Origin of the sequence: Nocardioides sp. CPCC 206347 (genome assembly GCF_048654605.1) — a bacterium.
Lineage (GTDB): Bacteria > Actinomycetota > Actinomycetes > Propionibacteriales > Nocardioidaceae > Nocardioides.
Genome location: NZ_JBMCYZ010000005.1, coordinates 449158 through 502118, shown reverse-complemented (window position 1 = coordinate 502118; position 52961 = coordinate 449158). Strand labels below are relative to the sequence as shown.

Annotated in this window: 50 protein-coding genes and 1 riboswitch (1 of these 51 running past the window's edge); of the genes, 24 read left to right on the top strand and 26 right to left on the bottom strand. The window is 66.5% G+C overall.

Annotated features, from left to right (window positions below; translation table 11 throughout):
• Nucleotides 1-93 precede the first annotated feature (93 nt).
• The 4 genes from ACOACQ_RS19320 to ACOACQ_RS19305 are packed head-to-tail and all read right to left on the bottom strand — an operon-like array spanning nt 94 to nt 4040.
• Nucleotides 94-912, bottom strand: coding sequence for an ABC transporter permease (locus ACOACQ_RS19320; protein ID WP_420289078.1), 819 nt, complete (start codon nt 910-912; stop codon nt 94-96).
• On the bottom strand, nt 909-1757 hold the full coding sequence (locus tag ACOACQ_RS19315) for an ABC transporter permease (protein WP_420289077.1): 849 nt from the start codon (nt 1755-1757) through the stop codon (nt 909-911). Before ACOACQ_RS19315 ends, ACOACQ_RS19320 begins: the two co-directional genes overlap by 4 nt.
• Entirely contained in the window at nt 1757-2890 is a 1134-nt protein-coding gene (locus ACOACQ_RS19310; protein WP_420289075.1) for an ABC transporter ATP-binding protein, read from the bottom strand. The genes ACOACQ_RS19315 and ACOACQ_RS19310 overlap by 1 nt, the downstream gene beginning before the upstream one ends.
• On the bottom strand, nt 2874-4040 hold the full coding sequence (locus ACOACQ_RS19305; protein WP_378599975.1) for a polyamine ABC transporter substrate-binding protein: 1167 nt from the start codon (nt 4038-4040) through the stop codon (nt 2874-2876). The genes ACOACQ_RS19310 and ACOACQ_RS19305 overlap by 17 nt, the downstream gene beginning before the upstream one ends.
• Before the next feature lie 171 nt (nt 4041-4211).
• On the opposite strand from ACOACQ_RS19305, the gene ACOACQ_RS19300 reads away from it, so the two are divergent.
• Complete coding sequence (locus ACOACQ_RS19300) at nt 4212-4652, top strand: Lrp/AsnC family transcriptional regulator (RefSeq protein ID WP_378599997.1); 441 nt, start codon at nt 4212-4214, stop codon at nt 4650-4652.
• Nucleotides 4649-5452 (top strand): isocitrate lyase/PEP mutase family protein, encoded by an 804-nt coding sequence (locus tag ACOACQ_RS19295; protein WP_420289074.1) that lies wholly within the window; start codon nt 4649-4651, stop codon nt 5450-5452. The genes ACOACQ_RS19300 and ACOACQ_RS19295 overlap by 4 nt, the downstream gene beginning before the upstream one ends.
• Here the strand turns inward: ACOACQ_RS19295 and ACOACQ_RS19290 are convergent.
• Nucleotides 5445-5894 carry an HNH endonuclease gene (locus ACOACQ_RS19290; RefSeq protein WP_420289073.1) on the bottom strand — a complete coding sequence of 150 codons (450 nt, stop codon included), beginning with the start codon at nt 5892-5894 and terminating at the stop codon, nt 5445-5447. The two genes, ACOACQ_RS19295 and ACOACQ_RS19290, sit on opposite strands and share 8 nt — an antisense overlap.
• 177 nt (nt 5895-6071) lie before the next feature.
• Here ACOACQ_RS19290 and ACOACQ_RS19285 point away from each other — a divergent pair, with 177 nt between their 5' ends.
• Nucleotides 6072-7871, top strand: coding sequence for an acyl-CoA dehydrogenase (locus tag ACOACQ_RS19285; RefSeq protein WP_420289072.1), 1800 nt, complete (start codon nt 6072-6074; stop codon nt 7869-7871).
• On the opposite strand, the gene ACOACQ_RS19280 is transcribed toward ACOACQ_RS19285, so the two are convergent.
• Complete coding sequence (locus tag ACOACQ_RS19280; RefSeq protein ID WP_420289071.1) at nt 7872-8564, bottom strand: hypothetical protein; 693 nt, start codon at nt 8562-8564, stop codon at nt 7872-7874.
• A gap of 72 nt (nt 8565-8636) precedes the next feature.
• Here ACOACQ_RS19280 and ACOACQ_RS19275 point away from each other — a divergent pair, with 72 nt between their 5' ends.
• Nucleotides 8637-9272, top strand: a complete 636-nt coding sequence (locus ACOACQ_RS19275) for a potassium channel family protein (RefSeq protein WP_420289070.1) — start codon at nt 8637-8639, stop codon at nt 9270-9272.
• A 44-nt stretch (nt 9273-9316) separates the two neighbouring features.
• On the opposite strand, the gene ACOACQ_RS19270 is transcribed toward ACOACQ_RS19275, so the two are convergent.
• Nucleotides 9317-10771, bottom strand: a complete 1455-nt coding sequence (locus ACOACQ_RS19270; RefSeq protein WP_420289069.1) for a DUF222 domain-containing protein — start codon at nt 10769-10771, stop codon at nt 9317-9319.
• 323 nt (nt 10772-11094) lie between these two features.
• On the opposite strand from ACOACQ_RS19270, the gene ACOACQ_RS19265 reads away from it, so the two are divergent.
• Entirely contained in the window at nt 11095-12468 is a 1374-nt protein-coding gene (locus ACOACQ_RS19265; protein WP_420289068.1) for a dicarboxylate/amino acid:cation symporter, read from the top strand.
• 62 nt (nt 12469-12530) lie between these two features.
• Here ACOACQ_RS19265 and ACOACQ_RS19260 read toward each other — a convergent pair whose 3' ends face one another.
• Entirely contained in the window at nt 12531-13496 is a 966-nt protein-coding gene (locus ACOACQ_RS19260; RefSeq protein WP_420289067.1) for a glutathione S-transferase family protein, read from the bottom strand.
• Between the two features lie 56 nt (nt 13497-13552).
• Nucleotides 13553-15121: a M28 family peptidase gene (locus tag ACOACQ_RS19255; protein WP_420289066.1), complete on the bottom strand. Its 1569-nt coding sequence runs from the start codon at nt 15119-15121 to the stop codon at nt 13553-13555.
• A gap of 274 nt (nt 15122-15395) precedes the next feature.
• Between ACOACQ_RS19255 and ACOACQ_RS19250 the strand changes: the two genes are divergently transcribed.
• The 6 genes from ACOACQ_RS19250 (at nt 15396) to ACOACQ_RS19225 (ending at nt 18988) form a co-directional block, all read left to right on the top strand.
• Entirely contained in the window at nt 15396-15560 is a 165-nt protein-coding gene (locus tag ACOACQ_RS19250) for a hypothetical protein (protein ID WP_420289065.1), read from the top strand.
• Between the two features lie 22 nt (nt 15561-15582).
• Nucleotides 15583-16305, top strand: coding sequence for a VOC family protein (locus tag ACOACQ_RS19245; RefSeq protein ID WP_420289064.1), 723 nt, complete (start codon nt 15583-15585; stop codon nt 16303-16305).
• 387 nt (nt 16306-16692) lie between these two features.
• Nucleotides 16693-16884, top strand: coding sequence for a hypothetical protein (locus tag ACOACQ_RS19240; RefSeq protein ID WP_378599469.1), 192 nt, complete (start codon nt 16693-16695; stop codon nt 16882-16884).
• Between the two features lie 433 nt (nt 16885-17317).
• Nucleotides 17318-17992 (top strand): hypothetical protein, encoded by a 675-nt coding sequence (locus ACOACQ_RS19235; RefSeq protein ID WP_378599472.1) that lies wholly within the window; start codon nt 17318-17320, stop codon nt 17990-17992.
• Complete coding sequence (locus tag ACOACQ_RS19230; protein WP_378599475.1) at nt 17985-18539, top strand: hypothetical protein; 555 nt, start codon at nt 17985-17987, stop codon at nt 18537-18539. The genes ACOACQ_RS19235 and ACOACQ_RS19230 overlap by 8 nt, the downstream gene beginning before the upstream one ends.
• On the top strand, nt 18536-18988 hold the full coding sequence (locus ACOACQ_RS19225) for a DUF7689 domain-containing protein (protein ID WP_420280859.1): 453 nt from the start codon (nt 18536-18538) through the stop codon (nt 18986-18988). The genes ACOACQ_RS19230 and ACOACQ_RS19225 overlap by 4 nt, the downstream gene beginning before the upstream one ends.
• A gap of 155 nt (nt 18989-19143) precedes the next feature.
• Here the strand turns inward: ACOACQ_RS19225 and ACOACQ_RS19220 are convergent, their stop codons facing one another.
• A complete protein-coding gene (locus ACOACQ_RS19220; protein WP_420289063.1) occupies nt 19144-19587 on the bottom strand; it encodes a nitroreductase/quinone reductase family protein in 444 nt (147 codons plus the stop codon).
• A gap of 63 nt (nt 19588-19650) precedes the next feature.
• Between ACOACQ_RS19220 and ACOACQ_RS19215 the strand changes: the two genes are divergently transcribed.
• The 6 genes from ACOACQ_RS19215 (at nt 19651) to ACOACQ_RS19190 (ending at nt 25491) form a co-directional block, all read left to right on the top strand.
• Nucleotides 19651-20337: an acetoacetate decarboxylase family protein gene (locus ACOACQ_RS19215; RefSeq protein WP_420289062.1), complete on the top strand. Its 687-nt coding sequence runs from the start codon at nt 19651-19653 to the stop codon at nt 20335-20337.
• A 46-nt stretch (nt 20338-20383) separates the two neighbouring features.
• Complete coding sequence (locus tag ACOACQ_RS19210) at nt 20384-20791, top strand: hypothetical protein (RefSeq protein WP_420289061.1); 408 nt, start codon at nt 20384-20386, stop codon at nt 20789-20791.
• Nucleotides 20792-20850: 59 nt separating this feature from the next.
• Nucleotides 20851-20994, top strand: a complete 144-nt coding sequence (locus tag ACOACQ_RS19205; protein ID WP_378599487.1) for a hypothetical protein — start codon at nt 20851-20853, stop codon at nt 20992-20994.
• Between the two features lie 148 nt (nt 20995-21142).
• Nucleotides 21143-22327, top strand: coding sequence for an esterase-like activity of phytase family protein (locus tag ACOACQ_RS19200; protein ID WP_420289060.1), 1185 nt, complete (start codon nt 21143-21145; stop codon nt 22325-22327).
• Between the two features lie 102 nt (nt 22328-22429).
• The gene (locus ACOACQ_RS19195; protein ID WP_420289059.1) at nt 22430-23554 is read left to right on the top strand and encodes an endonuclease/exonuclease/phosphatase family protein; all 1125 of its coding nucleotides are present in this window, start codon (nt 22430-22432) and stop codon (nt 23552-23554) included.
• 65 nt (nt 23555-23619) lie between these two features.
• Nucleotides 23620-25491, top strand: coding sequence for a M23 family metallopeptidase (locus ACOACQ_RS19190; protein WP_378600002.1), 1872 nt, complete (start codon nt 23620-23622; stop codon nt 25489-25491).
• On the opposite strand, the gene atzF is transcribed toward ACOACQ_RS19190, so the two are convergent.
• The 6 genes from atzF to ACOACQ_RS19160 form a co-directional block, all read right to left on the bottom strand.
• On the bottom strand, nt 25463-27052 hold the full coding sequence (atzF, locus tag ACOACQ_RS19185; protein ID WP_420289058.1) for an allophanate hydrolase: 1590 nt from the start codon (nt 27050-27052) through the stop codon (nt 25463-25465). The genes ACOACQ_RS19190 and atzF overlap by 29 nt on opposite strands.
• Nucleotides 27049-29019: a 5-oxoprolinase/urea amidolyase family protein gene (locus tag ACOACQ_RS19180; protein WP_420289057.1), complete on the bottom strand. Its 1971-nt coding sequence runs from the start codon at nt 29017-29019 to the stop codon at nt 27049-27051. Before ACOACQ_RS19180 ends, atzF begins: the two co-directional genes overlap by 4 nt.
• On the bottom strand, nt 29016-29639 hold the full coding sequence (locus ACOACQ_RS19175; protein WP_420289056.1) for an urea amidolyase associated protein UAAP2: 624 nt from the start codon (nt 29637-29639) through the stop codon (nt 29016-29018). Before ACOACQ_RS19175 ends, ACOACQ_RS19180 begins: the two co-directional genes overlap by 4 nt.
• Complete coding sequence (locus ACOACQ_RS19170) at nt 29636-30337, bottom strand: DUF1989 domain-containing protein (RefSeq protein ID WP_420289055.1); 702 nt, start codon at nt 30335-30337, stop codon at nt 29636-29638. Before ACOACQ_RS19170 ends, ACOACQ_RS19175 begins: the two co-directional genes overlap by 4 nt.
• Nucleotides 30334-31896 carry an amino acid permease gene (locus ACOACQ_RS19165; protein ID WP_420289054.1) on the bottom strand — a complete coding sequence of 521 codons (1563 nt, stop codon included), beginning with the start codon at nt 31894-31896 and terminating at the stop codon, nt 30334-30336. Before ACOACQ_RS19165 ends, ACOACQ_RS19170 begins: the two co-directional genes overlap by 4 nt.
• Nucleotides 31897-31949: 53 nt before the next feature.
• Nucleotides 31950-32060, bottom strand: a riboswitch (guanidine-I (ykkC/yxkD leader).
• A 108-nt stretch (nt 32061-32168) separates the two neighbouring features.
• Nucleotides 32169-32492, bottom strand: coding sequence for a nuclear transport factor 2 family protein (locus tag ACOACQ_RS19160; RefSeq protein ID WP_420289053.1), 324 nt, complete (start codon nt 32490-32492; stop codon nt 32169-32171).
• Between the two features lie 197 nt (nt 32493-32689).
• On the opposite strand from ACOACQ_RS19160, the gene ACOACQ_RS19155 reads away from it, so the two are divergent.
• Nucleotides 32690-34177 (top strand): hypothetical protein, encoded by a 1488-nt coding sequence (locus tag ACOACQ_RS19155; RefSeq protein ID WP_378599521.1) that lies wholly within the window; start codon nt 32690-32692, stop codon nt 34175-34177.
• Nucleotides 34178-34342: 165 nt separating this feature from the next.
• Here ACOACQ_RS19155 and ACOACQ_RS19150 read toward each other — a convergent pair whose 3' ends face one another.
• Both ACOACQ_RS19150 and ACOACQ_RS19145 read right to left on the bottom strand, forming a co-directional pair.
• Nucleotides 34343-35011: an alpha/beta fold hydrolase gene (locus ACOACQ_RS19150; protein WP_420289052.1), complete on the bottom strand. Its 669-nt coding sequence runs from the start codon at nt 35009-35011 to the stop codon at nt 34343-34345.
• Between the two features lie 10 nt (nt 35012-35021).
• Nucleotides 35022-35657 carry an EcsC family protein gene (locus tag ACOACQ_RS19145; RefSeq protein ID WP_420289051.1) on the bottom strand — a complete coding sequence of 212 codons (636 nt, stop codon included), beginning with the start codon at nt 35655-35657 and terminating at the stop codon, nt 35022-35024.
• Between the two features lie 307 nt (nt 35658-35964).
• Between ACOACQ_RS19145 and ACOACQ_RS19140 the strand changes: the two genes are divergently transcribed.
• Nucleotides 35965-36180 carry a hypothetical protein gene (locus tag ACOACQ_RS19140; RefSeq protein WP_378596025.1) on the top strand — a complete coding sequence of 72 codons (216 nt, stop codon included), beginning with the start codon at nt 35965-35967 and terminating at the stop codon, nt 36178-36180.
• A gap of 100 nt (nt 36181-36280) precedes the next feature.
• Here ACOACQ_RS19140 and ACOACQ_RS19135 read toward each other — a convergent pair whose 3' ends face one another.
• Nucleotides 36281-36487 (bottom strand): hypothetical protein, encoded by a 207-nt coding sequence (locus tag ACOACQ_RS19135; protein WP_378596024.1) that lies wholly within the window; start codon nt 36485-36487, stop codon nt 36281-36283.
• Between the two features lie 408 nt (nt 36488-36895).
• Nucleotides 36896-38740: an AAA family ATPase gene (locus ACOACQ_RS19130; RefSeq protein ID WP_420289050.1), complete on the bottom strand. Its 1845-nt coding sequence runs from the start codon at nt 38738-38740 to the stop codon at nt 36896-36898.
• Between ACOACQ_RS19130 and ACOACQ_RS19125 the strand changes: the two genes are divergently transcribed.
• Entirely contained in the window at nt 38711-39484 is a 774-nt protein-coding gene (locus ACOACQ_RS19125; protein ID WP_420289049.1) for an N-formylglutamate amidohydrolase, read from the top strand. The genes ACOACQ_RS19130 and ACOACQ_RS19125 overlap by 30 nt on opposite strands.
• Before the next feature lie 124 nt (nt 39485-39608).
• The gene (locus ACOACQ_RS19120) at nt 39609-41630 is read left to right on the top strand and encodes a hypothetical protein (RefSeq protein ID WP_378606038.1); all 2022 of its coding nucleotides are present in this window, start codon (nt 39609-39611) and stop codon (nt 41628-41630) included.
• Here ACOACQ_RS19120 and ACOACQ_RS19115 read toward each other — a convergent pair.
• Nucleotides 41612-42112 (bottom strand): NrtR DNA-binding winged helix domain-containing protein, encoded by a 501-nt coding sequence (locus ACOACQ_RS19115; protein ID WP_420289048.1) that lies wholly within the window; start codon nt 42110-42112, stop codon nt 41612-41614. The genes ACOACQ_RS19120 and ACOACQ_RS19115 overlap by 19 nt on opposite strands.
• A 263-nt stretch (nt 42113-42375) precedes the next feature.
• Between ACOACQ_RS19115 and ACOACQ_RS19110 the strand changes: the two genes are divergently transcribed.
• A complete protein-coding gene (locus ACOACQ_RS19110) occupies nt 42376-43341 on the top strand; it encodes a T3SS (YopN, CesT) and YbjN peptide-binding chaperone 1 (protein ID WP_420289047.1) in 966 nt (321 codons plus the stop codon).
• A complete protein-coding gene (locus ACOACQ_RS19105; RefSeq protein WP_420289046.1) occupies nt 43341-45110 on the top strand; it encodes an ADP-ribosylglycohydrolase family protein in 1770 nt (589 codons plus the stop codon). Before ACOACQ_RS19110 ends, ACOACQ_RS19105 begins: the two co-directional genes overlap by 1 nt.
• Before the next feature lie 119 nt (nt 45111-45229).
• Here ACOACQ_RS19105 and ACOACQ_RS19100 read toward each other — a convergent pair whose 3' ends face one another.
• Nucleotides 45230-45778, bottom strand: coding sequence for a hypothetical protein (locus tag ACOACQ_RS19100; RefSeq protein ID WP_378596066.1), 549 nt, complete (start codon nt 45776-45778; stop codon nt 45230-45232).
• A 305-nt stretch (nt 45779-46083) separates the two neighbouring features.
• Nucleotides 46084-47094, bottom strand: a complete 1011-nt coding sequence (locus tag ACOACQ_RS19095) for an NYN domain-containing protein (protein WP_378596065.1) — start codon at nt 47092-47094, stop codon at nt 46084-46086.
• Between the two features lie 132 nt (nt 47095-47226).
• On the opposite strand from ACOACQ_RS19095, the gene ACOACQ_RS19090 reads away from it, so the two are divergent.
• Entirely contained in the window at nt 47227-48720 is a 1494-nt protein-coding gene (locus ACOACQ_RS19090; RefSeq protein WP_378596064.1) for an SIR2 family protein, read from the top strand.
• Between the two features lie 102 nt (nt 48721-48822).
• Here the strand turns inward: ACOACQ_RS19090 and dpdD are convergent, their stop codons facing one another.
• The 3 genes in view from dpdD to dpdJ are tightly spaced (each overlapping or abutting the next) and all read right to left on the bottom strand, a layout consistent with a single transcriptional unit that may run on beyond the window.
• Complete coding sequence (gene dpdD / locus ACOACQ_RS19085) at nt 48823-51054, bottom strand: protein DpdD (RefSeq protein WP_378596063.1); 2232 nt, start codon at nt 51052-51054, stop codon at nt 48823-48825.
• A complete protein-coding gene (dpdK, locus tag ACOACQ_RS19080; protein WP_378596062.1) occupies nt 51051-51563 on the bottom strand; it encodes a phospholipase D-like domain-containing protein DpdK in 513 nt (170 codons plus the stop codon). The genes dpdD and dpdK overlap by 4 nt, the downstream gene beginning before the upstream one ends.
• Nucleotides 51560-52961 carry the 3' end of a protein DpdJ gene (dpdJ, locus tag ACOACQ_RS19075; RefSeq protein WP_378596061.1) on the bottom strand. The gene runs 3098 nt beyond the window's last position, so the window shows 1402 of its 4500 coding nt (coding positions 3099-4500); its start codon lies off the right edge, out of view — the gene reads right to left on this strand; it ends in the stop codon at nt 51560-51562. The genes dpdK and dpdJ overlap by 4 nt, the downstream gene beginning before the upstream one ends.

The window sequence follows — 52961 nt, the reverse complement described above, 5'->3', positions numbered from 1 at the left end:
GTGAACTAGACAGCTCCACTTCACAACCGGGGGCCCTCACCTGTCAGCCCGACTCACCGCCGGAGGGCGGGACAACCTCCCTGGGCATCACAGCTAGGCGGGCTGCTTCGACCTGCGGGTGGCGAGCATGTTGCCGAGCACCAGGAACATCGAGATCAGGAACATCGCGGTGCCGACGACATTGACCTGCATCGGGATGCCGCGCTGCGAGACGCCCCAGACGAACATCGGGAAGGTGACGGTCTGGCCGGCGTTGAGGTTGGTGATGATGAAGTCGTCGAAGGACAGCGAGAAGCTCAGCAGGGCCGCTGCCGCGATGCCGGGGAACACGAGCGGGAAGGTGATCCGCCAGAAGGTCGTCACCTCGTTGGCGTAGAGGTCCATCGCCGCCTGTTCGAGGTTCTCGTCCAGCCCGGCCAGGCGTGCCTTGACGGTCACGATGACGAACGACAGGCAGAACATCACGTGGGCGATGAAGATCGTCCAGAACCCGAGTCGACCGCCGAAGCCCGCGGACACGAACAGGGCGAGCAGCGAGGAGCCCATGACGATCTCGGGGGAGGCCATCGGCAGGAAGATGATCGTGTTGATGGCCGAGCGGCCGGCGAAGCTGTGCCGGACGAGCGCGAACGCTGCGAGGGTCCCGAGGATGGTGGCGACCACGGTCGCGAGCAGCCCGATCTCGACGCTGCGCAGGACCGCGTCGCACATGCCGTCGGGCTTGCAGGGGTTGGCCCAGTTGTCGAGCGTGAAGTCCTGGAACGCGTAGACGTTGCGGGACTTGCTGTTGTCGTTGAAGCTCATCAACATCACGACGGCGATCGGGACGAACATGTAGACGAGGACGAGCGCCCCGGCCGCCATCACCACGTGGTCGCGGATCCATCGTCCGGCTCGTTGCAGTCCGTTCACAGGAGCTCCTCCGTCCCGGCCTTGCGGATGTAGACCATGACCATCGCCACGATGATGGCCATCAGGATCACCGAGAGCGCGCCGGCCGCCGCGTAGTCGCCGGTGCTCGTGAACAGGTCCTGGATGACGTTGCCGACCATCCGCTGGTTCGGACTGCCGAGCAGACTCGCGTTGATGTAGTCGCCGGCTGCCGGGATGAAGGTCAGCAGGGTCCCGGCGACCACGCCCGGCATCGACAGCGGCAGGGTCACCTTGAGGAAGCCGCGGGTCGGGGAGGCGTAGAGGTCGCCGGCCGCCTCGATCAACCGGCCGTCGATCTTCTCCAGGCTGGCGTAGAGGGGGAGCACCATGAAGGGCAGGAAGTTGTAGACCAGTCCGGCGATCACGGCGACCGGCGTCGCGAGCAGCCGGCCGTCCTCACCCATCAGGTGCACCGTCTGCAGGGCATCCACGACGAACCCGTCGTCGGCCAGGATCAGCTTCCACGACAGGGTGCGGACCAGGAAGCTCGTGAAGAACGGCGCGATCACCAGGACCAGCAACAAGGTGCGCCACCGGCCGGCCTTGAAGGCGATCGCATAGGCGAGGACGTAGCCGAGCACCAGGCAGATCGCGGTCGCGACGCCGGCGTACCAGAGCGAGCGCCACAGGGGTTGCCAGAACTCCCCGAGCGCGTCGGTGAAGTTGGCGAAGCGGTACGTGACGTCGTACCCGGTCAGGACGGAGCCCTCGGGGTCGTAGAGGCTGGTCGCGAGGAGCGAGAGGAACGGGATGACGAAGAACAGCCCGAGCCAGACGACGGCCGGCAGCATCAGCCAGTAGCCGGTGAACCGCCCCTTCCGCATCAGGACTCCTCCACCGCACCGGCGTTGACGTCCTGGCTTGCGGGCAGCAGGAAGGAGAACTCCGGGCGCCACGACACGTCGACCTTCGTGCCCCGGGCGATGATGCCGCGGGCGCCGGTGTTCTGCTCGAAGGACATCAGCTCCTGGCCCCACGGCATCCGCACGAGGTACTGGGTGCTGACCCCCACGAAGCTGACGTCGGTGACCACCCCGCCCTGCATGTGGTTGCCGGGTGCGTCGATCGGTTCGCCCTCGGGCGCGATGAGGACCTTCTCCGGCCGGATGCCCACCCAACCCGGACCGCTCTGCACGTGCGCCCGGTCGGCGGCGATCGAGACCTGGGTGCCCTGCATGTCGACCTTCACCACGTCGCTGCCCGCGTTGCTCACCGTGCCTGCGATCAGGTTGGACTGGCCGAGGAAGTTGGCGACGAAGGTGGTGCGGGGGTTCTCGTAGAGCTCGGCCGGCGAGCCCATCTGCTCGATCTCGCCGCCGTTCATGACCGCGATCGTGTCGGCCATGGTCATCGCCTCTTCCTGGTCGTGCGTGACGTGCACGAACGTGAGGCCGACCTCGGTCTGTATCCGCTTGATCTCGATCTGCATCCCTCGGCGCAGCTTGAGGTCCAGGGCGCCGAGGGGTTCATCGAGGAGCAGCACCTCGGGTCGGTTGATCAGCGCCCGGGCGAGGGCCACCCGCTGCTGCTGACCGCCGGAGAGCATGGGCGGCTTCTTGCGGGCCTGCCCCTCGAGCTCGACGAGCTCCAGCATGGCCCTGACCTGCTCGTCGACGTCCTTGGCCTTGCGCCGGCGCAGGCCGAAGGCGACGTTCTCGTGGATGTCGAGGTGCGGGAACAGGGCGTAGTTCTGGAAGACGGTGTTGACCGGGCGCCGGTAGGGCTTCTCGTAGGTGATCTCGTCGTCGCCGAGGTGGATCGTGCCTGAGGTCGGTACGTCGAGGCCGGCCACCATGCGCAGGGTGGTCGTCTTCCCGCAGCCCGACGGGCCGAGCAGGGCGAAGAACTTCCCTGCGGGGATCTCCAGGTCGAGGGCCTTCACCGCGGTGAAGGTGCTGAACTCCTTGGTGAGTGCGGTGAGCCGGAGGCTCCGCGAGCTGTCAGCCGCCAATGACATCGGCGAAATCTCCTTCGTAGGCGCGGATCTGGAACTCCTCGAGGGCCATGAACGAGTGCGTGGTGGCCAGCGACTCGGCGGTCGGGAAGATCAACGGGTTGTCGACGAGGCTCGGGTCGACCTTCTCCATCGCCTCCTGTGCGCCCTTGACCGGGCAGATGTACCAGACGTACGCCGCGAGCTTCGCCGCCACTTCGGGCTCGTAGTAGTAGTTGATCCACTTCTCGGCGTTGCCCTTGTGGGTGGCGAGGTTCGGCACCAGCATGTTGTCGGCCCAGATCATCTGGCCTTCCTCGGGCGTGACGAACACGAGGTTCTCGTCCTCGGCCGCGGCGACGTCGCCGGACCACGCCTCGCAGGCCACGACATTGCCCGCGGCGAGGTCCTGGATGTACTCGTTGCCGGTGAAGGCCCGGATCTGCCCGTCCCCGCGCGCCTTGCGCAGCCGCTCGAGGGCCGTGTCCCAGTCGCCGTCGGTGAAGTTGGCCGGGTCGGCGCCCTCGCTGAGCATGATCAGGCCCATGGTGTCGCGCATCTCGGTGAGCAGGGACACGCGGCCCTTGAGATCCGGGCGGCTGAGCAGCTCGGAGAAGGAGCGGACCTCCTTGACCTTCGACTTGTTGTAGGCGATGCCGGTGAGACCGCTCTGCCACGGCGCGGAGTAGGTGCGATCGGGGTCCCAGCCGACGCCGGCGAGGGAGTCGATCAGGTTGGCGTGCAGGTTCGGGACCTTCGCCTTGTCGAGGGGCTGGATCCACCCGACCTGGATCATCCGGGCGGCCATCCAGTCGGTGAGCATGAACAGGTCGCGCTTGGAGGACTGGCAGGAGCCGAGCTGGTTGACGACCTTGGCGAAGAACTCGAGGTTGTCGTTGACGTCTGCGGTGTAGCTGACCTCGATGCCCATCGCCTTCTGGAAGTCGGTCAGCGTCGAGGTGTACTCACCGTCGTCCTCGTCGAGGTAGCCCGGCCAGTTCGACACGATCAGGCGCTTGTCGGACTCCGACAGGTCGCGCGTCGTGCACTTCGCGGGGTCCTGCTTGCGATCGGGGGTTCCGAACAGGGGGAGTGCCGCCAGGCCGCCCGCGCCGAGGAGCAGCCCGGAGCCGCCGCGCAGCATGGTCCTGCGACTCAGCCGGGAAGAGACCAACGGATGCCACCTCCGAATCAAAGATGTGCGCATCGTGACACGGCGGACTACCGGTGACAAGGGATTCCGTGGTCAGTTGACATGAATGCAACGGAATCCGTACCTGCGTGTTGCGTAGGGTGCCTGAACCCTGTGAGGATCGGGTCCGTGAACAAATCCCGCTCGGTCGTGCTGGACGACGTCTCGAAGGCGATCATCGCCGAGCTCCAGGAGGACGGCCGTCGTTCGTATGCCTCCATCGGCAAGGCCGTCGGACTCTCGGAGGCCGCGGTGCGCCAGCGCGTGCAGCGCCTCGTCGACGGTGGCGTGGTCCAGGTCGTGGCGGTCACCGACCCCACCGAGATGGGCTTCGCCCGCCAGGCGATGATCGGCATCAAGGCCACCGGCCAGCTCGAGCCGATCGCCGACGCGCTCGCGGCGATCGACGAGATCGACTACGTCGTGATCACGGCCGGGTCCTACGACCTGCTGGTGGAGGTCGTCTGCGAGAGCGATGACCACCTGCTGGAGATCGTGTCCGGCCGGATCCGCACCATCAAGGGCGTGCTCTCGACGGAGACCCACGTCTACCTGAAGCTGCGCAAGCAGACCTATGCCTGGGGTGTCAGATGACCACGTACGACGACCGCATCGCCGCCTTCCACGACCTGCACGCCGCCGGCTGCTTCGTGATGCCGAACCCCTGGGACATCGGCAGCGCCCGGGTCCTCGAGCAGCTGGGCTTCCCGGCGCTCGCGACGACCAGTGCCGGCGCGGCCTGGACCCTGGGTCTCGCCGACAACGAGCTCTCCCTCGAGCAGGCGCTCGACCACCTCCGCGCGATCGCGGGCGCGGTGCAGATCCCGGTGAATGCGGACTTCCAGGGCGGATTCGCGGTGGAGCCCGACGGCGTCGCGGCGAACGTGAAGCTCGCCGCAGCGACCGGGATCGCCGGCCTCTCGATCGAGGACTCCTCGCAGGACGACGCCGAGCCGCTGTTCGAGTTCGAGCTCTCCGTCGAGCGGATCCGCGCCGCCCGCCAGGCGATCGACGAGTCCGGGACGGGCGTCCTGCTCACCGCTCGCTCCGAGGGCTTCGTGGCCGGCCGCCCCGACATCGACGAGACCGTCCGCCGGTTGGTCGCGTACGCCGATGCGGGGGCCGACTGTCTCTACGCCCCGCGGATCGAGCTGGTCGAGGACATCCAGGCCGTCGTCGCGGCGGTCGCTCCGAAGCCGGTGAACCTGCTGATCAACGCGCCGTTCACGACCGTCGCCGCGGCGGCGGACCTGGGCATCCGCCGGATCAGCGTCGGTGGCACGCTCGCCAAGACGGCGTGGAGTGGTTTCCTCCACGCCGCCCGGGAGCTTGCCGAGGACGGTACGGTCTCGATGTTCCGGGACCTGCCGAACGTGGACGCGCTGCTCAGCTGAGCGTGACGAGCTGCGCGCGGGTCGGGACGTACGGCTCCCACAGGAGTCGCATCCCTGCCTCGCGCGGCGTCTTGTTGCCCTTCTTGCTGTTGCACGGCCCGCAGGCCGCGACGCAATTCGTCCACGCCCACCTGCCGCCGCGCGATGCCGGCAACACGTGGTCGACGGTCGTGGCGCGACCGGAGCAGTACGCGCACCGGTGGCCGTCGCGGACGAGGACGCCGCGGCGGGTCCAGGGTGCCGGTCGGTACATCCACTTCGTGGCGACGTACCGGACCAGGCGGATGACGCGCGGCCACGGGTGCGGGCCGATCGTCTTGTCGCCGTGGCCCTCCTCGACGGTCGCGACCTCGCGGAAGAGCATCCGGACGGCGTGGTTGAACGACACCTTGCCGAGGGGCTCGTAGGAGGCGTTCAGCAGGGTCACTGTTGTCGCGGACACCGCTGGCACCTCCTCTCTGGTTCGTTTCTACGCTTCTTTCGTATCGAGCGTTCATCAATTGGGTGACGACATGGAGTCGAATCCCGGCCTGCTGGACCACGATCAGGTGTCCAACCGTCGTACATCGGGGCCTTGCTGGCCTAACGATTTACGGAGACGGTCGGGCAGGCTGGGGACGTGAACCCGGACCTGCTGCTGTCGCGACGAGACCTCGACTTCCTGCTCCACGAGTGGCTGGACGTCGCCGGGCTCACCTCGCGCGAGCGGTTCGCCGAGCACAGTCGCGACACGTTCGACGCCGTCCTGGACCTGGCGACGTCGCTGGCGGCGGAGTACTTCGCACCGCACAACGCGACGAGCGACCAGCAGGAACCGCAGTTCGACGGCGAGACGGTCACGATCATCCCGGAGGTCGCGACCGCGCTGCGGGCGTACGCCGACGCGGGGCTGATCTCGGCCGCGATGGATGCCGAGGTCGGTGGGGTGCAGGTCCCGCACGTCATCCAGCAGGCGTGCTTCGCCTGGTTTGCGGCGGCCAACACCGCCACCGCCGGCTACGCGATGCTGACGATGGCCAACGCGAACCTGTTGCTCGCCCACGCGTCGCCCGACCAGGTGCAGCGGTTCGTGCCACCGATGCTGGAGGGCCGCTGGTTCGGGACGATGTGCCTGTCCGAGCCGCAGGCCGGCTCGTCGCTCGCCGACATCACGACCCGCGCCGTCCGCCAGCCCGACGGGACGTTCCGGATCTTCGGCAACAAGATGTGGATCTCCGGCGGCGACCACGAGATGGGCGACAACATCGTCCACCTCGTGCTGGCGCGCGCCGAGGGTGCACCGGCCGGTGTGAAGGGGCTGTCGCTGTTCGCGACGCCGAAGTTCGTGGTCGGTGAGGACGGGAGCCGCGGGGAGCGCAACGACGTCACGCTGGCCGGGGTCAACCACAAGATGGGCTACCGCGGCACGGTCAACACGATCCTCAACTTCGGTGAAGGAAAGCACCTGCCGTCCGGCCAGCCGGGGGCGGTCGGCGAGCTGGTCGGCGAGGAGGGCCGCGGGCTGGCCACCATGTTCCACATGATGAACGAGGCGCGGATCGGCGTCGGGGCGGGCGCCGTCGCGCTCGGCTACACCGGCTACCGCCGTGCCCTCGCCTACGCCCGTGAGCGGGAGCAGGGCCGGCCGCTGGGCGGCAAGGACCCGGCCGCCGTACCGGTTCCGATCATCGAGCACGCCGACGTGCGACGCATGCTCCTCGCCTCGAAGTCGTACGTCGAAGGCGGGTTGGCGCTCGCGCTGAAGGCTGCGTTGCTGCTGGATGACCAGCGCACCCACCCGGACGAGGAGGCCCGGTTGCGTGCAGGAGCCCTGCTCGACGTACTCACGCCGATCGTGAAGAGCTGGCCGTCGCAGTGGTGCCTGGCCGCCAACGACCTGGCGATCCAGGTGCACGGCGGCTACGGCTACACGCGGGAGTACGGCGTCGAGCAGCTCTATCGCGACAACCGGCTCAACCCGATCCACGAGGGCACGCACGGCATCCAGGCCCAGGACCTGCTCGGCCGCAAGTTCGTGCTCGACGGCGGCCGCGGGCTGCTGCTCCTGCAGGAGACGATCATGGAGACCGTCGGCCGCGCTGGTGACGCCGGCCCGTTGTTGAAGGAGTACGCGTTCCGGCTGTCTGGTGCGGTGGAGGGCCTGGTGACCGCGGTGGCGTCGGCGTGGGAGTCCGGTGACCCGCGCGTCGCCCTGGCCAACGCGACCACCGGCCTGGAGGCCGCCGGCCACGTGGTGGTGGCGTGGATCTGGCTCGAGCAGCTCCTGGCCGCGAACGGCAAGGCGGGGGAGTTCTACGACGGCAAGCGCGCTGCGGGGAGGTACTTCCTCACCCACGAGCTGCCGAAGGTCGGCCCGATGCTGGACCTGCTGGCGGGTGGCGACCAGTTGTTCAACGAGGTCGACGGCGACTGGCTCTGATCAGGCCGCGTTGCCGCGCAGGTCGGTCCGCTGCGGGCCGTCACTGCCCACCACGGTGAGCCACGCCCCGTCGTCACCGGGGAGCGGGCGGCCGGCGACGACCGTGCACTGGTTGGGGTCATCGCCGCAGAGGTCGGCGAGCACGTCGCCCTCGAGGTCGAGCAGGTCGAACGGCTTGCGGACCGCCACCGATTCCGAGACCGCCGTCAGGTCCCCGTCCCACTGGTAGATCCGCGCCCCGTCGGGTGCGTCCTTGTCCGCGACGGTCACCACGGCGTTGTGGTGGAACAGCACGACCTCGAGCACCTGCGTCGATCCGCGTTCCTCGCGGAGCGCGGACGCCAGGTCGGCGGTGCCCGCGGTGGTGAACAGGTTGACGCTGCCCGAGCCGTTGACCTCCACCTTGACCTCCGTGTCGGTCACGGTGCGGGTCGTCGACGTCGACGGACTGTCGTCGGTCGCCGCCTCGACGATCGCCCAGACGCCAACCCCCGCGCCACCGACCACGACCACGGCGCCAGCCAGCAACAGGCCGATCCGGCGTCGTACCCGACGCTGCTCGGCGGGTGCGTTGTACGTTGCGAAGGTGCCCCCGCTCGCGTACGGCGAGGTGGGCGGCGGCGTGGGGCCGACGCTCCGGGTGTCGTCGCGGCGCGGCTGGTAGGTGTCCCAGTTCGGGGGCTGGTCAGCCATGCCGCGATCCTAGGGGCGACGAGGTAGCGGTACCGGACGCGCAGTCGGGGGATCGCTGGAACACTTCCGGCCATGACTGTTGAGCGTTGGGAAAGGCGCACCGAGATCCCGCTCATCCTCCTGGCCGTCGCGTTCCTGGTGGCCTATGCGTGGCAGGTGCTGGACCCCAGGATGGACTCCGACTTCGCGGGGTTCCTGAATGTCGTGTCGTGGACCGTGTGGGGTGCGTTCGCGGCGGACTTCGCGATCCGTCTGATCCTTGCCGAGGATCGGCGTCGTTACGCGTTCCGCCATTGGTACGACGTCGCCCTGATTGCTCTCCCGGTACTGCGCCCTCTTCGACTTCTCCGGTTGGTGGCGTTCGTACGCGTTCTGGACCGCTCGGCCGCCAACTCGCTCGCCGGACGTGTGGCCGTCTACGTCACCGGGTCAGCCGCGCTCGCCGTCGGGCTCGGTGCGCTGGCCACCTTGGACGCGGAGCAGGACGCCCGGGGAGCCAACATCCTGAACTTTGGCGATGCACTGTGGTGGGCGTGCACCACCGTGACGACCGTCGGCTACGGCGACTACTTCCCTGTCACCACGACGGGACGCGTTGTCGCCGTTGGCCTCATGCTCGTCGGTATCGGCCTGGTGGGCGCGGTCACGGCGACCGTGGCCGCGTGGATCCTCGGACGAGTTGAGGCCGAGCGCGAGGCGCGCGCGTGAGCCACGTGCCCTGTTGGGCCCGCTGAGTCCTGGCTCGCCCGTACTCAGGCGGCTTGTGGCGGCGGCCGCCCGGCTTGTCGCCCGGCCGCGAGCGCCGCGGCGATCTCCTCCGCGGTGCGGGCGGGGGAGTAGGAGAGGCGACCGCGCAGGTCGACCGGTGGTGGTCTCGTCCAGACCGGTCTCCCGGTGGCGGAATCGATGCGCACGGTCCACGGGGTGTTGTGGACGATCGTGTGGTGGCGCCGGCAGAGCAGGATCAGGTTGTCGAGGCTGGTCGGACCGCCGTCGGCCCAGTGGACGACGTGGTGGGCGTCGCAGGCGATCGGTGGCCGGGTGCAGCCGGGGAACGTGCAATGGCGGTCGCGCAGGATCAGGGCGAGCCAGATCGCGGCGGTGACGAGCCGGTGGGCGCGGCCGACGTCGAGGATCTGGCCGTCGGAGCCGAGGACGGCGGGGATGATGTCGGCGTCGCACGCGAGGCGTCGTACGGCGGTTGCCGAGAGTCGCTGGTCGGAGGGCAGGCTGCCGTCACGGGCAAGGCCTGCGTCGATCACCTTCTGCTGGAGGCTCTCCTGGTCGATGGTGACGATGATCCGTGCCGTGGTGCCGTGGTCGTGGGGGAGCTGGTCGGTGGCCTGGAGCCGACGGCAGGCCTCGACGAGCGCGTCCCAGAATCGGCGGCCGTGGTCGCGGGGATCCTTGCCGTCGTGGGCGCAGCTCGGGTCGGGGCAGGGCGTTCCGGACCGGTGGCCGTTCTCGTCGAGGAACGGTTCGCCGGGGCGTTCGGCCACGCCGCCACACGCGCCCGGCTCGGTGGTGACCGGTGCGGCGAGCGGCATCAGGACCGACTTGATCAGCTCGGCCTCCTCCTCGCAGCCGTAGCCACGGAGGTGTTCGCCGCCGAGTCCGTCCTCGGAGAAGCCGAGGTATCGCGCGAGGTGCGCCGCGCGCTCCTGCCGCTCCCTGGACCGATCGTCCTTGATCAGGGTGCCGTCGACGTCGAGCTCCCGCGCGACGTCGCCGAACGCGACCTGGAGGTCGCTGGCGTCGTACCCGTTGGTGTGGACCAGCTCGAGCAGCCGGTCGGCAACCGCGGTGCGGAACTTCGGAACGCGGGGGAGCGTGGTCACCTTGCCGCCGATGGCGCGCGCCTGCGGGAGGGAGATCGCGCCGTCCTTGAGGGCTTCGCGCACCGCCGGGAGGTCGCGCAGCTGGTCGACGGCGCGCACGAGCCCACCGCCCGCGCCCTTGTGGCCGCCGGTGACGTGGGTGAGGAAGTCCTTCGTCGACGCCCAGCCGAGCTTCTCGGCCGCGTGCGTCTCTTCGAGCCGCGCGGTGACCCCGAGCATGGCGGCGTCGAGCATCGCCCTGGCCTGCGCGATCCGCGCTGCGGCCTCAGGTGCGTCCGCCCCGTCGAGGGCGTCCCACTGGGCCTGAGCCAGCTCCGCGGCGCTCTCGACCGCAACAGCGGCCTTGTCGAGGGCGTCGGTCGAGGACATGACCCCACTCTATCGAACAGATGTTCGAAGCGCAAGCGTATGGCCAGACCTGTGTGATACGGAATATCCGCGTCCGGAGACAGGTTCGCCCCAGTGTGTGCAGAGAGCCGAGAACCCCGGGTGACCTGCTGACGCGCCGCCTCGTGGTGGACCTCCAGCGGACGAAGAGCACGCGCTGTCGTTGAGGGCCTGCGCCCTTCTGGCGCGTCCCGACCCGCCGATCCCGGCGGCAACCTCCCTCTCGTCCCCACCGGTCTTCACCGATCCAGTCGGTCCGCGGCGCCCTCGATGCGCCGTGCGGCCGCATCGAAAGGCATGTCCCCATGAGTTCCACCCGCACTGTTGAGCGCGCCAGTTGGCGCGACCGGCTCCCGTCGTTCGGCGTCCAGGTCCTGATCGGTCTCGCGCTCGGCGTGGTCCTCGGCCTCGTCGCCCGGTCCATCGGAGCCGACGGCACCGACGCCGCGACCGGCGAGGTCGACCCCAACTGGCTGACCGAGACGTTGACGACGGTCGGCGACACGTTCGTGACGCTGCTGCGGACCATCGTGCCGCCGCTGGTCTTCCTGGCGATCGTGGCCTCCATCGCCAACCTCCGCGAGGTCACCGGCGCGGCGCGCCTCGCCTGGAAGACGCTGGTCTGGTTCGCCATCACGGCGTTGATCGCCGTCACGATCGGCATCGTGCTGGGGCTGGTGCTCCAACCGGGCAACCACACGAGCGTGTCAGCCGACGCGGCCGCCGACCCGAGTCGCACCGGCTCGTGGCTCGACTTCCTCACCGGGCTGGTCCCGGACAACGTGCTCGGACTGCAGGCCAGCGCCGGCGGCGACGGCTCGGTCGGACTGTCCTTCAACGTGCTGCAGATCCTCGTCGTGGCCATCGCCATCGGCATCGCGACGCTCAAGGTCGGCGACGCAGCAGAGCCGTTCCTCGTCTTCGTTCGGTCTGCGCTCGCGATCGTCCAGAAGGTGCTCTGGTGGATCATCCTGCTCGCGCCGATCGCCACGGTCGGCCTCCTCGGGAACGCCGTGGCGTCGTACGGCTGGGACGCCCTCGGCTCGCTGGCCACCTTCTCGGCCGCGATCTACGTCGGCCTCGCGCTCGTCGTGTTCGTGGTCTACCCGGTGCTGCTGCGGACGAACGGGCTGTCGATCAAGCAGTTCTTCTCGGGTGCCTGGCCGGCGATCTCGCTGGCGTTCGTGTCGCGTTCCTCGGTCGGGACGATGCCGGTCACGCAGTCCGTCACGGAACGGAACCTGGGTGTCCCGCGCGCCTACGCGTCGTTCGCCGTGCCGCTCGGTGCGACCACCAAGATGGACGGTTGCGCCTCGATCTACCCGGCGATCTCGGCGATCTTCGTCGCCCAGTTCTTCGGGGTCGACCTGGGCCTGACCGACTACCTGCTGATCGCGTTCGTGTCGGTGATCGGCTCGGCCGCGACCGCCGGTGTCACCGGCGCCACGGTGATGCTGACCCTGACGCTGTCCACGCTGGGCCTGCCGCTCGCCGGCGTCGGCCTGCTGCTCGCGATCGACCCGATCCTCGACATGGGGCGTACGGCGGTCAACGTGGCCGGCCAGGCGCTGGTGCCGACCCTGGTCGCGAAGCGGGAGGGCATCCTCGACGAGGACGCCTACAACGCGCCGCGCTCAGGCAAGGCGTGGCGCGAGGACGAGGTACCGGTCGCCGTCTGACCGGCGGGTTTCGAGGCTCGCTTCGCTCGCACCTCAACCACCGGCCACCGGGCGCGGGCGCGTCAGACGCGCTCGCGCCCGTGCGGCGTCAGCCACCCCGCCAGGTCCGGCCCCTTGGGGACGATCCCCGTCGGATTGATGTCCTCGTGGACGACGTAGTAGTGCCGCTTGATCTGTTCGAAGTCGATCGTCTCGCCGAACCCGGGCGTCTGGAACAGGTCGCGCGCGTAGCCCCACAGCGCCGGCATCTCGATCAGCTTGTTGCGGTTGCACTTGAAGTGGCCGTGGTAGACGGGGTCGAACCGCGCCAGCGTCGTGAACAGTCGTACGTCGGCCTCGGTGATCGCGTCGCCCATGAGGTAGCGCCGGTCGGTGAGTCGTTCCTCGAGCCAGTCGAGCGTGTCGAAGAGCCGGTCGTACGCCGCGTCGTACGCCTCCTGTGAGCCGGCGAAGCCGCACCGGTAGACGCCGTTGTTGAGCTCGGTGAAGACCCGCTTCATCACGGCCTCCATCTCCTCGCGGACGTCGTCGGGCCACAGGTCCGGCGCGTCGGGTCGGTGCCACTCGCGCCACTCGAAGAAGAAGTCGTGGGTGATCCACGGGAAGTCGTTGGTGACGACGGACTTCGTCGCGATGTCGACCATCGCCGGGACGGTGATGCCGCGGGGGTAGTCGGCGTAGCGCGCGAAGTACGCCTGCTGCAGCCGCTCGTAGCCGAGCACCGGGTCGACGCCGCCGGCGTCGAGGTCGAACGTCCAGCTGCGTTCGTCGTGCGTCGGCCCTGTCAGCCCCATCGAGATGACGTCCTCGAGCCCGAGCAGCTTGCGCACGATGATCGACCGGTTCGCCCACGGGCAGGCCTTCGCCGCGACGAGGCGGTACCGACCTGGCTCGGCAGGCCAGGTCGGTGCCTCGATCGTGGTGCCGTCGTACTTGTCCTGCGACTGCCCGGGCTCGCTGGTGATCCGGTCCGGGATGTAGTTCATGTCCCGGTCGAAGGCCTTGCCCTGTTCGGTGTACGTCGGCATGCGCTCACCCTAGGGACTGGGCCCCGGGGTGAGCGCGGAATCGCCCGGCGTCGGCGCTACGACGACGGGTGGTGTGCGTCCTCGGCGCCTCCGCCGCCACTGCCGACCGTCCCCTCGGGACCGGCGGGCGGCGGGATCACGAGGTCGCCGGGAACCGGCTCGCCGGGGACGCCGTTGACCGATTCGGTGGAGAACGCGTACGTCAGTACGGCGAACGCGACCGCGTCGGCGTTGACCCCGAGGGCGTGGGTGCTGTTGTTGGCGAAGGTGTCGCACGCCTGGTGGTAGCAGGGGTCGTACTGGGCTCCGGCGGTGCCGCCCCAGATCTCTGCCTGCTCCGCGGTCTTCGGCACCTCGGCACCGGTGAACAGGCCACCCGCCGGGATCCCGTTGTTGATGAACGCCTGGTAGTCGCTGCGGCCGCTGAACTCCGCGTCGTCATAGGGCTCGCTGCGCAGCGTGTAGAACGACTCGAGCAGGTCCTCGATCGCGACCGACCCCGGCGGCACGGGCACCGGCGCGGTGAAGCCGGACTGGTCGCTGTCGTAGACCATCTGGACGTAGTTCGGCGAGCCGATCATGTCGAAGTTCAGGTAGAGCGCGATCCGGTCCTTCTCTGCTGCACTGAGGCCGTTGACGTAGTTCGTCGATCCGACGAGCCCGCTCTCCTCGGCGCCCCACCAGGCGAACCTGAGCGTGTTGACGGGCTTCAGCTTCGCCAGCTGGACCGCGGTCTCGAGTACGGCGGAGCTGCCGGAACCGTTGTCGTTGATGCCGGGTCCGGCGAGCACCGAGTCGAGGTGCGCGCCTGCCATGACGACGTTGGCATCGTTGATGCCCTTCTTCTCGGCCAGCACGTTGGCCGTGGGCAGGACCTGGCGCAGGGTGTTGGCGAAGACCCGCATCTCCAGCGCCGGCGTACCCGCGAGGGTCGCGCCCAGTGCGTACGTCGTACCGATGACCGGGATGCCGCTGGTGTTGTTGGCGGTGAGGGTGACGGCCGGGATGCCCTGGCGGTCGGCGGCGGCCGTGTTGCCCTGGTTGAAGATCACGATCCCGACGGCGCCCGCGGCCGCGGCGTTCTCGGCCTTGAGCTCGAACGTGCAGGTCCCGCGCTGCAGCAGCGCGATGTTGCCGGCGGGGAAGCCGTTGAAGTCGGTCGCCTCGCAACCGCTGTTCGAGGTGTTGCCAAGGCCGAACTGCAGGTCGACGGCGGTGACGCTCGCGGTGACGTCGCCAGGATCGGACTGGGTGATGGCGCCGAAGTCAGTGCCCTCGACGTAGGTGACCTGGTTCGGCGCGGTCTGCTGGAGGCCGGAGGGGCCGACGACCTCGAACGCGAGGTAGTTGAACGTCTGGACCACCGGGTTGTAGCCCGCGGCACGCAGGGTGTCGACGACGTAGTCGACCGACTCGTCGTACCCGGCGAATCCGGAGAAGCGGTTCCCGTCGTTCGCGTCGGCGATCGCCTGCAGTGCTGCCTGGTGCTTCCGCACGCCCTCGACGCGCACGCACTCCAGCAGCTTCGCGTAGGTGTTGTTCTGGCGGCGCTCACACGTCGGGGGAGCAGGGGCAGCGTCTGCCGGACCGCCCGGCACGGGCGCCATCACCGCCACAGCGGCCATGACCGCCAGCCCCACCCACCAGGACCTGTTCCTTCGAACCCGAGTCAAGAATCGAACCATCGCAATCCCGCCCTCCGAAACGGCGAAATCCGAGTGATTCGCCTGCAACGAATTCGAACCTACGCTCGGGCTCCGGGGCCTGCAATGAGCGGAAACGACACCCTCCCGAGCATCATCCCGCTGGTCGAGGAGGTTGCTCAGCAACGCCTCCCGCTGGTCGAGGAGGTTGCGCAGCAACCGTCTCGAGACCACCCTGCTAGCAGGAGGAACGGCCATGTTCGGACGACGCAAGGCGAAGCGCGCAGCAGAGGTGGTCCCGCCGGAGTTCCCCGTCTGTGGTCAGGTCTACCTGTTCCAGCGCGAGGCGGAGCGCGCGGCACGGGAAGCCGCCGCGGGGGAGCCGCCGGTCGGCGAGGCCGAGGTGCAGACGCCGGATTGATCGGGGTGCCTACGGTGTCGCCATGTTCCTGGAGAACGTCGTCTTCGACGCCACGGCCCCACAGGTCCTCGGTCGGTTCTGGGAGGCCGCGCTCGGTACCGAGCGGCTGACCGACGTGCCGGAGGGGTTCGAGACCCGGCTGACCGTGCCGGACGGACCGGTGCTCGACCTGTGCTTCCAGCGGGTGCCCGATCAACCCGCCGAGCCCCAGCGCCTCCACCTCGACCTGTACGGCGGTGCGGACCAGGCCGCCGTCGTCGAACGACTGGTCTCGCTGGGCGCGAGCCACGCGGACATCGGGCAGGGCGACGTGCCGTGGGTCGTGCTCACCGACCCCGCGGGCAATGCCTTCTGCGTGCTCGAGGAGCGGTCGTCGTACGACGGCACGGGACCGGTCGCGGGCCTGCCGCTCCAGGTGGCCGATGCCGAGCGGGACGGCGCCTTCTGGGAGTGGCTGACCGGCTGGGTGCCGGTCGAGGGGAGTGGGCTGGTGAGCCTGCGGCACCCCTCGCTGCGCGGTCCGCTGCTCGACCTGTCCGCCGAGGCGGGTCCGAAGGGTACGGCGAAGAACCGGACCCACCTCGACCTGCGACTGGAGGCCGGCGACGACGCCGACGAGATCGCCCGCGGCATCGTCGACCGTGGCGGTCGTGAGCTGCACTTCGACTGGGGCGAGCTGCCGTGGCGGCACTTCGCGGATCCGTCGGGCAACGAGTTCTGCGTGCTGCCGGCGTCGACTCACTGAGCAGCGCGACGACTCCGGAACCCTTCCACCTTCCATGGCTCCGGCGGGTGCGGCCGAGGAGCATCGGTCGCGGCGAAATGACGCTCTGGGCATCCGCGGGCCCGCCTGGAGCTAGGCGGTCCAGATCCGAGGCAGGTATCGTTCTTTATCGAGCGCGACATCTTGACCGTCGTCGCTGACGGCGCGAGCCATCAGCCAGAGCTCCCTATATGCCGCCTTGAGCGGCCATTATTCGGTCACCTTGCGTGACCGGTGTAGCAGATTTGCGAACGAGTGGTCAGCCGGAGGCGGCCGGTACTCGCTCAAGCACTACCCAATCACCCAGAACAAGGGCTGTGTTCAGGGTGTCCTCCGGCTCCCGATCAGAGTCCGTCTGGATGGTTCGTAATGACGAGTTCCGAGAGTTCGAAGACCACGCTCAAGCCTGCTCCTCAGCAGTGGGTCAAGCCCGTGTGCGCAGTTGGCGGCGTGGTCACCGTCTGTGGATTCGGTGTCTACTTCCTGAAGAAGCCTGGCGGCACCGACATGGTCAAGGCGCTGGTGCCGGCCATCGTCGCCGTCGTAGCTATCGCCAAGTAGACAGAGAAAAGGCCCCTCGGAGTGAGAGTCCGCGGGGCTTTCGTCGTCTCCGTGGTGGGAGGGCCTCTCTATAACGGAGGACCTAATCGACCAGAGTTGTGACCGTCACGGGACCGAGCGGCACATGCACATCCACGAGGCTGGGCATGCTGTCGACAACGGAATCGCGTTTCGGGCCGTCGGGTCTGCTGCACCAACAAGTGACAGCATGAGGCGGCGGATGGCCGTGACCTGACGCGGTCAACTCACTTACCTGCGCACACTCCCTTCGGAACCTTGGCGAGCGCTCACTGCCCGGTGACACCTGTAGTGCAGCCGACCCGTCTCGCTCGCCTTGATCGGATGCTCAAACCTCGGTGTGTCTAGTGTGGCAGGCTAGGCGGCCTGTAATCATGGTCGCGAGCGATCGAGTCGGCCCGAGTGGAGTTCAATAGTGGCGAGTCTCAGCCAGGTCAGAATGCCCAGCGACGCGGCGCCGAGCCTTGAGCGCCTCAGCAGACTCAGCGACGGAGAACGCCAATCCCTAGTGACGGCTCTGCAACAAACCGCATCGAACCCAAAGGCGATGCGTGAGGACGTTCGCGCCGCAATACCTGAATGGTCAGACGACGATGCTAGTGACGTTGTCTCCAATCTGCTGTCGCTGTCGGCGCTAAGCACCAGCCATGACTTCGAACTCGCTGAGCTTGCTGTTGTTGTGTCGGAACTTGTTTCGAACGACTTAGAGCATCCACTTCCGAAGGGGTTCCCACCGCAACTCGCCGAGGTGCTGTCTGCGCGTGGAGTCGTTGCGCTCGCGAAGGCATTCGACGTTTCACGCTCCTTTGAGCGCCTGATCCATCTGAGTCGCGTCATCACCGACATCCGACCGGTTTTCGGTGCTGATCCCGCGGCCGGCCCCCTGGGCTCAGTTCTAGTGCACACACTCCGGCTTGATTTCTATGCGGAGGGGAAGTTGCGGTCGCTATCGTTCGCTTTAGAGTCCGACGACATCAGGCAGATGATCGAGACGCTCGAACGGGCTGAGGCGAAAGCCGCTGCTCTTGGGGATCTGCTTGAGGCCGCCGGAATCGCAGAATTCGATTTGGTTGGAGATCCAGATGACTGAGCCGATTGAGGCACTGCGCGGCCTTGAGCGAGCCTCGGTTCGGCGCGCCGCGCTCAGATGGGTGGTCACGAAGACGCACTCGCCTGACGTGCACGACTTCGAAATCAAGGTCCCCCACGTAGATCGCAATAAATCTCGCGAGAATCGATGGGCGATCGTCCACGAGAGTCCAGATGCTCAGCAGGTCTACATGGAACTTGCCCCGAGTTTCGAAGACCGCGAGCGCCGTCGCGACCCGCTGAGTCGTTCGGTGCAAGAGGTCCGAAACCTCTTCAAGGTGCACGCCGACGAGTGGAGGGACGAGACCCAATTCGTCTCGAATCTGTCAAAGATTGTTGCGCACCCGGCATACCAGAAAATCATCGGATTGGGACCGCAGGCCGTTCCGCTCATTATCGCAGAGTTGCGAGTGCAACCCGAACTGTGGTTCTGGGCGTTGACCTCAATAGTAGGCGAAGACCAAGCTCAGGGCGTCCAGACCGTCTCGGAAGCCGCTTCAAGTTGGGTTGCGTGGTACGACCGACTCGTGGCGGACAGTGACTGGTGATCCGCAGCCACCATCTCCCGCTGCTTGCATCGGACAATCACCAAATAACAAGCCCGCCCACTGACAGTTACAACTGCATCGCGTGGGCGGCGTGCGACAGCGAGCGATTTTGGTGGCCGAGCCCAGGTACGCCGTCCTATTGGCCAGACGGCGTCGAGCAGGCGGAAACCCTCGAGGCGTTCCGAGCGGCATTCGAATCGTTGGGATTCGTCGAGTGTGACAGTTCTGAGCACGAGGATGGCGTTCAGAGGATTGCCCTCTATGTCGGCGCCGATGGTGTCCCGACCCACGCCGCGAGGCAGTTGCTGGACGGAGGCTGGACCAGCAAGCTCGGGCGCGCCGTAGATATCCGACACGCAACCGCGAATGCCGTCTGTGGCCCCCTCTACGGGGAGATCGCGATCTACATGTCTCGGCCGCGAGACAGCGAAGATCCGTGCGCGCCGTAGCCTTGGTTTGCAAGTCTGACGGATCGTAGTTGGCGGCTTCACCTTGCATTGCGGCTTGGGCGTCGCCGGGGCCACGACCGATTGGGATTGCCGAGGATGTGCTGCGCGAACACGTGTCAGCGTAACCGCCCCAAAGTGGGCGAAAGGGGCGTGTTTCAGCGCGGCGCCAGCACCACGATCGGCAACGGCCGCGTCGTACGCTGCCGGTACTTCGCGAACGTGCCCCGGTTGGCCTTGTTGCAGAGCGAGAACATCCGCTCGTAATCCGGGTCATCGGTGCGCACCGTCCGGGCAGTCCCCACAACCTTCCGGACGCCGACCTGGAACTCGACGTCCTTGTTGGCTTCCAAGTTGAGGATCCACGCTGGGTCGCGGCGGGCGCCGCCGTTGGAGCCGACGACGAGGCGGTTGTCGCCGTCGGTCGCGTAGACCAACGCCGTCGTACGCTGAAGGCCGCTCTTGCGCCCGGTGGTCCGCAGCAGCAACGTCGGCATCCCCATGAGCAGGCGGTGTCCGACGAGCCCGCGGGACGTCTCGTAGATCTTCTGGTGGGCGTCGAGCGTGGCGAGGAAGAGGTCGCGCTGGGACGGGAGCTTCATGGGGGAGAGCATGCCAGTAAGAGGGGATCGCGGATCGCCCTAGAACGTGTTCTACTTCTGTCCGTGACCATCACGCACGACATCCTCGGCCAGACCGTGACCATGCCCGTCGACGTACGGGACGGCTCCAACGCCACCGTCATCTTCGACGTCGACCTCGAGGCAGCCCGGGCCCTGGCCCCGGCCGGCTTCGAGGTCATCGAGAACGCGCCGGGCCGCGCACAGTTCGCGCTCGCGCTGATCGACTACAAGGACAACGACCTCGGTGCCTACCTGGAGGTCGGCACCATCCTCTTCGTCCGTCCCGAGGGCGGCGGCGAGGACGGCACGTTCATCACCCACCTCCCGGTCACCGAGCAGTTCACCTGCGCTGCCGGCAACCAGATCTGGGGCTTCCCCAAGTCCGTCGAGCAGATCGAGGTGACCAACACCGAGACCACCACGCGCTGGGTGCTCACGATGGACGGCGAGCTCGTCGTCGACGTCACCCTGCCGCGAGGTGGCACCGACGAGATGCCGCCGATGGCGCTGTCCGCCTACACACTCATCGACGGCCGTCCGCACGTCACCGCCTTCACCCAGGGCGGCAGCGGCAGCGGGATGTTCTTCGGTGGCGAGGTGTCATTGACGCTCGGTTCGCACCCGATCGCCAAGGAGCTCGCCTCCCTCGGCCTCTCGCCGGACTCCGTGGTCCTGAGCACGTGGACCGAGCGGATGCAGGCCAGGTTCGACGAGCCCACGCCGCTCTGACCGCGGCTGCGCTCCGGGGAGTCGCGCCTACCGGTACGCTTCGAACATGCGTTCGGGCCGGCGGGTGGACGGGGTGCAGGACCATTTGCCGTTCGACGTCTCCCCGACGGCCGGGTCCGACGACCACCCAGAGCGAGTACGACGCCCGCGGGCCCTCCCCGCAACGGACCGCAACCGTTTCCGGCTGCGCAACGACGCCCTCGCCTCGCACGGCTGGCCGGCCGGCACCGAGCTCCTCGTCGACCCCGACCAGCGCCCCCGCCGTGGCCAGGTCGCCCTGGTGACTGAGGGCGGCCGCCTGAAGATCGGGGTCTTCGACCTGCAGCTCGGCCGCGGCGTACTCCGCACGGATCGTGGCTCGGTCTGGCTCGGGGCCTCGGCGCGGTTCGTCGGCGTGGTGACGCTCGTCGGCGCGCCGTTCGAGGGAATGCCGGACGCTCCCGTCAGGGGATGAGAAACGGGACTTCGGGTACTGCGGGATTCAACAACCGCTGTCTGAACGGAGTCAGAAAAATGGTCACCCTCGGCGTCATACTTCTCATCATCGGCCTCGTCGCGAGCATCCCGATCCTCACCACGGTGGGCGCGATCCTGATCGTCGCGGGCTTGGTCCTCAACCTGGTACCGATCAACGGCAACCGCCGCCTGTATTACTGACGGCCCCTTCGCCGCTACCGCGACCAGCCCTGCCAGGTGAGGACCTGGCGGGGCTGGTCGTTGTTCGCGCCGACGTGCCCCGCGTCGTTCACCTCGACGCCATCAGGGCGTCGGCCGGCCGTCGAGCGGGACTTCTAGCGTCCCGCCCATGCGCCTTCTTCCCGCAGTTGCACTGCTGACTGCCACCGGCCTCGTCGCCGCTCCTGCCCTCGCCGCCACCGCGCCGTACGTCGACAAGCGGACCACGCTCGACGCGCTGTCGCTCGAGGACTTCCAGTCGGCCGTCGTCGACGATCGCGGTGTCGAGCTGGGCGGCATCGGCAGCGGGTTGTTCGCCCTGGGCAACAACGAGTACTGGACGATCACCGACCGCGGCCCGAACGGCGAGATCGGCGACACGCGCACCTTCATCGTCCCGGAGTTCACCCCGTCCATGGTCAAGGTCCGCGCCCGCGGCAGCCGGCTCGACGTACTCGAGTCCATCCCGCTCATGACGCCGGCCGGTGACCCGGTCACGGGGCTTCCGAACTTCGCGGTGCCGGGCGACCCGGCGCCGTACGCCGCCGACGGCACGACGCTGCTCGACTACAACGCGAACGGCGTCGACACCGAGGGTGTGGTGCGGACCGCGGACGGTCACTTCTGGCTCGTCGACGAGTACGGCCCGTCGATCGTCGAGGTGGACCCGACCGGTCACGTCATCGCGCGCCACGTCCCTGCCGGGCTCGAGGACGACTACGCCGCTGCTGGTGTCGACTACCCGGTCAATGGCTCGCTGCCCGCCGACCTCTCGAAGCGCCGCGCGAACCGCGGCTTCGAGGACATCGCGCTGCTGCCCGACGGCAAGACCATCGTGGTGGCGCTGCAGAGTTCGGTCGTGGTGTCGGGGGACCGGGACCGGATCATCACCGAGCTGGTCTCGTTCGACACGACGACGGGTACGACGCTGCACCGCTACGGCTACCGCTTCGACGCCGCCTCGACCTTCGCGGCCGGCACCCGGGGACGCGACCTGAAGATCTCTGCGCTCGTCCCGGTCGACCAGACGCACGTCATCGTGCAGGAGCGCACCGACACCGAGGCCCGCTTCCACACGATCACGCTCGACCCGACCGACCCGTTGGTGACCGAGGCCGACAAGTCCCTCCTGGTCAACCTGGCCGGTGTCGCGGGCGTGCCCGGCAAGGTCGAGGGTGCGGCGTTGAAGAACAGGTCGACGCTGGTGGTCATCAGCGACAACGACTTCGGGTTCGTCCCGCGGGCGTACGGCGCCGGTGAGGACGTCGACCCGTCGGGTGTGGAAACGGTGCTGGCCGAGGTCAAGCTGCCGTAGTCCGGGCAGCCGCCCGGCCCCGCATTGTAGGAGCGGAGCTGCGACCGGTGGAGACCCGAACGGGCCATTGTTCCGGTGGGCTGATGTGATCACCGTGGATCCATGAGGATCGCATCGTTCAACGTGGAGAACCTCTTTGCGCGCCCGAAGGCCATGGACGCCAACGAGGCCGACCCTGCCACCCGCAGCATGATCCTGGCCGCCCATGCGAGGGTCTCGACCCTCTTCGAGCTGGCCAGCTACCAGGGCGTCGAGGCGGAGATCCTCGACCTGCTCGACCAGCTCGGCGTCCTGAGCGACGACGAGGGCACCTTCGTCCGGCTGCGCAAGCTGCGCGGGTCGTTGCTACGACGGCCGATGACCGGCGCCGTCGTACTGCTGGCCAAGGGGCGTGCCGACTGGGTCGGCTGGGTCGAGCTCAAGACGGTCGCGGTCAACGTGCGCGCCACCGAGCACACGGCCCTGGTCATCAAGGAGCTCGCGGCCGACGTACTCACTGTCGTCGAGGCGGACAACCGACCGGGGCTGGACATGTTCTGCCGGACCATGTTGCCCGCGGTGGGCGGGACGCCGTACCCGCAGGCGATGGTGGTCGAGGGCAACGACACCCGCGGCATCGACGTCGGGTGCCTGGCGGCGGCGGGGTACCCGCTGGTCCAGATGCGCACCCACATCTTCGACGAGGACGCGACGGGGCCGGTGTTCTCGAGGGACTGTTGCGAGTACCACTTCGACACGCCCGCTGGCAGTCGCCTCGTGGTGATGGCGAACCACTTCAAGTCCAAGGGGTACGCCTCGCAGGGCGATCCCATCGGCGCGAAGCGACGCAAGCGCCAGGCCCGACGGGTCGCCGCGATCTACAAGGCCCTGCGCCAGGAGGGCATCGACCACATCGCAATCACCGGTGACCTGAACGACGACCCAGCCAGCGACTCGCTCAAGCCGCTCCTCAGCCTCGCCGGCCTCACCGACATCAGCGCGCACCCGGCGTTCGACTGGAACCACCGCAAGGGCACGTTCGGCTCGGGCAACGAGAAGGAGAAGATCGACTACATCCTGCTGTCCGACCCGCTCTTCGCGCTGGCGACCGGGGGAGGGGTGTTCCGCAAGGGCGTGTACCGCGGCAACCGCACGAAGGACCCGTGGGAGATCTTCCCGACGCTGGACAAGAAGGAACACGAGGCGTCCGACCACGCGGCGATCTACGCCGACATCACCGACTTCTGACGGTCGTCACTGCACACGTTTCCCAGGAACGAATCCATACATCCCGTCAAGACAAGAGGTGCGGCATGGCGATCACCGTTTCGGTCCTCGAGCCGGTCGTCGCCGGCGCGGTCGTCTATCAGCGGCTGGCGCCAGACAAGATCGGCGGCCCGGCACGGGCGCGGATCTCGCTGAAGGTGCGCGTCACCGGCGAGGGCAAGCTGATCACGGCGAGGCTCGGGTCGGACCAGATCTTCAGCTCGCCGGACGGGCTGGCTCTCCCCGCCGAGTTCCAGAACTGTGACGCGGCCACCCTCGTGCTCGACGAGCCGCTGAAGCCGTCGTACCTGCTGGAGGTCACGGTCCAGGTCGGTGACACGACGTCCGAAACGGCGTCGGTCCCGGTCACCCTGGTCCCGCACACGAACGTCAACGGCCCTCTCTCGTGGCCGGGCCTCGGTGACGAGCTCCTTCCGAACGAGGCCTGGGGAGCCTCGGCCGACCACGGGGCCGGCTTCCAGGTGTTCGCCCTGGACACCGCGATCGATGGATGGGACGGCACCGCCTGGACCGACCGCTGGGTTGCAGCGCCCGACTTTCCGTACGACTACCGCGTCTTCGGTCGGCCGCTGCATGCGCTGACCGATGGCGTGGTGGACCTGGTGGTCAACGACCACCCGGAGTGGGAGAGCCGGACTTCCAGGGACGCCATCTGGGCGGCGGCCAAGCTGCCCGACGGATCGATTGACTGGTCGAAGATTCCGAAGAGCCCGACGACGGGGAAGTACGACGCCGGCGGCAATGTGCTCTTCGTGAGGTCTGGCGAGGAGATCTGGCTCGCTGCTCACCTCCAGAAGGGATCCATTCCGCCCCAGCTCACGGTCGGAGCGAAGGTCACCCGTGGGCAGTACATCGGAAAGGTCGGCTTCTGCGGCAACACCAGCCATCCGCACACGCACATCGACGTCAATCGGCTGCCGGCAAACTATTCGGGAACCGGCTTCAACGGCCGGTTCCCGCGGCCCATGGGGTTCTCGAACCTGTATGCGCTGACGGTCGCCGAGGCCCACACTGCGGCGGTCCAGGGCGCGATCCCGTCAACCTCGTGGACAGCCTTGAGCAACCAGACGGCGTCGCGGAAGCGTGACCTGCTGTATGCCGGACCGACCCCTCCTGTGTTCCATGCCGGGCCCGGTGGCAACCAGGACGCTGCGATCTACACAGCCATCTGGGACCCGGGCAAGCACATCGACCTCTGGGTGGCGAGTCCCTCCTGGGCCGCGCTGAAGGCCAAGGCGGTAGCGCTCACCGCGTCCGATCGATTCGACATCGTCGGTGTCGAGGCCAGTCCGATCGCAGGCCAGACCCACCTGGTGGCCACGTTCCGCTACGGCGAATCCGGCGGTCGACTGGTCTGTCAGCAGGGCTGGACCGCCTTCCACGCCGAGATCAGCAAGCTCATCAGCCAGGGTCAGGTGCTCACCGACCTCACGTCGTACACCGACGGTGCGACCCGGACGTTCATCGGCATCGTCCGCCCCGGTGCAGGCGGGCTACCTCCTGTCCAGGTGAACGGCATCGCCGCCTTCGCGACCAAGGCCCAGGCCTTTCACCTCGAGGGGGTCAACGTGATCGGCCTCGACACCTTCGTCGAGGCGAGCGGGTCTGCTGTCGTCGTAGCGGCGCTCCAGAGCTCGAAGCAGTCCCAGGAGGTGATCACCGGTGCGTGGTCCACGCTCACCAGTGCGCTCGCCACCAAGACCGGAATGCGGGTGGCGCTCATCTCCTCCGCCCCCAAGATGATGTACGGCCGGGACTTCGTGGCGGTCCTGGTGCCGACCTCGCAGCCTGGCCAGAAAGTCGAGCGGATGACTTCCTTTCGTGCGGTGATCCGGTGCAGCGAGAAGTACCGGCCCGACCGGTGGCGGCTCAGCTACCTCCACTGCGAGAAGGGTTGAGCCACGCCCGCCAGCCGCCGTACGACGTGATCTCACGGTCGGGGTCGACACCGTCGGCCGTGCAGACGAACCCGAGCACCTGGCTGCCGTCGACGAGCTCGACGGGCCCGATTGCCAGGGGTGGCGCGATGGTTCCCATGAAGCCGGCCAGGGCCGCCGCAGGCAGTCGCCACACCTCGACCTCGATCCCCTCGCCGACCGGCTTGCCGTCCGTGCGGGTGAGGCCGGGCCGGGGGAGTGGGCCGTCGACGACGTACATCCGGTAGTCCGTTGCGGTCCGGGTCGTCGTGACGAGGGTGCCGCCGCGGCGCACGAGATCGGCGTTGAGCGGTTGTCCGGTCAGGTGGGCGCCGGCCACGGCGACCAAGGTGCCTTCCCGTTGCTCGACCTGTTGCTCGACCCGGTGCTCGACGAGGTCGAGCAGGGCGTTGTCGCAGCCGGCGGGCGCCAGCAGTTGTACGCCGAAGGGCAGCCCGTCACTTCGAGCGGGACCGGGGAACGCGACCGCACACAGGTCGAGCAGGTTCGTCATGTTGGTGAACTGGCCGAGCCGGGTGTTCACGCCGATCGGATCGGCCGCGACCTCGGCAAGAGTCGGATGCGTGGCCGTGACCGGGAGGAGCAGCGCGTCGACCTGCTCCCAGATCGGCTCGGCGTCCCGGGCCAGCTCCGCGAGCCGGTGGAAGCCCGCGAAGGCGTCCGCTGCGCTGAGGTCCCGGCCCTTCGTCACGATGGTGCGGACCGTCGTGTCGACCGTCGGATCATCGGTGAGCGCCTGCCCGAAGGCCAGCCATCGCTCGGCGAGCCAGGGACCTGAGTAGAGCAACGCAGCCGCCTCGAGGAGCGGTGAGATGTCCACACCCACCGCTCCGTCCGTCTCGGCGATGGCCTGTTCCCAGGCCTCCCGGTGCAACGGATCGAGGTCCAGCTGGTTGGTCGGGATGCCGATGCGCGGCCTGTCCCCGAACGCGCGCTGGGCGGTCCGTCGCGCGTACGCGTCTGCTGGGTCGAAGACTGCGATCTGGTCGAAGACCCTCCTCGCCAGCGGCACCGAGCGCGCCAGGACCGTCGTACAGTCCAGGGACCGGCAGGCGGGGATCACGCCGGTGGTGGAGACGAGGCCGCGCGTGGGCTTGATGCCGATCAGCCCGTTGAACGCCGCCGGAACCCGGCCGCTGCCGGCGGTGTCGGTACCGAGCGCGAAGTCGACCTCCCCGGACGCGACGGCCACGGCACTGCCCGAGCTGGAGCCCCCGCTGATGTGCTCGTCCGAGAAGACCGAGTGGCAGGCGCCGTACGGCGAACGCGTGCCGACCAGGCCCGTGGCGTACTGGTCGAGGTTGGTCTTCCCGACCGGTACCGCACCCGCATCGATCAACCTCTGTACGGCGAACGCACTCGTCGGAGCAGGCGACGAGTTGCGCGGATCGCCAGCTGTGGTGGGGCTTCCCGCCAGGTCGATGTTGTCCTTGATGGCGAAGTGAAGGCCGGACAGCGGCCCCGGCTTCCCCTCGAACGCCGCGACCTGGTCGTCGGACAAGCGTGAGATGAACGTCGTCACGACACCCACCGTTGCCTTTCTGCGTCGAAGGCTGCGCGTCGTTGCGCGCGCAGCGTGGCGATCTCTCCGGCGGCTTCGGCCTCCAGCTGGTTGACCTCGGCCACGGAGAAGGTGGCTGGCCGGGTCACGAGGTCGGCGCGACCGGCCTTGATGTCGGCGCGTTGCTGCGCCAGCTCCTCGGCGCTGACGGGATGGAAGCGGATCCGGTCGAACTGTCGGAGCAGCCACGGCTGCTCGTCGCGTTGCTCCTCGGCAAGTCCGGGTAGCCGCCAGACCGGCAGCGTGCGGCCCACCAGCTGGTAGCCCCCGGGTCCCTCCATGCCGTAGATGCAGAGGTAGATCCCGCCGATGCCCACGGCGTTCTGCGGGGTCCAGGTGCGAGCAGGGTTGTACTTCGTGGTGACCAGCCGGTGCCGTGGGTCGATGGGTACGGCGACGGGCGCTCCGAGATAGACGTCGCCCAACCCCACGACGAGATAGGTCGCGGCGGCGACCACGTCGAAGACGTCCGCACGATCCGTCAGGTCGTTGACCCGCCGGATGAACTCGACGTTGTCAGGACACCACGGCGCGTCCGGCCGCACCGACGCCGCGTAGCGGCGCATCGCCTCATGGGCCTCTGGATGGTCGAACGCGATCGGGAGCGAGACCTCGCGAGCGGGGACCGTCACGGTCGCCGGATCGGCCAGACCGCCGGCAAGGACGGCCAGGTGCTTGGCCAGGGTGTCGAGCCCGAGTCGGGCGTCGTCGACCTGGACCAGCAGCGACCGGACGCCTTCCACGATCTCGGTCACGCCGTCCGGACGGTCGTTGCGCAGGGCCTGGGCCAGCAGGTGGATCCACACCCGGATCCGCAGGTCGAGCTCGGCGGGTCCTGCCTCGACGAGTAGGTGCCGGTCGCCCGACCTCCTGATCGTGTACGCCGGCGAGGTGCCGTCGGCGTCGTACGCCTCCAGTTCGAGGGGGCGTGCAGCCGTCGTCGACACGGTCTCGAGCCGTGGCTGTTCGTGGAGCGAGGCCAACACGGCTCGACGGTGCTGCATCGCCTCGGCAGCGGCCTCCGGTGTCGTGGGGACCAGGCGCACGGAGTCGCCGGGACGCAGCTGTCCGAGGATCCACCGGTCGGCACCGATCACCACGGCCGGCACGACGAATCCACCGAGCGACGGGCCGTCCTTGCCGACGATCACCGGGGTGTCGCCGGAGAGCATGATGCCGCCCACCGGGTACGCCGAGTCGTGCAGGTTCGACGGATGCAGGCCGGCCTCGCCGCCGTCCTCGCGAGCCCAACCGGGCGTTGCGCCGACCAGCCGCACACCGGTTCGGTCGACGCGGTGGTCGACCGTCCAGGTCTCACCGAAGAGGGCTTCCACGCCCTCGAAGGTGAGGTGGGTCGGCGCGCCGTGTGGCCCGGGGATCACCCGGAGCGCCCAGTCGGACGCCAGTTCGGGGAGCAGGGCGGTGACATCGGCCGGTGCCGACTGGTTGCCCAGCCGTCCCAGCGGTACGACGTCGCCGTCCGCCAGCGGCCGTCCCTCGAGGCCACCGAAGCCACCGAGGATGAACGTCGAACGGCTGCCCAACACGCGGGGCACGTCGAGCCCACCCTGCACGGCGACGTACCCGCGGAAGCCGGGTCCATCGAGGGGGCCCACGTCGAGGACGGACCCGGCGCGCAGCCAGACCACCGTGCCCGGACGCAACGGGCGGCCGTCGATCGTTGCCCGGGTCGCGGCGCCGCCGACGCACACCTGTCGGTCGGTCGAGACCGTGAGGACCGGCCCGCGCACCACACATTCCAGGCCGGCGGCACTCCACGAATTGCCCACCGCCGCGTTCACCAGGGCGAAGGTGAACTCGTCGAACGCGCCGGACGGCGGGACGCCGACGTCCCACAGGCCGGTGCGGCCCTCGAGGTCCTGGATGGTGGTCTGGATGCCGGCGCTGATGACGGTGAGGCCCGTCATGCGTCCCACCACCCGAGCAGCTGCACCGGGGTCGGGTTCCAGCCGTTGCAGGGGTTGTTGAGCTGCGGGCAGTTGCTGATCAGCACCAGGATGTCGCGGCTGGCGACGATCTCGACGTACTTGCCGGGCGCGGAGACGCCGTCCTCGAAGCTCAGGTTCCCGGCGGAGTCGACTGGCACGTTCATGAAGAAGTTGATGTTGTGCCCGAGCTGGCGCTGCCCGATGCCGGCAGCAGCGCCGTACGCCAGGAAGGTCTGGCGGCACGCGTGCTGGTGGCGCACGTGTTCGCCGTACCTGATGACGTTGGACTCCTGCGCGCACGCGCCGCCGATGGTGTCGTGGCGACCACAGGTGTCGTCGCTGATCACGGCCAGCTCGTCGAGACGCGTGGAGAGCAGCCGCGACCCGGTGGTCAGGTAGACCGCGCCCTGCTCACGGATCGTGTCGAACGCGGAGTAGCGGTTGTCGACGTCGTCGGCGTCGTAGAGCAACGTGTCGACCGCCTGGTTGCCGTGGGTGTCGACGATGCGGAGCCGACCGCCCGAGGGAACCCGGATGAGTGCGCCGTCGCCGGGCTGGACGACCGTGTCGAGCACGGTCGCCTGGAGTGTGGTGGTCATGCCGCGAGCCTCCTGGCCTGCTCGAGGGCGCGGGCGCTCTCGTCACGGAAGTTCCAGCTCGGGTCGTCGTCGGTGAAGGGCTCGGTCAGGGCGACGCCGATCCGGACTCCGGCCGGCGCGTACGGCGCTGTCGAGAGCGGGTGCGGCGTCGTGGCCAGGACGAGCAGCACGTCGACCTCGGTGCGCAGCGTGACCGTGTCGCCCTCGTGGGAGACACCGGTCAGCAGGCCGAGCGTCCCGCGGGAGTCGTCGGTGATGCCGACCTTGCTGAAGAAGTTGACGCTGCCGTGCAGGTCGGCCTCGCCGAGCCCGTGCTTGGTCAGCTCGCTGACCAGGCCGGTGCGGGCGGAGCGTTTCCAGTCGTTCCGGTCCACGGCGTACGACGACGGTCCGAACCTCTCCAGGTGGGCATCGGCCCCGAACCCGGTCAGGCAGTCGTGACAGTCGAGGCTGGAGGAGGTGACCGACGCGAGGGCGACTCCGCGATCGGACATCAACACCATCGGCGCCTTGATGCACGCCGACATCTGCGACTTGAGGGTGTCGGGGACGTTCAGCCGGTCGAGGCGGTCCGGACCGAACAGCAGTGTGGTCACGCACGCCTCGTCGCCCAGGGCAGTGAGCGTCACCTGGCGACCGGCGCGGATCGCGAACGACCAGGCCGCGCCGCCCGGGACCTCATGGGTGAAGCTGCTCATGCCTCCTCCTCAGCGGTGCGCAGGCCCGGGAGGGCGAACGAGAAGGACGGCACGGCCTCACCGAGGCTGCGGTGGTAGTCCTTGCGCTGTACGGCGTACGCCGCGACTCCGCCGAGACCGACCACGGCGAGCGTGATCAGCGGCAGGTAGTGGAGGTACCAGCCCTCGCCGGCGGGGTCGTAGACCTCCGCTCGCGGCATGGCCAGGTTGATCGCCATGGCGATCCCGTAGACGACCGCGATGGCGTTGACGAGGATGCCGAACCGTCCGAGCGAGAAGAGCTTCTTGCCGTTCTCGTCGAGGCCGTCGAGCAGGGGAGTGCCGGTCAGGCGGCGGTAGAGCAGCGGCGCCGTCACGAGCAGGTAGGCGATGTAGAGGAGCATGATGCAGACACTCGCCAGGCCGAGGAAGAGACCGGCGTTGCCGACGTTCACCACGAGGCAGAGACCGGCCAGGACGCCCGGCACGATCGTGGCCAGCACGGGCGTGCCGGTCTTGTCGGAGACCTTCGCGAGCTGCTTCGAGTACGGCAGCACGTTGTCGCGGGCCATCGAGTAGATCATCCGGGCGGCGGCCGTCTGGATGGCGAGCGTGCACACGCAGACGGCGAAGGCGACGTCGAGCAGCAGGAGCTTGCCGGTCGTCGTACCGAGCTGGCTGGTGAGGACGTAGGGGAGTCCCTGCAGGCCGAGGTTGCCGTCGGTGACGCTGGGGGCGGCCATCAGCGCGGCGATGATCAGGAACGCGCCACCGAGTCCGGAGGCAACGACCGCGCGAATGATCGTGCGAGGCGTGGTGGCCCGCGGCTTGTGGGTCTCCTCGGAGAGCTCGCCTGCGGCGTCGAAGCCGACGAGCACGTACGCCGCCATCAGCGCCGAGATCAACAGCGGGACGACGTAGCCGGTGGTGTTGTCGAGGTTCGTCGTGTGGAGGACGACCGACGGCCCGCGCTCGGCGTGGCCGAACAGGAGGATCACCAGCAGGACGATGCCGACCAGCTCACACGTGACACCGATCGAGTTGACGATCGCGGTGATCCGGACGCTGACCGCGTTGAGGGTTGTCGTGACCACGAGCAGGATCACACCGAGGAGTACGGCGTTGCTGGCGCCCGACTTCGACGAGAGGGTCGGGTCGCTGCCGATGAGCTGGAAGCCGCCCCACACGGCGGGGAGCACGACCTGGAGCGCGATGGCTGCAGCAGCCACCGTGATGATCTGTGCGATCACCATCGTCCAGCCGGCGAACCAGCCGACGATCGATCCGCCGAGTCGCCGTGACCACTGATAGATGGCGCCGGACAGGGGATAGCGGGCCGCGAGCTCTGCGAAGCAGAGGGCGACCATGAGCTGACCGGCGAAGACCAGGGGCCAGGTCCAGAAGAACGCCGTACCGCCGAAGCTGAAGCCGAGGCCGAACAGCTGGAAGACGGTGGTCAGGATCGAGACGAAGGAGAAGCCGGCAGCGAACGACGCATAGCTGCCGACGCGCCGGGAGAGCTGTTGGGTGTAGCCGAACGTGCCGAGATCTACGGCGCTTGAGTCGGGAGATGTGGACAACTGTGCCTCCGATGGGTAGGCCCAGAACGCGCACGGCAACTCGGGGCCAGTCGGCCTCCCGGGCTTTTGTCCCGCCGTGGAACGGTCGTACATCCCTGTGCGACCGCCTCCCCTCTCGGACCAGGCCCTCCGTTGCCGGAGACGGAACCCTAGGGGCGCCCCGCCGATGTCAGCGGGTCGGGAACAGTTCAGACGGCCGTGGTTTCACCGCGACGCTTGTCGAGTAACGGTTCTGTTTCCAGTCGCTCACGTGTGAGGCGCGCACCGGAGGTTCAGATGGACAGGTCTGCAATGAGCCCGTCGGCCAGGGTGAACCGCTGGTCCAGGTCGAGTACTCCGCCCGGAAAGTCGCCCTCGAGGTGCGTGGAGACGACGTATTCCTGATCGCCCGTCGGCTCCACCCGGGTGATCTCCGACGTATAGGTGAACCGGGACGCCACACCCTCGCGCCAGCCTCGGATCTCAGCGATGCCTTCGTAGTCGTGGCTCTCGTCGCGGACATGGGCGTCGGGCTGGAAGCAGGCGAGCAGGGTGTCGAGGTCGCCGGATGCCGAGGCCTTGTAGTACCGGTCGATGACATCGGGGATGGTGGTCATGGGCCGAACCTAGCGAGGCGCACCGACATCGGTCGGCGCGTTGGAACCCGTGATCAGATGCGGCGCAATGACGACGTATGAGTCCGACGGAACGGTTGCAGCATTTGGTACGCGTCCGTTTCAGCAACATCGCGAACTCGGACGCGGTCGGGCGAAAGTACTGAACGGCAGGTCATCCCGCACATAGAGTCGAGTCCGTGTCAGACCACGAGATCAAATTGGATGGCCAGACGTGGGACTTGCTTGCGCTCCGGTCAGCGCGCTCAGACAATTCGCTTCCAGCCCTCCTGGACCGTGCACGTGTCGGCGAACGACTTGGGCCAAGCGCGATGCTGGGTCTTGCGGCATGTTCGACGACGTCCAGCCTCGCTGACGCCCGGTACGTCCTGAGAAGCGACTTTGGTTTCGACGCGGCCCGCGCAAAGGGCGCAGTCGCGGTCGGCGGCTTGATCAGCTCTGCGACTGTCACCAATGACCCGTTGGGCTTTGTTGCCGACGTCAAGATGTCACCATCTCAGCGAAACAGGGTGTGTGGTCGTCTTGGTGGGAAGCCGGCAGCCGACGCCGTTGGGGACAAGTTGAGTGTGGCGGCCGCAATGGCGAACTGGGACTCGCGAAAGTTCCGTCGCTTTGCACTGGATGCGGCCCGCACGAATGACCCGGCTGTTATGGGTGTGTCGGCTGCGATCGGTGCAAGCATGCGCCGTCATGACCCTCAAGGGTTCGCATCGAGACTGACGGCGTCACAGACCTACCCCCTTGCTTCGGGCCGGAACACCAAGCTTGCTCAGCGAGCAAACGATGTTCTGACCGCCGCGTACACGATGTCCTCGCTTGATCCCAGCGGGCTGGCTCTAGGGCCTCGCGCATGGAACGACGCGCCACCCACCTGGCGTGAGTCAGCGGCACCATGGGTGTACGCCATCCTCGACGAGACCAACGGCGCTGCCGTCGCTCATCTCCTAAATGCCGTCCATTCTCGGGGACTGAACTTCGTTCAACCTGGAGCGAGTCCGTTCCACTTTTTAGATAGCCAACAGGAACTAACTGAGGCGCGTCTCCGGCTCCAAACGTTCTCCGGTCAACTGACGAAGTGGTTTGACCGACCGATGTGGTTCGACGGCGGTGCCGGTCAGGTGCAGGTCCTGCTAACCCAAGATGAAGATCGCTACATGTACGCCTGGGTCGGCGTCAACGGGATGGGGCTCCTAGTCGCATTCGACCTGCTAGATGGGGTGCCCTACGGACCTGACGTCGCGGGCGTTCGAGCGGCGCTCGCACTTGCGATTGGCTGGTATCTCGACGTTTCCGTATCACTGCGGATGTCCGCCTCCGGCACGCATGCCGTTCAGAGATCTGCCGCCGGAACGGTCACAACTGGGGCCCGGTATGTGCCATTGCCGTCGTTTGTGCGTCATGCCAACTCGATGAACAGCGGGACGAAAGCTCCTCCGCGGCTGCACGGTGTCGTTGCACATGTGCGCACGTTTACCAACGGCTACAAGCCCAGCGCGCGTGCCCGGCAGAATGCGCCGAAACGCTTGCAGGCAGGTATGCAATCCAATCAAACGTTCGTGCGGGCCTATATGAAGGGCCACGGGAACCTGGCGCTTCTGACGACACACCTTTCGAAGTACTCGGCGTTGGCAGACGTGATTGCGGGACTACAACGCAGATCCGGGTGAAAGGCGCCGGCGGCATCTGACCCGAACATTTCAGGCCGCGATCCACCTGCAGGCCAGACCTGCATCGACCCGATCGGTACACGGCGGAATGCCCGCCTCAGCCGATGCTGTTGTCGCGTCACACGGTGCCGGCACCTGAGGCTTCAGAACGTGCCTGCTGTCGCGCTATGGGTGGGGGTGCGAGTCTCGGTCGGCGATCATTCGGTTCACCTGGCTCGTAACGAACCTGTGCCATCGGCTCGGGTTCATCAACATCCCGTGGCCTATGTACCCCCGTGCGAGGCGCCCCAGACCTTCAGAGCCGATCTCCTGATAGTCGACCGAGATCGCTTGGGTTGTCGCCCGAGCACAGTAGGCCGTTGCTTCGGCCGCCGTAGCGTGGGGATCCCCAGGGTTGATTGCAACTGCGAGGTGGCGATGGGCAAGGGTGTCTACGGCTTCATCGGCCGGAAACCACGGTGTTAGACCGATGACTCCAGCGACGTGAGGTTTTCCTGCAACGCGTACAGCGACCCGCGCTCCCATCGAGTGTCCGATGAGCACGACGGGTACGCCCGGATGGTCGACAGATGCTTGCTTGATGGCTGCTTCCGAATCTTCGACCTGGGTGCTTCCCGGAGCGCCCCCGATGTGGGCCCAGTTGTCGAAGCGAAACCGTGTCAACCACAGTGCAATCCCTTGATCCGCCAATTGGTTCTTGATGCACCAATGTAGATAGGCGGCCCGCTTGTACGACGCCGACCACTCGCCAACTTTCCTCGTGCCTTCTTCTGGCGAGCCTCCGTGAAAGATCAGGGCGACAGCGCGGATCGAACCCCTTGGGGTGTGCTTCATGCGAACAATGTCAGTCATCGGTGTCCGCGCTTGTGTGTGGGAAGTTCGATTTCGCATACTTCGCCACTGCCGCGGTCGAGGCAACGTTTACGCCGGCGCCGGCGATCCCACCGGCGATGGGGACGAGTTTGGTCATGTTGACGACCCCCTTGGTGCCGGCCTTGGTGATGAGTCGGAATCCCACTGCCTTGTTGATCTCGATGAACACTTGGCCAGGAATTTTCTTGACGGCCTGCATCGCAAACTTGTTGCTCAGGTCCACGCCGAACTTCATTGCAACGCCAGTGCCCGTCGAACCCAGCAGGCTGAGTAGAACGACGCTCCGTACTTCTTCGCTGTCCAAGTTGTAGCCGCGAAGGTGGGCAATCGATGCAGCGAGACGTCCTTGCTGGATGTAGAGGACCGAGACGTCAGCAGGAATGGCGACGGGCAAGGTGATCAGACCTCCCAATCCAGTCGCGAATCCCGACGCGCCCACGATGCGCTGATGGGTGCGTGTCAGACGTTCGATAGCCAGGGCCCGGTCCCCGTGCTGAGCCAGGTGATCCTCCGCGATTGAACGAGCGCCGCTGATCGGTCCGAATCCGTCGATGCCAACTTTCAACACCTTGTTTACCAGCGTAGATCCGAGGTCCTCTGCTGTCACGACGGTCTCCCTTTGTCTGTCGGGCCCTAGAGTGACGAGGCAACGTCCCGCTCTGCCGGCGCCTGACGAACAATAGCCATTGGGCCCGACAGATATCTGGGCTCCCGACTCCTTGGCCGAGGTGCTCAGCGAAGATGGTTGAGGTTGGACGTCGCAACCGCCAACGAGTCCTTAGGCGGCGGAATGACGCACGCGCGAGCTCCGCACCCTGGATGGGGAATTCGGGAGTCTCCATCCAACGGATTTCCGCGGCGTAGTCTCGGCACACGCGCGGTGAACTGCCGCTCCCAACACTCCCAGGAGCACGATGGCGATCGAACACGACGAGCACTACTACCTCTGCGATGACTGCAATGGGGAGGGTATGGCTGACGTACAGGTCTCAGAAGACGGAGAGACCGAATGGTCCTGGTGCGCTGGATGCGGTGATGGCATGAGCAAAGGAACGGGCTACATCGAAGGTGATGACGACGACTGTGAAACCAATCCCTGCGATGTGGCTACTGGAGCGATGACACTTTGACCCGCAGCGAGGCACGCGATCTCATCTGGGCTGCTGATTGAGCACGCGGACAGGACTGCACACCCGCCTACGTGCTGTCGCTGCGGGCTTGCGACCCAACTCAGACCTCGACGACCACGATGTCGGGATCCGTGTCGGCATCGTCGAGTGGGTAGTCCCCAGGGTTGGACATGTGTAACACCTCGGCACCTGTGTCGTAGTTGCTGAGCATGACGAGGCCGTACTCCTCGGCTTCCTCCTCGGTCTCGAAGCGTTCGTCATCTTCCACTTCCTCGCCATCGGCAAATTTCAAGACAGCTTTGAACATCGAATCCTCCGAATTCGTCACTTGTGGGCGTCACACTAACTCGCTGCCAAGTCGCTAAGGGCTAAACCTGACCCACCCCTCCGATGCTCGGGATCAGCCTCGGCGAAGCGACGCGCTGCCCTAAGCCCAAGTCACAGCTTGGCGGCCGAGCGTACGCGCCCGGGGCGCCTGACGGCGGCGGTGACATGGCTTGGGTGGACATTGGGACACCGGACGCAGACCTGCAACAACTCCAACGAAGAGCCGCGGTTGCCGGAGCGCGAAGACGACGAGTGCGACGGCCCGGGCTAGGACACGATGATCGTGAGGATTCACTTACCTGACGGCCAACGCGGCGATGGGACGCAAGCATTAGGAGCTTGCTGCCTTCGCGCTCGATACCTGCCGAATGCACGGGTGTAGCGATAGTTACGGTGCCCCGAAAATGTCCTGGCGCAGGTCCGCGTACACGTTCATGTCGGTCGAGAACAGCGGGGCCAGGGTCGCCTTTGCGAACGCTGTCCAGTCGCTTCCTGCCCCTGATAGGGTGAGCAACCGGCGGATATCGTTGTAAATTTGTCCTGCGGCTTTCTTGAGATCGTCGGGATCGTGGCCCTGCTCGATGCTCGCCTGCAATGCGTCAGCCTTGATTTGCTTGACCTGTTCGACCGCATCTGGCCGCTCATTCTGCTCGCAAAGCGCTGTCAAGATTTCATCGTCCAAGAGGAATGCTTCGATATTGCGCCGGCTGAGGACTCTGATTCCCGTGGCCGCAAGGTCGGAGACTTCGGCGGCATTCAAGAGATCTCGGTCGACGACGCGCAAGATGGTGGTGCCGGAAGCGATGGTTTGTATCGCCCGGCCGGCCTCAAGTGTGCCATCGCGAACATCGTTGCTATTGCCGACCGACAGAAAATCAGTGTCGGGAAACTCCTTGGAAAAGATCTGTCGATAGCAACTGGCGTCAAACTCCGCTCTCTTGTCGTTATTGTTCTTGGCGGGCCGCCCCTCGCAGAGAACGATCCGTTCAGGCGCCATTAACTGTGCGAGGTCTCCAAGCGCGACGTCAAGCGTCCTCGCCCAGAACTCCCGCGATGGAACAACCGGGTGAATGGTGGCTGCCGAATCAAAGTCCACACCCTGTAGGTCGATGAAGCACACGCTCCCAGGTGATGTCTTGGTCATCTCCCACGCCTTGCGCATGAACCCGATGCTGTGGCTCGCGACGACCATCTGAGAATCGGCGGGCAATAACTCCACCAGCGTTTCAAGAAGCGCGCCTTGGATCCGCGTATTCAGATGGGTCTCTGGTTCGTCAATGCACCAGATTGAGTTGTCGAAATACTCGCCCTTTACCACCGCGTCGAGGATTAGGTCGAAGGTCGCCTTCTCGCCCGCGGAAAGGTTCTTGTATAAGAATCGGCGAGACGAACCCTTCGAAAAGTAGAATGTCCCGACCGAGTCGGCGGTGCCCGCTACTCCGCCGACTCCGTCAAGTTGGAGATCGGGGAAAACCTTCGACATTGATCCTCGAACTTTTCCGATGATGCGATCTCTGAGTTCAAGTCTGGTCATCTGATCGGGGAGGGTATCGCTGTACACTCCCTCTAGAGTCTGTAAAATCAGTCGCTGGTAGTTATCTGAGACACTTGCGTCGGTATCAATAAGGCGCGTCACTCGAGGCTGGTCAAGCGGAGATGCCATCCGATTGATGCCGGGAATATTGAAGTCCGCCTCGTTGCGGAATGCGCTTCGAACGTAGACGAGTTTCTTGCGGTCTTCTGGGCCAGCGGGAACTGGTTCGTGAAACTCTAGCGTCACGTGCTCTGGCCAACTTATTGACTCAGTCCCGGCCTTTGCACCATAGCTCTCGTCCCACCCGTGGCCAGCCCCGCCGTTTGCCCAGTGCCAAGTCTTGAGCCCATCAAACATCGAGGACTTGCCGGAGCCGTTCGGTCCGGCAAGCACAATTAGCTTGGCTGATGCTGGCAAAGCCTCGATGCTCAGGTCAGTAAATCTCTTGAACTTCACGAAGTGAAGACTCTTAAGGCGCACGGTCGGCTCGTTCCTGGTGAAGTGGTCTGGGTTACCAAGGTGCCATGGCGGTTGAGAGGTGTCTGACCTTTCCAAGGTCGACGCGCGTCTCGCCACCGAGCGCGCGCTGCGGACCGCGCCGCTACTGGGCGGTCTGACGCACGTTGTCCGCCAGCGGTTTGCGTCGGGCCCCCGCCCTAGGTTCCCGTCATGAGCCCGTTCGAAGTCGTCCCGGGTCATGTCGACTCCACGGTGATCCTGCATGTGCCCCACTCGTCGACTTCGATCCCCGCACCCGTTCGTGCCGGCATCGTCCTCGACGACGATTCTCTTGCGGTCGAACTGGCCGCGATCACCGACGCCGACACGCACCTGATCGCCGAGGGAGCCGCGGCCGCTGCCGTCGTGCGGCCGTGGATCTTCGTCAACCGCGCCTCGCGGCTGGTGGTCGACCCGGAGCGGTTCCCCGACGAGCGCGAGGAGTTCAACGAGGTCGGGATGGGCGCGGTCTACGAACGTACGACGACCGGCGCTGTGCTCCGTACGCCCACTCCAGAGCAACGGCAGGCTCTGATCGATGAGTTCTACATCCCGTACGCCGACGGGATTTCGCAACTCGTCCGCGACCGGTTGGCCGCACATGGGCGGGTGACAATCATCGACGTCCATTCCTATCCGCTAGTGCCGAACCGCTACGAACTGCACGCCGACGGACCGCGCCCGGAGATCTGTGTTGGCACCGATGCCATCCACACGCCGGACGATCTTCGCGACCAAGTGCTCGACGCCATGCGGGCGACTGCGCCCACCGGCGACGTCGGCCTCAACTCGCCGTTCTGGGGTTGCTACGTGCCTCTGGAGCAGTACGGCACGAACGACGCGGTCCGGGCAGTGATGCTGGAGATTCGGCGGGATGTCGTTGCGCACCGCTTGGACGCACTCGTCCACGGTGTTGGGGTGCTCGTTTCGACCATCGATGCGTGACGGGAGCCTGTTCGAGTGTGCGGACAGAATCGCGCGTTTCGGTCGGAGATCGCCGGTAGCCTGTCGGCTCGCGGTCGGCCTACGCCAGCAGCGGTCATCTCGGTTGAACATCTGTGGGGGAACCATGTCAGCGCAGGCCGGAGACACGTTGGGGTCGGACGAGTCTGAGTCGTATCGATTCGTGCGCCGCCATAGGCGACTGCTCGGCTCGCTCGGGGTACTTCTCGTGCTGGCGCTCGTCGCTGGCTTGGGACTCAAGGTCTGGGGTCTGCCGTACCTGGAAACCAGGCAAGCCCGGGATGACGCGAACGCTGCCATCACTGCTTTGCGTAACGGGGACTTGGGCGAGTTGGATCGGCACCTGCGCGATCGCCGAGCTGATCCAGAGTTTGCCTACTACTTCGCGAAGCGAGCCACGCCTCGGGACCTCGGCGACATTCTCGCGTCAGCGGACGACTCGGACCTGGTGGCCGATGACGACGCTGCGAACTCGGACGCAACCACTTACGAGCGCGCGCTGGCGGACCTTGCAGCCGTTCTGTCGCTGGCCACTCATGGAACGGGTGACCTGGCCCTCCCTGAGTCATGGACCGACAACTTTGCTTTGGCCACGACAACGCCTGAACGCCTGTACCCCGACACCTCTGGCAATGCCGAGCGTGTGGCTCAGGATGTGGCCAACAAGCAGAACCTGCTCCTGGTGCTCTCCCGTGGCTGGTGGTCGACGGAGTTCCTGATGGTGATGACGAAGGCCTATTGGGATTGGGAGCATGAGCCGGACAATCAGCTCCCAAGCTTTCCGGGCGCCATCCCGGCGCCGGATGCCGGTCCGTGGCCCGGGCGAACGGAGAAGGGCGGGAAGTACGCTCCGAGCCCCGACGGTACCTATCTCACGGATGGCATGGTCGCCTTGTTGGCCGCGTTGACCGCCAATCCCGAAGCCGCCGGGTGGGCTTTTGCCGGATTCCAGGACGGCACCAAGACATTGAGCTTGGGTCAAGATGGTGACCGCTCCGTTGGCACATTCTCGGCCTACGTCTTCTTTGAACACGTCTACGCGACCTCGCTCGGCGGTGGTGATACCTCGGGAGTCACAGCTGGCTACACGGCCCTGATGTCTGCGATTCAAGCCACGGGAGGTTCCTACGCCGAGGGCGCAATCGGGCCGGCGGGTGACCTTCGTATCCTTCAAGCCGCACGAGAGGCTGCGGAGTCTGACGAGGCAAGGCAGGACCCTGACCATTGGTACGAGGAGGTCGGCCACGCGATCGCAAGCTGGGGTCACTCTGCGCTCGACATCGTTGGTCTGCTTCCGCTCGTCGGCGACACAGCCGACGGGATCAACGCGGTCTGGTTCGGCATTGAGGGCGACTGGAGCAATGCTGGTCTTTCCTTGTCGGCCATGGCGCCCTTCGTCGGGCATGCCGTAACGGCCGCCAAAATCGCCAAGGTTGGTACCAAAGGTGGCGCCAAGGCCGGTGCCAAGGCCGGTGCGAAGGCTGGCGCCAAGGCCGGAGTCAAGGCTGGCCGCAAGAGGGTTGACCGAGAAGGTCGTGCCGTCAGCGACAGCAGTGACGGTGGGAAGCTTCTTTCCGCGGGTACGCCCACCGGTGACGGAACCTTTGACTTTGTTGACGGCCACGCTTTCCTTGCGGCATTGGCGGTACCCGTGGAGCGTGTGATCTACAAATACGGCTCGACGAGGTACGAGGTTTCATCCGTCCACAAGGACCTCACGCTTCTCAGTGGGCCTGATCGGGAAACAGTCGAGCGTGGCCTCCCGGACTCGTCGGACACTCTTGCGGAGCAACGCTGGTTCTGCGTGTCGACCCTTTGCGATCTCGTCGACCAGACCCAGGAGGAGCAGGGGATACGCGACTTCGAAGAGCAGAATGATGTCGACGTTGTCCGGGCTGGGGTGCTGGCGCGAGTTGATGGGTCCGCAAGCCCACGGTTCTACGATGGCGTCTTTCGAAAGCAGGACGGCACGTATGGGGCGATTGAGGTCAACAGCGATCGGTCGACGCGCACCGTCGACCAGTGGAGCTTCGACGTGCTTGTCAGCGCCGATAACCCGGCACTTGCCGCTCTGGAAGGTGAGCCGATCAAGATCACATCGGTCGCACTTCAGCCAGTCCGCCGGTAGAGCGCGGCCGGCCGGCCCCGCAGGTTGGTCGCGAGAACCGGCTCGCCCTTGCGAAGCACTGGCTCGAGCATCGGCTTCATCCGCCGGTTGAAGTTGTCCTTGTGGAGTTCGTCGCCCACCACGGCCTCGTGGACCTTGCGGAGTTGGTGGAGCGTGAAGGGCTCGGGGAGGAACCCGTCGGGGTCAGGGTGGATGTCGACGTACCGGAAGCGGATCTCGTAGCGCTCCCGCAACGCCCGCACCGCGGTGGAGACGATCTCGTCGTGGTCGAAGAGCAGGGGCCCGGGTTCGGCTAGTTCTCCTGCGGGCCTGACGTCGACGAGGTCACCGTGAGCGTCGATGAGCACGCTCTCGTGGACCGACAGGGAGTGCCCTGCTGAGATCACCCAGGTGCGGTCATCGCGGGAGGGATCGTCGAAGAGCCGCAGCAGTCGGGGTCGTACGTCGTCGGTGGGCTCGACGCCGACCTTGCGGCGCAACACGTCTTCGACGGTCTGAGCGACGGTCCAGCGTTCACGGATGAAGCCTCCGGGCAAGGCGCGGCCGGATGGTTCGGCGCGGTCCTGGACGAGGACTTTCAGTTCGGGGGTTGTGTCGGAGGCTCCCGTTACGGTGAGCACAGCGAGATCGACGGTGACACCGGGGCGGGGATAGGACTCAAGTCCACGAGGTGAAGCCATTCCCGCAGATTAGCGCGATTGGCGTGCTAATGCATAGCGACAACGACATGCTAAAGGAGGCTGCGATGACGAACGACAGCCACGGCGGAGCGCCCGCCGACGAGACTTGCTTCGACGACTGGTCGGAGTTCGAGAGCCTGCTGGCGGGCTACGTCGCCAACATGCTCGACCCGGACGGCCGCGACCACCTGATCCTCGAACTGCCCGGCGACGACGAGAGCGGAACAGCGCCGTACGCCCAGTTCGCCGGGTTCGGCAGCGGAACCATGCTCCGCGGCGAGATCAGCAGCAACACCTACCTCGGCCGCTCCTTCCTGCTCGACGAGCGCGGTCGGCTGCTGCTCGAGGACGCCGGCTTCACGCTTCAGCACGACCACGCCGGAGACCCGTTGAACTGGGCCTCGGATCGGCCGGTCGGCGAGGCCGTCGCCCTCGCGAGCCAGGTCGTGTTCGCGCTGCGCGACGTGTTCGGGATCCCACACCCGCACCTGTTGACCTGCCAGGCATGGGGGCCCGCCGCCGCGAGCGTCGGCGGGCTCGGGTTGTCCCCGAGTGACGAGGTGCCTGCCGACGTCATCCCTCCTCCAGCCAATTCGGACTACCGCCGGCGCCAGAAGACGGCGTACAAGCCGAAGACCCGGGAGAAGTTGGTCCAACTGGTCGGCAGCGTGATCCGGGACAAGTACGACGGTGAGCCGGTCATCGACGAAGACGGTGACTACGTCCTCGGGCACATGGACCAGAGGGTCTGGGTGCGCGTGCGGGCCGACCAGCCTGCAATCGAGATCATGGCGAGGGTCGTGCACGAGGTGCGGTCGCGCCGCGGCACGGCCGTGGAGATCGGCATCCTCAACCGCGACCACGCCTGGGCGAAGTGGGAACTCCGCGAGCGAGCCGTGTGGCAGCGGCTTCTCGTTCCAGGATTCCCCTTTGTCCCTGTCCACCTCGATGCCATGCTCGATGTCTTCCTGACGGCGATGACCACGACCCGCGACGATCTGGCCCTCCGGGTCGGTGGAAGGACTGCCTGATGGACAAGCTCACCTCAGCACAGCTCGACCGCGCTTGCGGCGCACTCCTCGGATCGGCGGTCGGCGACGCACTCGGCGCCGGCTACGAGTTCGGCAGTGCTCGGCTGGGCCCCGACGGACCGTCGATGATCGGCGGCGGCCTGGGCAACTTCGCGCCGGGGGAGTGGACTGACGACACGACCATGGCGTGGTGCATCGCCGACGTCGCTGCGTCCGGCGCCGACCTGCGAACCGACGAGGCACTCACGCAGATCGCCCGTCGGTTCCGTGACTGGTATGACACGGGTCCCTCCGACATCGGCATCCAGACGAGCCGCGTCCTACGCGAGGTCGGAGCAGAGCCAACGAGTGCAACGATGCTCGCGACGTCATACGACCTGCACCAGCGCACCGGTCACACTGCGGGCAACGGCTCGCTGATGCGGACCGCCGCCGTCGCGCTACCGCACCTCGACGACCCCGACGCGGTGGCCGACGCCGCGCGCAAGGTGAGTGCACTGACGCACTACGACCCCCGGGCGGGAGAGGCGTGCGTACTCTGGTCGCTGGCAATCCGGCACGCCGTCCTGTTCGGCGAGCTCGATGTTCGGGCCGGTCTCGACCTGCTCGATGACGAGGCCGCGGCGTACTGGTCGAAGCGGATCGACGAGGCTGAGACGCGCCAGCCCGGGCACTTCAACCCGAACGGCTGGGTCGTTGCGGCATTCCAGGCAGCCTGGTCGGCCATCGTCCACACGCCCGTGCCAACCGGCGCTTCCGAGTGCCGGCAGTTCGGCGACGCGCTCGCCACCGCGATCGCGATCGGCGACGACACCGACACCGTCGCGGCCATTGCCGGCGCGCTGCTCGGTGCCCGGTGGGGAGCCTCCGCGGTCCCTGCCGAGTGGCGCCGGGTTGTGCACGGCTACCCGGGATTGCGCGGCGAACGACTCGTCGAGCTCGCCTACCTGGCCGCCAACAAGGGACCCGGCATCTACGACTGGCCCGTCGCGTCGCGCATCGACTACTCGTCGTACGGAATCAACCGGACGTTCGTGCAGCACCCATACGACGACGGTGTGTGGCTCGGCGACGCGGGCGTCCTCGACGACCTGCCGAAGGAGGTCACCGCGGTGGTCAGCCTCTGCCTGGTCGGGAGCGAACAGGTGCGGCCCGGTGTCGAGCACGTCGTGTTCCGTCTCATCGACAAGGCGGGCCGGTCGGAGAACATCAATCTGCCCTTCGTGCTGGCGGATGCCGCTCGGACGATCGCGACGTTGCGCGACGAGGGCCACGTGGTCCTCCTGCACTGCGTGGCCGCTCAGAGCCGCACGCCCACGGTCGGAATCGCCTACGCAATGTTGCGCGGAGTTCCGGTGGCCGAGGCGACGGAGCGGGTGTGCGGTGCACTGCCGGCTGCCGCCCCGAACCAGGGTTTCCAGGCTCTGCTCAATGCCAGGGACGCGTTCGGGTTCGGTGGAACGGCTGGACCGGCGGGAGGCGCCGACGGCGCGAGTGGGTTGGTGTTCGCCGACATCACCGAAGTCTTGAAGTACTTCGAGTCGTCTGGTCTGGACGATCTCGGAGGCTGCATCGCCGACCGCGCCGACATCGACTTCGACGTATACATGTTCGAGGACGACGGGATTGTCCTCGGCATGAGCCACCCCCACGGGATGCAGGCTTTCGTGCTCGAGTTCCCGATGACCGAGGAAACGTTCTGGGAGTACGTCAATGACCTCGAGGATCAGGTTCTCGAGATGTGGGAGGCGGCATCAGACGACTCCTAACTGCAATTTCTCGGTCCCCTGCTCGAGGAGTTAGATCCCCTTGTCTACTTCAGGCAGCGCATCGGACTCGTTCGTGGCACGACCAGTCGGTGACGGGTTGGCGGACTTGCGGAAGGTCGTTAGTCCGTGGCCTTGCCCGGCACGTAGTCAACCGGCTGCCCTGAGTCCGCCCAGGAGAGTCGGTTCTCCCAATCGGGGGTGGGTAGAAGAGACCAGTAGGAGATCGTGCCGTTGTAGGACCAGTGCCCTGTCGCGGGACCGGAGTGGTACTTCACCACGCCCGCACGATCGAGGTTGCCGAGTGTTGCGGCGAGGAACGCCGACACGGTGTAGCGCTTGGGGGCGAGTGCGGTGTGTCCGTAACGGTCGATGAGGAATGCCCAGTCCTTGGGGTTCGCCAGCGCATAGGCGCGCTCGAAGACGCCGTACTCGATCCACGTCCCGACGAACTGATGCAGGACAGCCGGTATCTCGACGCCGAGGCCAAGTTCCTCAGCGATCCCGCTGAGATCGGTACCTGGCGGTGGCGGCGGGGAGTTGATCCACGAGAAGGGACCGGGCACCACGTGGTCGATCCGATGACAGACGAACTCGGTGCCGACCTCGTCGCTGATCCAGACCCCGTGGACCTCCTCGAAGGAGTGCTGCGGGCAGACCTGAAATGCCATGGGATTCCTTGTGTCGGGTGACTGAGGACAGTTTGCACTGTTGCGTGGGTCGCTGGGTTGAAAGCGACGATCCTCGCGTCGCGTACGGCGGACTCGGCGTCACGGACTACCTCCGATCATCCATGAGCATCTGTTCGGACCGCGCGGCCTCCGGGTCAAGAAAGTCGCGTCGGAGGTCGGACTCCACTGGCGCGACGAGGACGCCGGTGGACTCCAAACGCAGTTCTAGTTGCTGGAAGCCCGGGCAGCCGGAGCCGAGTTGCCCGGACGGACTGGCGGTGCCCTGATTCCAGACGTAAACAACCTCAGGGTTGAAGATCGAGTTGCTGCCAGAACCGCTCTCGAAGGCGGTACCGGATGTGCTCACTGACGTCGTACATCCCGAGCGCATCCGACGCGTCGAGAAGTAGGGCACGGTCGATGTCCCGCGGGATGGACGGCTTGCCTCGCCGCAGGTCGAGGACGTCAGCGGTCGATGCACTGCGTCGGAAGGCGGTCAGCACGCGGCTGGCGACCCCGTCGATCTGTTCGTCGTAGTCCTCGAGGTCGTCGTCGTAGCCGGGCATGAGTTGCGAACGTCCACCGGTCTGAGCGCTGTAGGCGAGTACGGCGGACGGTGCGATCGGCGCTGTCGTTGGGTGGCGCGCGATGCTCGCTACGTCGAGCGGTGAGGGCGCTGCGGCGGTGCCTTTCGTTGCCGCGGGTGCTGCCGCTGCTGCAGAGGTCACAGGTGGAGCGGGCACCGGAACTGGAATGACCGGGCGGGGCACCTCGACCTTCATCACCGCATTGTCGATCAGTTCGCCCGACAACACGTCGAGCTCGTCTGCCGCGCGCACGAGGTGACGGCTGACTCCATGCGGCTTGCCGTCGGCGTTGGGAACCGCGACGACCACCACCTGGACTCCGTGAACCTGTGCTTCCTCGACGGCTTCGGTCAGGTCGTCGTCGCCGGTCACGAGGAAGAAGACATCCGCAGCGCCGTTGCGCGCATGAGCGACGAGGTCCAGGCCGATCCTGAGATCCACGCCCTTCTGTTGCCCGTCGACGCCGAAGCGCCCGAGTCGCAGCTTCACCTTGGCGAGTTCGCCGATGCGCTCTTGCTGGACATCCGGTACGCCGTTCTTGGCGGAGTCGTACCAGTGCACCCGCAACACTGGCAGCCCGGACTTCTTCTCGGCTTCGGCGACGAGTGATTCTACGAGCTTCGAGAACTCGACGTGGATGCTCGCACGTAGCGAGGTACCGGTCACGCGAGTGGCAGCCGACGCGAGCAGGTAGCCGACGTCGACGTACACGGAGCAGGTGGATCGCATGGCCACACCATGTCAGCCACGTCCGACCGAATCACGTGCTTCGACGACAACATGGCAATCGGGGTCCGCTGTCCACCACGATGGACCTCGCGGCGGTGCTCGCCGTGCTGGCTCGGACTGGAGGACTGAGTGATGAGCGGTGGTCATGTCTTCGTGGTGCTGGGTCGGATCGAGTCGGTGGTGCATGACGTGGCGGTCGTGTCGACGTCCGGTGCGTTCAGGATCCGTGAGTACTGGCTCGACCTCCTCGGCAGCAGCGGTGCCGCTGTCGATCGGCATCGACCCGTCCAGTTGGCCGAGAAGGGCTACGGCCCCAGTCCGGTAGACGAGCGGCTCTGGTTCGTCAGTGTTGGAGCAGCCAAGCGGAGCCGGCTCGAGGAGATCCACAGCCGGCTCTCCGCGACCATCGAGGAGATCGCCGCGCTGGGAGTACGGGCCGGTGCGAACCGCGAGAAGTTGCTCGTGGCGGTTCCCGTCATCGGTATCGAGGGCGGCGGCCTGGGGGAGCGCCGGGGAGAGGTGTTGAAGGGGCAGCTTGAGGTCTGCGTGCAGCTTGCCCGGCAACATGACATCGACATCGCGGTCGTCACACCTGATCGCGCCGTCTACGGTGCCGCGCAATATCTGCGGACGCAACTGCGGACGCCCGCGGGGTGGGACCTTTCGCCGCACCTGCAGGATGAGGCCAGGCGGATCGGGGCACTCGCCCGAAGCGGCGAGCTCGCGCTCTTCCTCGGGGCCGGCGTGAGCCTGCCGGCTGGTCTTCCGACATGGGACGAACTGATTGGCCTGCTCTCGAATGGGAGGCTGGGGCTCAAGGAGTCCTCGTTGTCAGCCCTCGACCAGGCCCAGCTCATCGAACTGCGTTCGGAGCCAGGGGAGCTTGGTCAGCGGGTCGCCGAGATCACTTCCGCAGTCAAGCGGCCCAGCCTCGGACATGCTCTCCTGGCGAGCCTGGAGACCAAGGAGATCGTCACGACGAACTACGACCGGCTCTTCGAGACCGCAGTGATGGCTGTCGATGACGAGCCCATCGCGATCCTTCCGTGGGAAACGAGCCGTCGAGACCGTCCGTGGATCCTCAAGATGCACGGCGACATCATGCACGCGGACAAGATCGTTCTCACTCGCCGTCATTTCGTGCAGTTTGACGCGAACGTACGACCGGCCGGTGCACTGCTCCAGTCGTTGCTCATGACCCGACATCTCTTGGTCGTCGGGGCCTCCCTGAACGACGACAACGTCGTACGGCTGGCCCACGAGGTGCAGGCGTATCGCGAGACCCACGGTCTCGAGGGACGGTTCGGCACGCTGCTTGATCTCGACGGTGATCCTCTACGCGAGGAGCTCTGGAGCGGCCAACTCGACTGGATCACCCTGCCTGGCGGAGATGTGGTCGAGAGAGCGCGAGGGCTCGAGATCTTCCTCGACGCTGTAGCGGCTGCTGCGAGCTCCAACTCGTCGTGGCTTCTCGACCAGCGGTTTGAAGACCTGCTGAATTCGGACAACAGCCGTAAGCGCGCCTCGTTGGCGCGGCAACTGTTCCGCACGATTCCATATGATTCGAAGACTTGGGCGCCGTTGCGTGAACTGCTCGTGGACCTGGGGGCCGAGTCGGGCAAGTAATCTCAACGGGTGGATTCGCTCGAGCCTTTCCGGTGGTCTGGAGACGCTGAGGGGCGACTCCCGGTACTGGATGCACCTGGGCATCACACCGAGGCACCCCCCTTAGCCCTCGGCGAGCGCTCGGAGGATCGCGGACGTACCTCTAGAGTTGACGTGGATTAGCGGTTTCGATCCGCGACAGTCCTTGATGAAGTCAGTGGCCGCGTGCTTCGCTGATGCGGCCACCATCACGAATATGTCTGCGTTGGCGCTCAACGAAGCCAACTTGGGACTGCCAACGTGCTCAGCGTTCGTCTTCACGTCGATTCCCGGCAGCAGCGAACGGAGGATCTGCGCTGCTCGCGTGGTTGCAGCCTCGGTCAGCGAATAAAGGGCCACACTCTGTCCCTCCAAGTATCGATAGGCAACAGCCGGATCCTCGCCGTCTACCCGGCCTGCTCTAAGGTCCTCCGGGACCTCCAAGCCCAATTCTGTCGAGACGACACGCAACGCCTCTAGGTCGGTCAGGTCCAACGCCGACTTGTAGGGCCTCACTGCCTCGATCACGTGCCAGAAGAGTTCGTGCTTGGCTTCCATCGCGATCGCCGCGGGACTGCACGTCGCCGACTGGAGTACATCGACGACCCACGTGACAGTCAGCGCGGACACATTGGCGTACACGATCTCGCCGGTCCACTCCAAGGCTCCGGTGAGGACGGCCACGGCTGGGTTGGCCTCGGCGAGATAATCCAGCAGCGCCAGGGTTTGGACCCGCGCTCCGAGCGAGTTCTTGGCACCGATGGCCAGCCCGGCCAATACGCGTCCGCTCAATTCCGCTGCGCCAGGCTCGATGAACACATGGCGGTGCGCAGCCATGAACTGGCCGCCATGCTCACCGAAACGTCCGAGGGCGGGCTCCGAGCAGTCGAACAGCAGGCTGGTGACCTCGGATCGGGTGAGCGGGTCCCAGTCGGCGGCTGCCTCCGCGTCGACGTCGAGCCTGCTCGTCTCTCCAGCATCGTCGGTCACGCCGTCGAACCACCTCAGCCAGCCGAGGGTCTTCTCGGGCATGTTCTGCTTGTCTAGCCAGACCAGGTCCTCACGAGTTCGCGCATCGCTGGTGGACAGGGTCTGACGCAGTTGATGCTCGTCTATGTAGGCGGTGACCGTTGCTGTCGAACTGGCAGCCTCCAAGCCCCGCGCGCAGAAGAGCAGCAGGCGGGCCGCAGCGCGACTCGGCGGCAGGGTGACCGTGAAATCGACCGCTTCCTGGAGGGATCCGTCGGCAGCGAGTCGCGCCGCCTCGTCAAGCGGATCTGGGGGAGTCGGCTCGGGTTCGGGTTGGGGATCGGGGTCCAGTTCAACTTCCGGTACGGGCGTCGGTTTGGTTTCCGCCACTACGACGTTCTCGGCGGCGACCGGGAGAAGGCGGCTCAGACGATCCGCCAGGCCTTCCTCGATCTGCTCGGCCTCGGCCAGAAGTCGCGCCACGGTCGCCGAGCCGTCGACTGCATTCAACGCCAGCAAGAACTCGACGACGACGTCGGAGCGGCGCTTGGTCGCTGCAGTGGTCGCGAGAGCCATGAAGCCCTGAGGGAGATCGGCGATCGCCGCCAGCAGGTCGTGGTCGCGTCCCTCGAGGTCGGCGGCACTGAGATGCTGGGCGTAGACGGCCCGCTGGATTACCCGGGTCGCGCCGAGGGGCCGGCGCATCGCCAGGATATGCGGCAGGTCTTGGTCATCCAGGATCGACTCCCAGTCCTGTAGACCGGCGTACAGACGTAGACGCAGGAAAGCAAGGTTGGTCTGGTCCAGGTCAGCGGTAGCTTCCAGTTCGCGGAGGCAGGCGAGGGCGACCAGACGGTCCTGCGCGGAGATCGCGTGGCCGAGGTCGTCCAGCACCTCGACGGTAGTGCGCGGAGCATCGAACTCGGAGGGCGGCCGACCACCCATCATGCGACTGAGCATCTGCAGGGCGTCCCGGACCTCTTTGCGGGAGTAGGTCGAACCGGGCCTATTCCGCGGTAGGACCTCGAAGCGGACCGGCGGCGTCGGCAGTTGGCTCAATGCACCGTCGAACGGATCGTTAGGATCCAGGTCCCCGCGGTTCCGGGCAAGGTCGCTGTAGGTCGGACCGACCCACCCGTCGAGCAGTTCCAGCAGTTCCCGTCGCCCGCGCGCCGATGGAGCGAACCCGTACCAGTACAGGCAACCTCCGACCCCGCGGGGCAGGAAGCCAACCCGTCCTTGGGCGATCGCTGTCAGCCAGGTCTCGATCACCGACTGCAGTTCGATCGGCACCTGGAGTGGGTCGATCGTGTTCCCGTCGCCGAAGAACTCCTCGAGTGCACTCATGAGACCGAGTACTTCCCGTTGTAGGTGATCCGGGCCGTGGCGATGTCGTGGGGGTCCGAGGTGACGGTCACGCCCTCGTCATTCACCGCTTGGCCGAAGTAGGTGAAGTTCATCGACCCCTGGATGTGGAAGCGGTCGCCGACGATACCTTTGTCGTGAAGGTTGTTGCGGATTGTCACCGTGGGGCGGACGCCCATGCTGTAGGGATCAGCGAGGCGGTCGCGGGCTACCTGGTTCGACTCCACGTCCCGCATCAGGACCCGAACATCCGAACCGCGGCGCGCCAGTTCAATCAGAACCTCCGTGAGGCGGATCGGGCGCGCCGGCAGTCCCGGGAGCACCGTTTTGAACTGTCCGGCGGCGTTGTCGATGACGACGATGTCCGAGATCCACGGCGACAGCACCCACAATTGCTGAGACGGCACCAACAGTTCGGTGACCAGGAGGTTCTGCAGCAGGTCGTTGAGGATCCTGGTTTGGCCCCGGCCTGACGTCGTGATTCGCCTCATGCGGAGACCTCCGCCAGTTCGAGAGAGACGACGACACTGCCGTCCGCGTTGTGCTCGAGTTCGATCACCCGTGGGTATACGTGAAGGTAGTCCGTGGTCACTGGTTCGGTGCTGAGATCGACCAGCAGGTCGGCGAGCACGCCCGCCGCCTCGGGCGCCGCGATCACCTGAGCCGAGCCGTTCTTGGCCAGGACTGAGCGGACGGTTGAGGCCGCATCTTCTTGGTTGACGTCGAGGGCCGAGTCCTTCCCGGCGGCTACCGCACGGAGCAGGTCGGGGGCAGCGGGCAGATTGTCAGCGAACGGATTCCATGCCTGCAGTTCCTCGGCACGCAGTGTCCACCCGCGCGGCCATAGAACTGACTGGATAGCGTCCATCCGTTGCCGTTCGGTGGCACCGGACCCCAGCACCAGGCCGGCGTCCAGGTCGGACCGCTTGCGCATGAGATAGGCCCAAGTACGCGGCGGGATCTCCACCCCGATGCGCGCTTCCTCGCCGGACCAAGTGTCGATCAGAGCCTTGAGCGCATCGTCGGTCGCGTCGCTCGACCCCGGCCGCAGAACCCGGTTGGCTAGGCAGGAGACCACCGATTGCTCGGCCCCGTAGATCCCTGACTTGCGCAGTGCGTCCCGAATGTTCGCCAGTCCGGCGACTCGAGCGGCCTGGGTGGGCGCCGATCGGAAGTCGTTGACCAATGCGCGCCAGTCGTCATCTGTCGTGATCAAGTGCACCAACCGCTGCATGTGGGTGTCGACGAGTTCATGGGTCGACGGTTGCACTGCCCGCATGATCAGTCGGAGGAACCGGCGGGGGTCCGGACGTACCCGGGCGGCGAGGGCCTCGATAAATCCGCCGCCGCCGACCGACGCCTCGGACAGCCAGACTTGGCCCGTCCTCGGACCGTCGTCGGCGTCGAAGCCAGGTTCGACGTCGAGTACGACCCCGTCGGGGTCGTGCTCGGGGCAGATCTGGCGGGCCGCGGCGATTGCGGCCAGCCCTATCGTGGACAAGGTCCGCTCCCGCAGCCACGCTTGGAAGCGCCCCGGGTCAGGAGCCCACAGTTGCTCAGTGAGGACATCCAGGCGTGTGACGACGGCAGGGTCCTTGAGTTCGCTCTTCAGGCGCCTGCCCATCCGACTCACCGCGACGCTGTCGGATTCGCCTACGCCCGGGCTGCGGAACAGTGCATCGAGGGTATCGTCGAGGTGCTTGTCCAACGATCCCTTCACAGCCTGGTAGGCGTCCGACACGCTGGACTGGTTGGTCACGGCGGTCATCAACAGCATGCATTCGAGCGCCTCGTGGAACCAGCCCACCTGGAAGCTGTTCACCCGGTCCAGCAGGAGCGGATCGGTGGTAAGGACGTGTCGGAACCAGGCGCTGCGCAGACCGGGCATG

Coding starts and splice junctions, on each gene's coding strand:
- ACOACQ_RS19190 (WP_378600002.1), top strand. CDS start 23,620: ATGGCGATCACCGTTTCGGTCCTCGAGCCGGTCGTCGCCGGCGCGGTC.
- ACOACQ_RS19140 (WP_378596025.1), top strand. CDS start 35,965: ATGGCGATCGAACACGACGAGCACTACTACCTCTGCGATGACTGCAAT.
- ACOACQ_RS19095 (WP_378596065.1), bottom strand. CDS start 47,094: ATGCGATCCACCTGCTCCGTGTACGTCGACGTCGGCTACCTGCTCGCG.
- ACOACQ_RS19125 (WP_420289049.1), top strand. CDS start 38,711: ATGAGCCCGTTCGAAGTCGTCCCGGGTCATGTCGACTCCACGGTGATC.
- ACOACQ_RS19160 (WP_420289053.1), bottom strand. CDS start 32,492: ATGACCACCATCCCCGATGTCATCGACCGGTACTACAAGGCCTCGGCA.
- ACOACQ_RS19120 (WP_378606038.1), top strand. CDS start 39,609: ATGTCAGCGCAGGCCGGAGACACGTTGGGGTCGGACGAGTCTGAGTCG.
- ACOACQ_RS19245 (WP_420289064.1), top strand. CDS start 15,583: ATGTTCCTGGAGAACGTCGTCTTCGACGCCACGGCCCCACAGGTCCTC.
- ACOACQ_RS19175 (WP_420289056.1), bottom strand. CDS start 29,639: ATGACCACCACACTCCAGGCGACCGTGCTCGACACGGTCGTCCAGCCC.
- dpdK (WP_378596062.1), bottom strand. CDS start 51,563: ATGAGGCGAATCACGACGTCAGGCCGGGGCCAAACCAGGATCCTCAAC.
- ACOACQ_RS19110 (WP_420289047.1), top strand. CDS start 42,376: ATGACGAACGACAGCCACGGCGGAGCGCCCGCCGACGAGACTTGCTTC.
- ACOACQ_RS19170 (WP_420289055.1), bottom strand. CDS start 30,337: ATGAGCAGCTTCACCCATGAGGTCCCGGGCGGCGCGGCCTGGTCGTTC.
- ACOACQ_RS19105 (WP_420289046.1), top strand. CDS start 43,341: ATGGACAAGCTCACCTCAGCACAGCTCGACCGCGCTTGCGGCGCACTC.
- ACOACQ_RS19275 (WP_420289070.1), top strand. CDS start 8,637: ATGACTGTTGAGCGTTGGGAAAGGCGCACCGAGATCCCGCTCATCCTC.
- ACOACQ_RS19265 (WP_420289068.1), top strand. CDS start 11,095: ATGAGTTCCACCCGCACTGTTGAGCGCGCCAGTTGGCGCGACCGGCTC.
- ACOACQ_RS19240 (WP_378599469.1), top strand. CDS start 16,693: ATGACGAGTTCCGAGAGTTCGAAGACCACGCTCAAGCCTGCTCCTCAG.
- ACOACQ_RS19270 (WP_420289069.1), bottom strand. CDS start 10,771: ATGTCCTCGACCGACGCCCTCGACAAGGCCGCTGTTGCGGTCGAGAGC.
- ACOACQ_RS19230 (WP_378599475.1), top strand. CDS start 17,985: ATGACTGAGCCGATTGAGGCACTGCGCGGCCTTGAGCGAGCCTCGGTT.
- ACOACQ_RS19260 (WP_420289067.1), bottom strand. CDS start 13,496: ATGCCGACGTACACCGAACAGGGCAAGGCCTTCGACCGGGACATGAAC.
- ACOACQ_RS19135 (WP_378596024.1), bottom strand. CDS start 36,487: ATGTTCAAAGCTGTCTTGAAATTTGCCGATGGCGAGGAAGTGGAAGAT.
- ACOACQ_RS19180 (WP_420289057.1), bottom strand. CDS start 29,019: ATGACGGGCCTCACCGTCATCAGCGCCGGCATCCAGACCACCATCCAG.
- ACOACQ_RS19315 (WP_420289077.1), bottom strand. CDS start 1,757: ATGCGGAAGGGGCGGTTCACCGGCTACTGGCTGATGCTGCCGGCCGTC.
- ACOACQ_RS19250 (WP_420289065.1), top strand. CDS start 15,396: ATGTTCGGACGACGCAAGGCGAAGCGCGCAGCAGAGGTGGTCCCGCCG.
- ACOACQ_RS19255 (WP_420289066.1), bottom strand. CDS start 15,121: ATGGCCGCTGTGGCGGTGATGGCGCCCGTGCCGGGCGGTCCGGCAGAC.
- ACOACQ_RS19205 (WP_378599487.1), top strand. CDS start 20,851: ATGGTCACCCTCGGCGTCATACTTCTCATCATCGGCCTCGTCGCGAGC.
- dpdD (WP_378596063.1), bottom strand. CDS start 51,054: ATGAGTGCACTCGAGGAGTTCTTCGGCGACGGGAACACGATCGACCCA.
- ACOACQ_RS19200 (WP_420289060.1), top strand. CDS start 21,143: ATGCGCCTTCTTCCCGCAGTTGCACTGCTGACTGCCACCGGCCTCGTC.
- ACOACQ_RS19210 (WP_420289061.1), top strand. CDS start 20,384: ATGCGTTCGGGCCGGCGGGTGGACGGGGTGCAGGACCATTTGCCGTTC.
- ACOACQ_RS19310 (WP_420289075.1), bottom strand. CDS start 2,890: ATGTCATTGGCGGCTGACAGCTCGCGGAGCCTCCGGCTCACCGCACTC.
- ACOACQ_RS19090 (WP_378596064.1), top strand. CDS start 47,227: ATGAGCGGTGGTCATGTCTTCGTGGTGCTGGGTCGGATCGAGTCGGTG.
- ACOACQ_RS19295 (WP_420289074.1), top strand. CDS start 4,649: ATGACCACGTACGACGACCGCATCGCCGCCTTCCACGACCTGCACGCC.
- ACOACQ_RS19100 (WP_378596066.1), bottom strand. CDS start 45,778: ATGGCATTTCAGGTCTGCCCGCAGCACTCCTTCGAGGAGGTCCACGGG.
- ACOACQ_RS19195 (WP_420289059.1), top strand. CDS start 22,430: ATGAGGATCGCATCGTTCAACGTGGAGAACCTCTTTGCGCGCCCGAAG.
- ACOACQ_RS19150 (WP_420289052.1), bottom strand. CDS start 35,011: ATGAAGCACACCCCAAGGGGTTCGATCCGCGCTGTCGCCCTGATCTTT.
- ACOACQ_RS19220 (WP_420289063.1), bottom strand. CDS start 19,587: ATGAAGCTCCCGTCCCAGCGCGACCTCTTCCTCGCCACGCTCGACGCC.
- ACOACQ_RS19130 (WP_420289050.1), bottom strand. CDS start 38,740: ATGACCCGGGACGACTTCGAACGGGCTCATGACGGGAACCTAGGGCGG.
- ACOACQ_RS19280 (WP_420289071.1), bottom strand. CDS start 8,564: ATGGCTGACCAGCCCCCGAACTGGGACACCTACCAGCCGCGCCGCGAC.